The sequence below is a fragment of the Lacticaseibacillus jixianensis genome (genome assembly GCF_003946485.1).
Lineage (GTDB): Bacteria > Bacillota > Bacilli > Lactobacillales > Lactobacillaceae > Lacticaseibacillus > Lacticaseibacillus jixianensis.
Genome location: NZ_RHOJ01000018.1, coordinates 1 through 44,506 on the forward strand (window position 1 = coordinate 1; position 44,506 = coordinate 44,506).

Below are 44,506 nucleotides of genomic sequence, written 5' to 3' on the forward strand. Positions count from 1 at the left end.
GAATCGTTCAGACCGTCGCCATCGGTATCTGGCTTCTTCGGATCGGTCCCCTTGGTCTTCTCATCACCATCATTGAGCCCGTCACCGTCGGTATCAGACTTCTTCGGATCTGTGCCATCGGACTTCTCGTCGCCGTCATTGACGCCATCACCGTCAGTATCTGGGTTCTTCGGATCTGTGCCATCAGACTTCTCCTCGCCGTCGTTGACGCCATCACCGTCAGTATCTGGGTTCTTCGGATCTGTGCCGTCGGACTTCTCCTGGGCATCCGGAACACCGTCGCTATCGGTATCGGTCGTCTTGTCAGAGATTGTCGGATCGGTTGGGTACGGATCGTCGGAATCGTTGACACCATCGCCATCGGTATCTGGGTTCTTTGGATCAGTGCCTTCAGACTTCTCCTCACCATCATTCAGCCCATCGCCATCGGTGTCGGACTTGTGAGGATCAGTGCCGTCGGACTTCTCCTGGTCATTGTTGACGCCATCGCTGTCGTCATCGTTGCCTGCTTCGCTAGCAGCATGCAATGGATCCGGATCATCGGAATCGTTCAGACCGTCGCCATCGGTATCTGGCTTCTTCGGATCGGTCCCCTTGGTCTTCTCATCACCATCATTGAGCCCGTCACCGTCGGTATCTGGGTTCTTCGGATCTGTACCGTCGGACTTTTCCTGAGCATCCGGAACACCGTCGCTATCGGTATCGGTCGTCTTATCGGAGATCGAAGGATCAGTTGGGTACGGATCGTCGGAATCGTTGACACCATCACCATCGGTATCTGGGTTCTTTGGATCAGTTCCTTCAGACTTCTCCTCACCATCATTCAGCCCGTCGCCATCGGTGTCGGACTTGTGAGGATCAGTGCCGTCGGACTTCTCCTGGTCATTGTTCACGCCATCGCTGTCGTCATCGTTACCTGCTTCGCTAGCAGCATGCAATGGATCCGGATCATCCGAATCGTTCAGACCGTCGCCATCGGTATCTGGCTTCTTCGGATCGGTCCCCTTGGTCTTCTCATCACCATCATTGAGCCCGTCACCGTCGGTATCTGGGTTCTTCGGATCTGTACCGTCGGACTTTTCCTGAGCATCCGGAACACCGTCGCTATCGGTATCGGTCGTCTTATCGGAGATCGAAGGATCAGTTGGGTACGGATCGTCGGAATCGTTGACACCATCACCATCGGTATCTGGGTTCTTTGGATCAGTTCCTTCAGACTTCTCCTCACCATCATTCAGCCCGTCGCCATCGGTGTCGGACTTGTGAGGATCAGTGCCGTCGGACTTCTCCTGGTCATTGTTCACGCCATCGCTGTCGTCATCGTTACCTGCTTCGCTAGCAGCATGCAATGGATCCGGATCATCCGAATCGTTCAGACCGTCGCCATCGGTATCTGGCTTCTTCGGATCGGTCCCCTTGGTCTTCTCATCACCATCATTGAGCCCGTCACCGTCGGTATCAGACTTCTTCGGATCAGTGCCATCGGACTTCTCGTCGCCGTCGTTGACGCCATCACCGTCAGTATCTGGGTTCTTAGGATCAGTGCCGTCGGACTTCTCGTCGCCGTCGTTGACACCATCACCATCGGTATCTGGGTTCTTTGGATCGGTACCGTCGGACTTCTCGTCGCCGTCATTGACGCCATCACCATCGGTATCTGGGTTCTTCGGATCAGTACCGTCGGACTTCTCCTGAGCATCAGGAACACCGTCGCTATCGGTATCGGTCGTGGTGTCATCGCCGCCTGGAGTCGTGGTGTCATCGCCGCCTGGAGTCGTCAATTTCACAGGCGTACCAGTCAGGGTCTTTCCGGTTTCGGAGTCCGTCAATGATGGAGTCAACGTAATCTCGTCACCAGGCGTAAACCCAGCGTCCTTTGGAATTGTAAAGTTCAGATTACCCTCATTGTCGGCTTTACCTTTGGCAGAATGACCAGCTTTATCAGTTACCGTGACATCGGTATCCGGAGTAACACCGGTGTCTGTAATCGTGTAACCACCGTCTTCGTTTTTGGCAACAGTTGGCTTATTCAGTTGCGGAGTCTCCTCAATTGCGACAGCCAATGCGCTAAATGCTTCATCAACGTCTTTTTGAGAAGAGGTCATTGGGGTCTTGTGATCTTTAGGATCGACGTTGTTCAAGCGATCCTTCGCCACCTGAAGTGCAGACCCAGCCTTAGTCGTCAGATCTGGACTGCCTTCAACCTTGGTTACCAAGTTGTCCAGAGCTGTCATATTGACAACCTGATATGCGAGCGTCGTAGAGGTTGTCTTGTCAGCATCAGATGCGGTCTGCTTAAACACATTCGCAGCAACACTAATTGTCACAGCCTTGAACTTACCATCAGTAGTAGCGTTCGAGACAGCGCCCGTTTCACCCTGTACCAAGCTGCTCTTAAGGTCTGGATCGGTGAAAGAGACCGGGACGACAACGTTTTGCTGAGCACCCCAACTGATGTTACCAACAGCGGTGATAGCGTCAGTAATAACCTTCTCAATCGGCTGAGTAATGGCGTCGGTGAGTCCATCAATGCCACCCTTGGCGACGCCTTCAGTACTCATTCCAAGTGTATTAGTCAGAATAGGAGTCAACGCGCTAATGGCTTGGTCACCCAAACCACTGACGAGTTTATCTCCCCCAAATTGATTAAATAAGCCACCAACAAGTGGAATGCTTTCGACCGCCTGACTTGCCACAGTTGAACCATCTGCTGCCGGGTTCAGGCCAAAGATTGCTAAGACATAATGTACAACATCGTTAACCCAACCCTGAACAAACGCCGTGACCATCTTACCAATAGCATCCGCCGCGTTTGCTTTGCTTGTAACCGTAATTGTCGTCCCGCCTGGGATAACGGTGCCATCAGCAGCAGTACTATCTGGTGTGGTCTTGACTGTAGCGTCTTCAAGAGTAGTCGTGGTGACCCCGTTGTCCATCAAATAATGTTCCATGGCAACATCACGGTTAACTGCGTTCTGAGCGGCATCGATACCAGCCTGGTAAGATGTCTTAAGATCACCGTCCAGCAATCCCAGGAGAGTGCCGATAGCGGTACCAGCCCCCTTACCAACCTGAGCTGCGATTTGACCAGGGATAGTGAATAGGTCACCGATTGGTTTAGTAATCGTTGCCGCCAATTGATCAATTGCAGCACCCGTATAAACGGTATTTACGACTGCTTTTCCAGAAATTGGCTTAACGTCAGGACCATCACCGACTGCGGGAACGGTTGAAGTGTTGTAGGCGTTATCGGTAATGACAAAGTACTCGCCCTGGTTCCGCTGATCAAGCGGATCTTTGAAAGCTCCCTGTTCCGTAATCCCATCTGCGTCGGTATCGGCAGAAGGCATGATGTTACCAACGTTCTTATTAACAACTGCGATCCCGACGTTAGAAGTGAGCACGGGTGTCCAGTCGGTGACCTTCACGTTCTCGAGTTCTTTTGGCAACGTGAAGACGGCCGAAGAAGCACTTTCACCGGAGCCATTCACAAATGAGCCAGCGAGCCCTGTGTTCTTTACCATCGAGTACAAGTCAACATAACGAGTGGTGGCCTGAAGTGCGTCGCTACTTGTATTGGCAGTGTCCGTGTGCTTATAGTCTGATGCCAATGCGCCTTGATCACTGTAAATATCACTTGTAGTGGTTTGCGCGCTGGCCAAAGACTTGTCATCTAACTTCTTCAACCCATCGATAGAAGTGATGCCGTTATCGAAGTTGTCATTATTTGCAGGATTCTGTTTGGTCTGACCTACAGGTTGCACATATCCAGAATCACGAAGGTCTGCTTCCTGCTGGTTCGCATTCTTAACCGACTGATTTGCCTGGTCAACAGAACCTAATGTTGGAGTAGCAGTGTTCTCGGCACCCTGGGTCGTATCGTTGAACAGCGCACCAGTCAGCAGGCCCGCATTATTCGACAAATTCTGAGTCTGTTCGCCCTTTTGACCGCTGTCGTCGATTGGTGCGCCGGTGTCTTTTGTCCCCTCCGTGCCGGCAGGATCAGAAGGCGTCGTGTCCGCAGGTGCAACGTCGGCTTTAGCCGCAGTAACTTCTTGCGGCGTGCCAGTCGCTTCATAGGCTGCACTAGCCGTCTTCTTGGCGGCAGCAACCTCCGCGTCAGTGGCATCACCCAAGTTGGTCTTCTGCACTGAGGCTGCCGGGGTGGCAACCGTTACCGGTGCGCTAAACTGACCAGCATTGGTTGCGGTCAGACTCAGCCTTGCGCCAGCTGGTGCGGCAACACTGTATGAGCCAGTTCCCGTTGCAGTTGTCGTCGCGATGGCCACACCGTTTTGCGTCACAGTGATAGTTGCGCCTGGTGTTGCCGTACCCGTCAAAGTATAGCCACTGCCATTTTCCGTCACAGACGGCTGGGAAATCGTTGGTGCGGCCGTGACTGCGCGTTGCGTTGTGGCTGCAGCAGGTGCTGCGGCTTCAGGCTGGGTGGCCGCTTCGCTTGGTGTTTCACTCGAAGTGTCAGCGGGCGCCTGAGCCCCGGAAGTGACTGGCTCAGTTGTCGTATCCGCCGAAACAGCGTGCAGCTGGCCAAACGACAAGGTCATGAAAAAGGTTGTCACCAAGCCGGCGAATACCCATCTTTTCCCATCCTTGTACATCTTAAACCGTTCTTTTCGATCCTCATTTAATCTTAGATTATGAGAATCTGAATTATTTTGTTGCTTCATTACATAACCCTCCTCCAAGAAAGTTAATCGACATGAGCACTTCTGACGCGAGTCGCCTGTCCGCGTTAACAGTAGGAAAAACATTGTTAACAGCATAAGGCTATCTTGTCATAAGAGATTGCGCTCGTCTGTAATTATAGCAAACCCCATCCGGTTGTAAACCACATTCATAATAATTATTAATTTAGAGTTGAAAAGATTTTCGCCCTTGGTAAGCATTTAATCCGTGCATACTCACCATTCGTAAAAATGGGTTTGAAAAATTGAAATCACCGAATATTCTGTTAATCACCCAATTATTTCCGCGGTTATCCTTAAAAGCCTTGCTATGACTGACTTTGAGAGATGATTGATGAAGAAAAAAATAGTTACATTTTCGTTCCGAGAAGCATTTTTCCTGCAACCGCTTCCGCAATTTCTGCAAGCGCTGACCGGTGCTTTTTATTTGGTGGTAGCGGCCGTGACGAGGTGACCGTGACTAAATCAGTACCGGTGATGATTGGTGGCGGGAGCAGCCGGCGACGCAGGGGCGTGCGCGCTTCTCTGGTGCGGCGACGGGCGACCGCCTGAGGATGACCCGATTTCGCTGAATCTGCCGCCGCGCCCGCCCTTTTCTGCGGCTGCGGGGATGCGGTGTGAGGGGTGTTGGGCGCCCGGCGCGCCGCGCTCACCCGGTCATGCGCTTGAGTCGACGCTGGCGCGGCCGGCCGCCCAGCGTTCGCTTCAGCTTGCGTTGGCGAAACGGATGACTGCGCGGACGCATTCGCGGCGGCTTGGCCTGCGGTACGCGCGCCACTCGCTTCAACGATAGCCCCGCCTACCCGGTCTTGAACGTGGCGCTGTGCCGCTTGCTGGCCCGCTGGGCTGACGGTATAACCCTGACGCGCGTACTGCGTGATCAACCACTGCTTACGCGCGGCGACGGCAAACGGCTTGCCGGTGATGATCAGGTTCACCGCGGCATGGCCGCGCACTAGGTGAAGCTGCTGCTGAACCAGGGGCAGCCGGACAAACCGGACGCGCCGGTCGGTTTGCTGACCGGCAGCGTCCACCACCCGATATAAGACCCAGTACGTGCCCGGCCGATCCTGATCAAGGCCGCCATAGTCCATGACCCCAATTTGCGAAGTTAAATTCTGGCCCTGCTCACTGCGGGCCCAGGCCCCCTGAAGCAAGTCAACGGGGTCGCCAACGTACACGGTCTGCCCGGGAACGGACAACTTCGGGCCGGCGGCAAGCACCACCCCCGGCGCGCTCAGGGCCACCCCCAGCACGACTGCGGCGGCGAGCTTACTTTTCCTCATTGCCTGCACCTCCCCAAAGAACCACTAAGGCCTGCGCCAAATTCGCCCAGTCAGCCGGCTGCGGCGGTAAATGCCACACTAGCTCCCGCTGGCCCTGGGCAAGCACGCCTGGGCGGTCGCGGATAAGCACCTGGGTTTTGGCAGTCGGCATCAGCGTGCAGACCACCGGCAGCCGGCTGAAGTGTTCGACCTGCTCGGCCAACACCGACGCTAATCCATACGGTGTGGTCAGGTCGAACGCGACCGTCAGCGGGGCGTGCAACTGATCAAGTGGGATCAATGGCATCAGTGCGGCGAACGTGGCCGCTTGCCAGTGGGCACACGCCAGCGGCTGGGCGAGCGCCTGCCAGCGCTGCGGGTCGACCCCGCGCACCACGGCCTGCCACAGCGCGGGCGCCTGCTCCTTGGCCATCGCCGGCACGGCCGGATCGGTCATGCTCCCCATCAGCCACTCAAAGCGATGAAGCCGCCGGTTTGACCGGCCAAAGGCCCGCAGCAGCGCCGCGGATTTCACCGCCGCTGGCAGTTCGGCATAGACCGCCTCCCCTAGTCGCCGCGCCGGCTGATCCAGCCGTTCCAGGACCGTGCTGGCAAAAAGCAGCGTCCCCTCAGGCAGCTGCTCGCCAAGTACTAATGCTAGCAGCACAATGGCAGCCGTCTCGCGTTGGGCCTGGTGGCCGCCCCAAGCTGACCACTGCTGCCCCAAGTCAGCCAAAAACCGGCTGGAGCCATGCGGCGGCGTGGATGCGCTGAGGTCAACGGCTAGCGGATGGCCTTGGCGCGACCGCAATAACGTCGCCCCAGCGTACGCGGTCAGCAGCTGCAACTGCGCCGGGGCAAGCGTCAAGGCGAAGTGCGCGACGATTCCTGCCACCAGTGGTTGAACGGTACTGTGACCAAAATCCAGCTCGGCACCGCCAGCCAAGGCCACCTGAGTCAAGAAACCGCGCACCGCACACTCACTTTGGCCGCTGAGCTGATGCCGATCCAACCATAGTCCGGCCGGCAGTCCAATCGCAGCCGGCAGCGACTGGCCCACGCGAATGGCCTGCACTGCCGGGGCACGCAGAAGCCCCTGGCGCAAGTACTGCGCCCGCAGCAGGGCAGTTTGCTCCATCGCCGCAAACTGCGCCTTCAGCTCCGCGGCAGCCCCTTGCAGCAGTCCACTTGCCTGCGCCAGCTCTGCTGCGCTCAGCTGCGGCTGCGCGGCTAGCAGATCAAACGCTACGAGCCACTGGCGGTCCGGTAGTGCTAATAACCCTTCCCCATGCAGCAGCATTGGTACATCCATGATGACTCCCCCTCACTGCGTCGCCGCCCCGATGAATTTTGTAGCGAATTTTTAAAATTTGGTCATCCACCATTCAGAATTTACGGTATAGTTAATTATAATCAGATTTAGTATTGATTATCACGCATGTTTCTGATATTTATTAAGCGTTATAAACCAACTTTGTGATGTGCGTCACCGGCTGGGCTTGTCAACGATGGGTTAGTTGATAAGCACCAGCATGTTTTTGGCGGCGAACATACAAGGGCGAGATGTATTGGCTAATTGCAACATTTCGGGTCTGCCGCACAGCAGCCCTGGAAAACTTTGGAGGCAGGTAGAATGATGAAATTCTTTAAATCACACAAAACGCCGGCAGCTTTTGCCGAACCGGAAGAGGAATCGGATTTGAAGCAGCCGGCAAGTGCCAGCAGCGCAGCAACTGCGCCAGCTGACTCGGCGGCGGCAACCACGGCGACTGAAGCGACAGCGGCTAAGTCAACTGCGGCCGAGTCTGCGGCCGCAGCGGTCACCGATACCCCGCTTGCGGAATCCGCAGCCACAAACGCGGACGCCACCCCCAGCGATGACGTCGTGGTGCTGAAGGGCGAAAAGGCGGCCGATCCCGAGCAGGCGCAGATCACCGCCGCCGAGAACACCCTCACCCGGTTGACGAAGGAGTACAACAAGGCGCGCACCCGGCTGCAAACCAACCTGTTCGCGAAGCAAAGCAAGCTGAACAGCGAGCTCGCCGCGGAACAGAAGGCACTGGCGGCCCTCGACGACGCCAAGCCGGGCAAGGAAAAGGCGCTCAAGCAGCTCCAGGCAAGCGATGACAGTGCGTTCACCGATAAAATGACGGCGCTAAACGGTAAGGCGGCCAAGCTGGCGGCCAGCATCAAGGAGCAGCAAGCGGCCCTGAGCCAGGTGGAAGACGGCATCGCCGAAACCAAGCAGGCCGTCGCTGAGCTCAAGCAGCAAAGCACGCGCCTGGACGACAACGAGCAGGCCATTTCCGAGAAGCTCCACGCCGAAACCGACCCGATGAAGCTGGTCGACCTGGCCGATGCTAACCGGCAGAAGCTGTCGGAGATCCAGCTGCAGCGCGAGAAGATCGCCAAGCAGACTGCGGACCACGAGGCGAAGTTGACCGACTTGAAGCAGGCGCAAAAGACCCAGACAACGGCGCTGGAGGACCTGGAAAGCCAGCAGGGCGCGATCAAAGACGAAATCGCCAGCCTAAAGCACAACGCCGAGCTCGCCAAAACCGACCAGACCAAGCAGATCAAGGCCCTGGAGGCCGCACTCAAGGCGAACGCGGAGGACCGCGCCAAGGCGCAGACCCGCATTGCCGCGCTGGAGGACCAGCTGGAAATGCTGGGTGCGCAGATCCAGCAGTGGCTGGGCACCGCGCACCAAGTCGCCGCCCTTTCCACCAAGGCCGGCAAGTTCGTGATCGCGCTGGACTCCTTCCTGCCGGCGCACGCCGACACCGTGGTCGCGGTGACCAAGCGGCTGCTGGCGGCCGGGGTGCCGAGTGTGGGCGTTTATTCCAGCTTTTTCGACATTAACTTAGCCGGCGAGATGGAAGCCTGGGCCTACCAGAACGGGATCGAGCAAGACCGCATCGAGATCGTCAACGCGCTGTACGCCCTGCAGAGCAACACCGATAAGCCGGGCAAGCCGGTCACCCTGCCGAAGGACATCAAGGCCAGCTCGTTTGACCAGGAGACCTGGGTGCAAACCGTCGAACTGGCTGATGGCAGCTGGACGCTTGAGGTGAAGTACCAGCCGGCCGACGAGGACACCATCCAGGAGATCGGCTACGTGCAAAACGGCACCCTGACCAAGCGCAGCTTCTTCAACCAGGACGGCATTTTGTCCGCGAACGCCAACTTCGTCAACGGGATGATCCAAAGCGAGGAGTACTTCCGCCAGGACGGCATCATGGTCCTGCGCGTCACCTACGATCAGGGCAAACAGCTGGCCATTGAAATGTTTGACGAGGCCGGCCTGCTGCAGCGGACCTTCCCTGACACCGAAGCGCTCAGCAACTGGTGGCTGAAGACGAACTTCCCCGACGACGCCCGGCTGATCGGCAGCCTGGGCGACGACCACTTCAGCGCGATGGTCCAAGCCACCGGCATCCAGGCGCTGCCGTACGTCGCCGCCGAGCACACCGCGTTTGCGCCGCTTACTGGCACCGCGTTTATCGCCCAGTCGCAGGCCAACGTGCGGGCCCTCAGCGCCGCCGCGGGCAAGGACATCCAGGTCCTGCTGCTGGACCGCCAGAACCTCCCGCTCAGCCTGGCCACGCCAGAATAATCCACATCATTTAGTTTCAAACTCCCCCGCCTCACCGGCTGCTGCCGGTGAGGTTTTTTGTATAAGGTGTGCAGAGTTCGCGCACTTAGGGGGACAGCTAGCCTAGCCACCAGCATTGCCGCCGTACTTTGGCGGCGAGGCTGGTGGCGTAGCTGGATGCTCCCCCGTTGCGAACTCGGAACCCGATTGCGTAAGGTGTGCAGAGTTCGCGCACTTAGCCCGACAGCTAGCCTAGCTCTAGTCATTGTCGGCGCTTTTTGCCGACGATGGCTTGAGCGTAGCTGCTGCCGCATGTCAGCTTGTACGCGCTGTGCGCTACAAGCTGATCAAGCTGCTCGGGCGTTGCGAACTCGAAACCCAATTGCGTAAGGTGTGCAGAGTTCGCTCACTTAGTGGGATGGCTAGCCTAGCTCGCGGCATTGCCGCCGAACTTTGGCGGCGAGGCAGTGGGCGTAGCTGCTGCCGCATGTCAGCTTGTACGCGCTGTGCGCTACAAGCTGATCAAGCTGCTCGGGCGTTGCGAACTCGAAACCCAATTGCGTAAGGTGTGCAGAGTTCGCTCACTTAGTGGGATGGCTAGCCTAGCTCGCGGCATTGCCGCCGAACTTTGGCGGCGAGGCAGTGGGCGTAGCTGCTGCCGCATGTCAGCTTGTACGCGCTGTGCGCTACAAGCTGATCAAGCTGCTCGGGCGTTGCGAACTCGAAACCCAATTACACTAAAAGCGCGCCGCCCGAGGTGTGGGCAGCGCGCGCTAATCAAGAACCTATTTTCCGCTTGGATGCGGCCCCTGCCGCCTGGCCGCAATGGTCAGCGCGGCCAGCAGCAGCAGCGCCGCCGAAGTGGCGATCGCCGTGTCGCGGCTGAAGAACATGACGACGAACACGAACGCCAAAAACGCGAGCACGTACCAGTCGCCAAGTGGGAACAGCGGCGCGGCGAACAAGCCCGGTGCCGGGTGGCGGCGCTTGTACCGCAGGTGGGCAACGATGATCATCGTCCAGACGAACAGGAAGCACACAGTCGCGACGCTGGACACCAGCGTGAACACAGAGGCCGGCAGCACCACGTTCAGGGCGATGGCAACGGCGATCACGATGCTGCTGAGCGTCAGTCCGCGCACCGGCACCTGCCGGCGGGACAGCTTGGCCAGCTTCGCCAAACGCGGCTGCTGCAGGCTGAGCTCAAACAGCAGGCGCCCGGCGCTGTAGATGCAGGCCATGCAGGCCGAGGCCGCCGCGGTCAGCACGACAAAGTTGACGATGCTGGCGGCGCCGGGAATGTTCAGGCTGGCGAACACCTGCACGAACGGCGAGCCGCTGGCCGACACCTTGTTCCAGGGAAAAATGCTCATGAGCACGACCAGCGCGCCGACGTACAGCGCGATGACCATCACCGGCAGCGAGTTCAAGACGCGCGGCAGGGTGCGCTGAGGGTCGTGGGCCTCGGCCGCGGTGAGCCCGACCTGCTCGATGCTAGTGAACGAGAACGCCACCATTTGAAACGCCAGCATGAAGCCCCACCAGCCTTTGGGGAGCAGCCCGCCGTGGGCCGTCAGGTTGGCCAGGCTCGCCGCGCCGGCACTGGTCGCGCTGTGGCCGAAGATCATCCCCGCGCCGATCACGATCAGCGCCGCAATGGCGACCACCTTGATCATCGAAAACCAGAACTCCAGCTCGCCAAACGACGCGACCGACGTCAGGTTCACGGCCAACAGCAGCACCAGCGCCACCAGCGCCGGCAGCCACTGCGGCAGGCTCGGCCACCAGAAGCGGATGTACACCCCGATCGCCGTCACCTGCGCCATGGCGATGGCCACCCAGCAGAACCAGTACGTCCAGCCGGTGACAAACGCCGCGCGCGGGCCGAGGTGGTGGCGGATCAGATCCAGAAACGAGCGGTCGCCGTCGTCGGCCAGCAGCAGTTCACCCAGCGCCCGCAGCAGGAAGAAGCACATCACCCCGGCCAGCAGGTACGCAAAAATCAACGCCGGGCCGGCGACGTGGATCGATTGCCCGGCGCCGAGAAACAGGCCGGTGCCGATGGTGCCGCCGATCGCCAGCAGCTGAATATGCCTTGCCGACAGGTTCCTGGCAAGTTCATCTTGGGGGGTGGGGTCAGTCATGCAAACTTCCTTCCTGAAGGCGGCGATCGTGCCACCAGCGGCCGAGGCTGAGCGCGATCAGCCACGCGGCAGCCAGCAGCGCCGGGATCGCCGTCGTTTTTGCCATAAGCATGATGATAGCAACCCCAGCGAAGAACAGCAAGACCAAATAATCACCCACCGGGTAAAACGGGGCCACGTAGCCCGTCGCGTGGGGGTGCAACCGGCGGTATTTCAGGTGGGCCAACATGATCATCCCCCACACAAACAGAAAACTCGTGGTCGCCACACTGGAGATCAGGGTGAACACCGCGCTGGGCAGCACCATGTTCAGCAGCACCGCAATGGCGATAAGCAGCGTCGACCCCAGGATCGCGTTGGCCGGGACCTGGCGCCGCGACAGCCGGCCGAACGGCTTGAGCAGCGGGTTAGGCGTGTCGATCGTGAGTGAGAACAGCATCCGCCCGGTGGTGAACAGACTGGAATTGCAGGCCGACGCCGCCGCGGTGAGGACGACGAAGTTGATGATGTCCGCCGCGGCCCGAATGCCGACGTTGCTGAAGACTTGCACGAACGGGCTGGAATTCGGCGACACGGCCGACCACGGGTAGATGCACATGATGACGGCCAAGGCGCCCAGGTAGAACAGGATCACCCGCAGCGGCAGCTCGTTGATGGCCTCGGGGATCACCTTTTTCGGATCAGCGGTTTCCCCCGCCGTCATGCCGACCATTTCGATGCCGGCGAAGCTGAACGTCACCATCTGAAACGACGCCAGAAACCCGCGCAGCCCCTTGGGGAAAAAACCGCCGTTCGCCGTCAGGTTGGCCAGGCTGGCGTGGCCGCTGGCCGTCGGGTAGTGCGTCGCGATCATCCAAATGCCGATCAGGATCAGCCCGATGATCGCGCCGACCTTGATCAGCGCGAACCAGAACTCGGTCTCGCCGAACAAGCCGACCGAGATCAGGTTCAGCAGCAGCAGGATCACCAGTGCCACCAGCCCCGGCAGCCACTGCGGCAGGTTCGGCAGCCAGAAGCGAATGTACATCCCGATCGCCGTGACCTCGGCCATCGCGATGGCCAGCCAGCACAGCCAGTAGGTCCAGCCCACCACAAAGCCGGCCCGCGCGCCCAGGTAGCGCTTGATGAAATCGACAAAGGAGTGCTGGGTCAGGTCCGACATCAACAGCTCCCCCATCGCCCGCATCATTAAGAAGCACACCAGCCCGGCGATCAGGTACGCCACCAGGATGGACGGGCCGGCGACGTGAATGGACTGGCCCGCGCCCAGAAACAGGCCCGTGCCGATGGTGCCGCCGATGGCGATGAGTTGCACGTGGCGCCCCTTGAGGCTGCGCGCGAGTTTTGGTTGTGGTTCGACTGCCATGAATTTTCCTCCAAGCTAATGGTTCCATTGTAACGGCGCAGCGGCGCGGGTTCAAAGGGCCAAACGCCGCGGCCAGCCAAAAACCGCGCCCTCAATGCCATGAGGACGCGGTTTGAATCACCTAAGTAAAGTTTGCATGAAATCATTTCATCGGTCGATGATGACCCGTGCCGGAGCGGTTTGCTTCACCAAAAAGGCCTTGAGGGTGGCCGGCGCCGCCTTGAAGCGCAGCCGCGCCACCGTCACGCTGCCGACCATCGCGGCAAGCTCGGTCAGCCCGTCCGGCAGGGTGGTCAAATGCAGCGCCGTGAGCGTGTTCAGCCCGCGCGGCGCCCCGATGCGGGCGATCAGCTGCTGGCGCGTGAGGCCGTTGCGCCAGAACCCAAACAGCCCGAGCATCCCCGTGATGAAAAAGCCGCTGACGGCGTCGTCCAGGCTGCGGCTGGTGATGACGGTGAACACGCCGATCATCGCGGCCGCCGCCCAGTAGAACCACTGCCAGAAGCGGTGCGGCCGCGCGGTGAACACCAGCCGGACCCGCACGGTGATCAGAATGGCCAACGCCACCGCGAAGACGGCCAGGTAGAGATAACTAAATAGTGACATACGCGCCCCTTCTGCCAAAAAGCGGCCCCAGCGGCCGCTTTTGCGTTACTTGCCGAGCCGCACCACGTCGCGGGCGATCATCAGCTCTTCGTTCGTCGGCACCAGCAGCACCTTGACCTTGGAATCGTCGCTGGAGATCAGGCGCTCCTTGGCCATCACGTTGTTGCGCTCGTCGTCGATCTTGGCGCCAAAGACGCTCAGGCCGTCGATGATCCGCTTGCGCATCACGATGTCGCCTTCGCCCATGCCGGCCGTGAAGACCAGCGCGTCCACGCCGCCCATCTCGGCCACGTAGCCGGCCACGTACTTGATGATACGGTTGACGAAGATGTCGATCGCCAGCTGCGACTGCGGCCGCGTGCCGCGGGTCTTTTCCAGCTCGCGCATGTCAGGGGACAGCCCGGACAACGCGTAGATTCCGGACTCCTTGTTCAGGATGTCGATCATCTTTTCCGGGTCAGTGATGTGCAGTTTTTGCATCAGGAAGGCCACCAGCGAGGCGTCGATGTCCCCGCTGCGGGTGCTCATCGTCACCCCGGCCAGCGGTGTGAAGCCCATCGAGGTGTCAAAGGACTTGCCGTCTTTCTCCGCCGTGATCGACACGCCTGAGCCCAGGTGCATGGTGACCATGCGCAGGTCTTCCAGCGGCTTGCCCAAGAGTTCGGCCGCGCGGTGGGAGACGTAGCGGTGGCTGGTGCCGTGCGCGCCGTACTTGCGGGCGCCGAACTTCTCGTAGTACTCCGGCTTGATGGAGTACAGGTAGTTCATCTTCGGCATCGAGGTGTGGAACGACGTGTCGAACACGCCGACTTCCGGCACCCCAGGCAGCAGCTTCATGAACGCCTTGATCCCTGCCGCCTCTGCCGGATTGTGCAGCGGTGCGTACTCGGCCAGCGCCTCAACTTCTTTCAGGGAGTCGGCATCCAGCTTCTCGGATTCCTTGAAGCGCTCGCCGCCGGCCACGATGCGGTGGCCGACGCCCTGGATCTCCTGGTAGTCGCTGATGATCTTCAGGTCCAGCAGCGCCTTCAGCAGCATGTCCACCGCCAGCTCGGCGGTTGGGATGTCCTGGTTGACGACGTACTTCTGCCCGTCCCCATACTTGACCTTGAACTCGGAGTTCGGCAGGCCCATGCGGTCCACCATTCCTTCGGCGATGACTTGCTCCGCCGGCATGTTGAACAGCTTCCACTTCAAAGTTGAGCTACCGGCATTGATGGCTAGAATTTTTGGCATTGATCTCTCTCCTACGCTAAATTTTGAGCGGCCCAGGTGCGCACTGAGTCGATGAATTCACTAAAGGCTTTGCGGTCAGACAATTCCGGGAAGGACCCCAGCAGCACCTGCTTGGCCTGCTTGGTGTGGGCCCCCGGTTTTTGCAAAATGAGCAGCGACTTTTGCGCCGCGGGATTGGCGAACAGCGACTGCGGCAGGTTCAGCAGGCCCTGGAAATGGGCGCTGCTGGTCAGCCACGCGGTCAGGCCGGCCGCCTCCTCCGACTGAAACACGGTGCTGGGCACGAAAAATAGCCCGAGGCCGCCGTCCTTCAGCGCCCGCAGGCTCTGCTCGATCATGAGGTGGTGCGCGTACGAATGACCGCTTTTAGCCGCCGTGGCAAACTGCTTGGCCCGCTCATCCAGCGGGTAGTAGCCCACCGGCAGATCGGACACCACCAGATCAACGTCAGTGGCAGCCAGTGGCCCCAAGGCGTCCTGGTGGTACAGGGCCACGTCCAGCTGCTGCAGCTGACTGCTCATGCCGGCAAAGGCCAAGAGCGTCTCGTCGTTATCGACGCCCACGCCTGTGACCGGCACGGCCAAGGCCGCCTTCAGCTGGTTCATCACGGCAAACAGCAGGTTCCCGGTGCCGGCCGCCGGATCAAACACCGTCAGGGCCGCCGGCTGCGGCAGGAACGTGGTGGCCACGAAGGTCGCCAGCTCCGCCATGGCGTCTGGCGTCACCTGCTTGTTTGGCTCAATGGCATCCAGGCGGATCGCCTTGACCAAGATCAGCTGCAGCGCCTGGCGCACCTCTTCCGCGGAGAAGTCGGTAATCTTCACCGGCTTAAACAGCGCGGTGAGCTTAGCCACGGTCTCCTGGTTCGGCACTCCGTCTTGGACGTTGATCGTGCCGGCCGTCAGGTCCTCGCCGGCCTCAGTGGCCGCCTCCAAATAGCTGGTCTTGACCTGCTGATGCAGCAAGTCGGCCGCCTGCATTAACGTTTGGTACAGTGATTCCATGTGCTCGTTGGCCACGCCGCAACCCCCTTTTAATCGTACAGAACCATTTTACCGGTGCCTCAGGGGTTATTCAAGCGGATTATCATTCGGGCTTCGCCTCATCCGCGCCCGCCGGCTGCGGTTGGTGGCGGTTCCACCAGGCGTAGGCAACTTTGAACTGCTGCTCCTCGTAGCGCAGCCGGCGCTGGTAGTCCACGCGCCAGGCGGCAAACTGCTGCAAGGCGGCGCTGCTGATCAGCGTCACCAGCGCCAGCAGCACAATGGCGGACAGCAGCGCACTACCGCTTCGTTTTGTCATTAAACACCCCCGTCAGCCGTGGCCCGGTCATCAGCTTCAGCTCGTATTTCACCCGGCCCGGCGTGATCTCGGTAAACTTGATGCTGCTGACGTTGTAGATCAGCGGCGCCATCCCGGGATTGCGGTCGGACTTGCCCGACGACCCCTGCAGGTAGGTGCCGGACGCCGAGGTGCGGACTTCCAAAAGCGATCCCTTGCCGGTCGCCGCCGAGCTGTACGTCACCTGGCTTTCGCCGACGTGCTCGACCGTCGCGTTCGTGCTCATGTACCACGAAAGCTCGCTTTCCACCTGCAGCAAGGTCATGTCCTCATTCAGGCTGGGCAGCCGGCGCAGCCCGCGGAGCACCGGCCGCCAGACCAGCACGAGCCCGGCAAGCAGCGCCAAGGCCACCAGCACCTCAGCTAGGGTCATCGCTGAACGCAAACCAGATTGGTTTTTCACCTGCCACCTCCACTAAGGTGCCATCTTCCCTGATGGTCACCTGATACGCCGTCTCCGCCAGCCAAATGGTGATCTTGCCGACTCCGGGATGGGCGGCCAGCGCCGTGCGGGCGGCGTAGCGCGAAGCCACCGCGGCCTGAAGCGGCGCGACCTGCACCTGGTACTGCTGGGCCAGCAGCGTCACCCACAGCACGATCAGCCCGGTCACGATCAACGCGCCGAGGTGCTCGGCCAGCGCACTGGCCGCTCTCATTGATTGGTTCGTCTCATCACCCCCCACTGCAGCAGGACCGCAAAGCGCACCAGTTTACCATTGGCCCGCCTGAACACGACCTGGCCGACCGTCACCGCCGGCTTGCTGGTGAACGTGAAGGCGAGCCGGGTGGTGTCCCAGTCGCCGCTGCCCTGCTTGGCCAGCGTGAGCGTCGCCGGAATGGGCAGGCGGTACTGGTTAGCCGTCGTGCCGTTTTCGGGGCGGTCGGCAAACGTCACCACCCCCTCCTCGATGGTCATGGTGCCGATATACCCGGTCAGCCGCACGCGCTGGCGCAGGCGCTCCCAGTCCCGCTTGAACTGGGTCAAAAACTGCGTCTCGGCCTCCCGCGCCAGTACCCGCTGCCCGATGATCACCGTCGCCCCACTCATCGCGGCAAACACCGCCAAGGCGGCGGTCACTTCGATCAGCGTGAACGCCCGCCTCATTTCAGATGGTAAGCAGGCGGCGAGGCGGTGTACGTCGCAACGGCCGCCAGCTGCGTCTGCTGGTTAGCGGAAATGATCCCCGCGCGCACTAACTCCGCGGGAGAGGCAAACTCGGCCACCACGCGGTCGGGCTGCTCGTAGGCAATGGTGATCTGGGCGTTGGTGGTTTCGATCAGCGCCTGACTCTGGCGGCGCTGGGCTTGTTGGACCTGGCCCTGGATGGTGACCACCAAAGTCAGCGTCAACACGATGATCAACGCCAGCGCGGCCAGCACCTCGATCAAGGTGAACGCCTTGCGTTTTTTCATGGCAAACCTCCTATGTTGTCGTAAAGCGGCAGCAGCAATTCGCGGTACATCAGCACGATCTGCACCCCGATCAGGATGAACATCACCGGCTGCACCACGGCCAGCCAGCGCTCGACGCGGTCCTCAAACTGCTTGAGCAGCTGGCGGGCAAACAGGGCCATCCCCGCCTGCACCAGGGGCCCAGGCTGGCCAAGCAGCAGCAGCGCCCGCGCCGGCGGAAAGATCAGCGGCTGGGCCAGCGCGGCGCCCAGCTCGCCGCCGGCCGCCAGCTGCTGCTGGATGCTTCGGCCCACCCCGGCCAGCGGACTGGCGTCAAGCGTGGCGAGGGTGGCAACGTAGCTGGCCAGCGGCAGCCCCGCCGCCAAGGACTGCGCCAGCCCGCTGACGAACTGGTACTGGTAGTAATTCGTGGCCAGCTGCCGCACTCCCGGCAGCTTCAGCAGCAAGTGCGCCCGACGCGCCCCGCCAAGGCGCCGCAGCCACTGCCACAGGGCCAGGCCCAGCCCGGCCAACACCGCGGCTCCGAAGAGCTCGCGCTGGACGAACCGGGACCGCGCGCCGCCCAGCATCGGCAGCACCCCCAGCATGAGCACGGTTTGGATCACCGCGAGCAGCGCGAGCAACAGCAGCGGGTACATCATCAGCTGGCGCAGCTTCTTGCGGCTCTCCGTTTGCACCCGCACCAACGCGGCGGCGTCCTGCAGCGCCAGGGCCAGCTGACCGTGGCGCTCCGCCAACGTCAAGGCGGCGACGATCTGCGGATGAAAATGGACCGCGGCCAGCCCCGCCGCCAGCCCGCTGCCCCCGCTCAGCCGCTGGTCGACCGCCTGCCAAACGGCCGCCTGGGCGGCAAAGTTCAACGTCACCACCTGCAGGCTGGCCCGCAGGGAAAAGCCGGCGCTCAGCAGCTGGCTGAGCTGTTCACACACCGCCAGCTGCACCGCAAGCGGCAGGCGTTTGGTCTTCATGACCCCACCTCCTCGTACGCCAGCACCGTCACTTCCGGGTGCACGCGCGGCGTGCTCACCAGCCGCACCGCGGCCCCCAGCTTCAGCGCCGCCTGCACCAGCGGCGGCGCCACGCCCAGTGCGGTCAGCCGCAGCGGCACCTGGGCGGGCGTTTGTGCGTGCACCGTCGTCAGCACCAGGTGGCCGGAGATCGCCGCTTCACAGGCCGCCTGCGCCGTCTCAAAGTCGCGGATCTCCCCGATCACCAGCACGTCCGGCCGTTTGCGCAGCGCCGCCTTCAGCAGGCTGGCGTAGGTCATCCCCGCCTCGGGATTCACCTGCAGCTGCAAAAACGCGGGCGCCGCGATCTCCACCGGGTCCTCGATGGTCATCACCATCCGGTCGGCCCCCAGCACGGTGGCGACCTGGTACAGCAGCGTGGTCTTGCCGCTGCCGGTCGGCCCGCACAGCGCCAGCATCCGCCGGGTGGCAAGTCCGGCGACCAGCTGGGCCACGATGGGCCCCGTCCACTCGTCCAGCGGCGGCACCCCGTAGATCAGGCGGGCCACCAGTGCCTCCTGGCTGCGGTAGTCCCCGACCGTGCTCAGCCGCAGGGTCAGCCCCAGCTCCGCCACGGTCAGCGCGCCCAGCTGCGGCCGGCGGGTCTCCGCCACGTTCATCCCCGCGTCCTACTTCAGCGCGCGGATCCAGCTTGCCCCCGCCGCGGCGGAAAGTTCGCGGCCCGGCGCCCAGCCCGCAGCGGTGCGCACCAGCACGCTCACCCCCGCCGGCTTGGGCAGGAAGTACACGTCGCTGGCGAACGCCGCCTGCGCCGCTTGAAACACCGCGAGCAGCTCTGCTTCCATTGGCCTCACCTCGAAAAGAGATTTCGCCGCAGACAGCAAAACGCCCCGCAGAAATTTTCTGCGAGGCGCCGTTCAATCATTCGCTTAGGGTTACTTGGTTGGGTCTTCGTCTGGCCATTCAGCGGAGGTGTACACGTTCTGCACATCGTCGTTGTCTTCCAGCGCGTCGATCATGTTCTGGAAGGTCTCCAGCTTGTCTTCCGGCACCGGCACGGTGGTTTCAGGCACCATGGTCAGCTCGGAAGTCGTGAAGTGGAAGCCCTGTTCTTCAAGCGCGTCGCGAACGACGGAGAAGTCCTTCGGGTCGGTGTAGATCTCAAACTCGTCATCTGACGTCTGCAGGTCCTCGGCGCCGGCCTCAAGCACGGCTTCGAGCATCTGGTCTTCGTCGACGTCCAGGCCCTCGCGGTTGACCACGAAGTAGCCCTTGCGGTTGAACATGTACGACACGGCGCCGGCGCCGGCCATGGTGCCGCCGTGGCGCGTGATGGCCACGCGCACGTCGGAGCTGGTCCGGTTCTTGTTGTCGGTCAGCGCTTCAACGAGCACGCCGATCCCGGCTGGGCCGTAGCCTTCGTACTGCACTTCGTCGTACTGCGTGGTGTCGCCACCTTCAGCCTTGTCGAGTGCGCGCTTGATGTTATCTTTTGGCATGTTCGCGGCGCGGGCCTTATCCATGACCAACCGTAGCGAAGGGTTGTTGTTAGGGTCAGAACCACCTTGCTTTGCTGCCATGAAAAGCTCACGGGAGATTTTCTGGAAAATTTTGCCGCGCTTGGCATCCTGAGCGTTCTTACGGCCCTGGATGTTGTGCCACTTGGAATGTCCTGACATCTTAAACCCTCTTTTCGAAAAATTAGTATGGACATAAACGCTATTGAGTATAGCAAAAAAAAAGCCGGGGTTCAACGCGTCCTAACGCGCCGGCGCCGCCGCCACAGCGCGAGCACCAAACTGACGAGGGCAATGCCGACGAGCGCGCCGGTCGCGTCCAGCAGGACGTCCTGAAACAGCGGGGTGCGGTCCTGCGTCAGCATCTGGTGAAACTCGTCCAAGGCCGCCACGCCGGCGCAGGCCAGCCACGCCAGCAGCACGCGCAGCCACGTCGGCTGGGTAAAGGTGCGCAGACCCAAGATCGCCGCGCCGCCCAGCACGAAGAAGATGCTGAAGTGTGCCAGCTTGCGAATGAAGAACTCCGTGAAGCCGGCCATCCCCATCGCCTGCACCGATACGTGCTGGCTCGCCCAGTAGAAGTCGATGTGGTTCAAAAACGCCCAGGTGAAGTGCGGCGGCAGCCAGGCGTTCAGCTCCGGCACCAGGCTTTGATCGTAGTACGGCATGCTCGAGCTGATGAACAGCACGACGAGCAGCGCCAGGTCGAGCCAAAGCCAATTGTATTTTTTCAGCATGCAGATTCTCCCTCCAACGTCCTAGTTTAGCATACCAGGGCCGCTTGCTAAGCGGTATAATAAGTCAACTTATCATCAAGGAGGCACCGCATGACTTATCCCATTAATTGGCAACTGGACAATATTTTCCCCGGCGGCATCGACTCGCCCAAGATGACAGCCCGGCTCAAGCAGGCCACCGCCGAGCTGGCCGATCTGACCGCGCAGATCGCGGCCTGGCAGCCGGCCCAAGACCCCAACTTTGCCGCGTTTTTGACCCTGTTTGCCCTGCGGGAGGACGTGGTCAGCGGCCTCAGCACGGTGGGCACGTTCGCCAACATGATCCACTCCGCCGACGTCAAGAACGCCCAGGCCGGCGTGGTCTTGGGCCAGGTGGCGCAGCAGATGACGGCCCTGCAGGCGGCCGACAACGCCCTGACCAAGAAACTGGTGGCCCTGCCCGACGCAACGTTTGCCGCCCTGCTCAAGGTGCCGGCGCTCGCGCCCAGCGCGTTTGGCCTGACCGAGATGCGCACGCAGGGCAAGGACCTGCTGGACGACGCCACCGAGGATCTGATCAACCAGCTGGCCATCGACGGCTTCCACGGCTGGAGCGAGCACTACGACAACCTGTCGGCCGCCCTGCACTTTGACGTCACCCTGGACGGCAAGCAACTGCAGCTTTCCGCCGGCCAGGCGCAGAACCACTTTGAAGGCGACCTCAAGGCGGAAAACCGCGCGCAGGTCTTCGCGGTCTGGGAAAAGACGTGGGCCGCTCACGCCCAGCTTTTCGCCGACGCGCTGAACCACCTGGACGGCTTTCGGCTGACCAACTACCGCGCGCACCACTACCCGAACTACCTGTACGTGCCGCTGCGCCAAAACCGCATGCAGGCGGCCACCGTGGACCAGATGTGGGCCACGGTCGCGCGCAACAAGGCGCCGTTTGCCGCCTACCTCGACCAAAAGGCCCACCTGATGGGCAAGGCCAAGATGGCCTGGCAGGACCAGTGGGCGCCGGTCGCCCTGGGCGGCTTCACGCCCAAGGTTTACTCGTTTGACGAGGCCGCCGCGTTCATCATCGAGAACTTCCGCAAGTTCTCCCCGAAAATGGCGACGTTTGCCCAGCACGCTTTTGAACACGGCTGGATCGAGGCCGAGGACCGCCCCGGCAAGATCGCCGGCGGCTACATGACCGAGGTGCCGGACGTCAAGGAGAGCCGGATCTTCATGACCTTTGACGGTTCGGCTGCCGGCGTTTCCACCATCGCCCACGAGCTCGGCCACGCTTTTCACGCCAGCATCCTGAAGGACTACCCCGAGATGCGCCGCGACTACGCGATGAACGTGGCCGAGACGGCCTCGACCTTCGCCGAAATGGTGGTCGCCGACGCCACCGTGCAGCAGGCGACCTCCCCGGAGGAAAAGCTGAACCTGCTGGACGCCAAGATGAGCAACCCCATCGCCATGCTGCTGAACATCCACGCCCGCTACCTGTTCGAGCGCAAGTTCTACGACGCCCGCGAAAGCGGCACGGTGACCGCCGCGCAGCTGCAGGCCATGATGCAAAGCGCGCAAGAAGAAGCCTACGCCGGTTCGCTCAGCTCGTTTGACCCGCTGTACTGGGCCAACAAGCTGCACTTCTTCATCGACGACGTGTCCTTCTACAACTTCCCGTACACGTTTGGCTACCTGTTCTCCAGTGGCATCTACGCCAAGGCCAAGGCGGCGGGCGGCAGTTTTGAGGACGACTACATCGCCCTGCTCAAGGACACCGCCAACATGTCCACCGAGGCACTGGCCCAAAAGCACCTCGGCGTCGATCTCAGCCAGCCCGCCTTTTGGCAGCAGGGCATCGACCTAGCCGCCGCGGACGCGCAGACCTTCATCACGCTCAGCCGGCCGTACCTGCCGCCGGCCTTCGCCTAGCATGACCCCAGTCACTCACCCCAATCGAGGAAAATTAAAATGAAAATCAATCTCACCAATCCTGCCACCCGCCAGATCAAACAGGCCAAAATCGGTTTTTCCTGGACCACCTTCTTTTTCGGCTGCCTGGTGCCCCTCGTGCGCGGCGACTGGAAATGGTTCTTCATCCTGCTGATCATCACCATCGTGCTCGGCCTGCCGACCTTCGGCTTCGGCGGCGCGATCGTGGGCCTGATCTTCTCGTTCATTTACAACCGGCTTTACATCAACGACCTGCTGGGCCACGGGTTCGCCCCTGCGGATGACTACTCGGAAACGGCACTGGAAAGCCACAACTTCCTCGCGCCGCGGTAGCCTTGCCTCATGCGCAAAAAAGCAGGCCCCCCTTCGCCATCGGCGAGGCGGGGGCCTGCTTTTTTCGTGGCGCCAGCGTTATTCCACGGTGACGGACTTGGCCAGGTTGCGCGGCCGGTCCACGTCGTAGCCGCGGTCCAGGCTCGTGAAGTAGGCCAGCAGCTGGCCGGGAATGATCGTGAGCAAAGGCGTTAGCAGTGCCGGCAGGTCATCCACGATCAGCTGGTCTTCGGGCTGGGCCAAGCTGGCGGCGGCGATGCGCAGCACCTTCGCGCCGCGGGCCTCGACCTCCTCGGCGTTGCTGCGGGTGCGGGCGGCCGTCTTGGGGTCGGTGATGAACGCCACGACCGGCGTGTCTTGCTCGATCAGTGCGATCGTGCCGTGCTTGAGCTCCCCGGCGGCAAACCCTTCGGCCTGCACGTAGGAGATTTCCTTGAGCTTCAGCGCCGCTTCCAGGCTGACGAAGTAGTCGGTGCCCCGGCCGATGAAAAACGCGTTGCGCGTCTTGGCAAACAGCGCCGTGGCCAAGGCGTGCAGCTTGGCCTGCTGGTCGATCAGCGCCTGCTGGCCGGCCGCCGCCAGACTTAAGGCGTGGGCGACGTCAGACTTGGCCGCCGCGGGCACTTGTTTGAACTGGCCCAGGGCCGCGGCCAGCAGCGCCTCGACGGCAACTTGCGCCGTGTAGGCCTTCGTTGAGGCCACGGCGATCTCCGGGCCCGCCGCCAGGTCGACCGCGTAGTCGGCCTCGCGCGCCAGCGTGGAGGTGATCACGTTGGTCAGCGTCAAGGTCGGGTACCCGGCGGCCTTGACGTTCACCAGCACTTGGCGAATGTCGGCGGTCTCGCCGCTTTGCGTCAGGAAGATGAACATTGGCTTGGCGGACAGCAGCGGCATGTGGTAGCCGAACTCCGAGGCCAAGGCGGCCTGGGTCGGCACGCCGGCCAGCTGCTCGAACAGGCTTTGCCCGACGAGCCCGGCGTGGTAGCTGGTACCGGCCGCCACGATGTACAGCCGGTCGGCCGAAGCCAGGGCCTTGAGCAGGGCAGCGTCAAACTGCGGCTTCGCGTCGGCATCCACGTAGCGGCTGAGCAGGCGCCGCATGACCGCCGGCTGCTCGGTGATCTCCTTGAGCATGTAGTACGGGAACGGGCCCTTTTCCGCGTCGCCGGCGTCGATCTTGACGGTGATCGGTGCGCGGTCCACGGGGCGACCGGCAGCGTCCGTGATCGCAATGGTGTCCTTGGTCAACGTGACCAGCTCGCCGTCGTTGAGCTCGACGAACTGGTCGGTTTCCTTGAGCATCGCCAGCGCGTCGGAGGCGACCACGTTGAACCCTTCGCCCTTGCCGATCAGCAGCGGGCTCTTGTTTTTGGCGACGTACAGGTGATTGGCGTCGGTGCGGTCGGCCAGCGCAAAGGCGTAGGAGCCTTCCAAGAGGCCCAGCGTCTTGGCGAAGGCGGCGCGGGCGGCAAGGCCGTCGCGCGCAAAGGCGGCCACGAGCTGAACGACCACCTCGGTGTCGGTTTCGCTGGCAAACGCCACGTTGCTCAGGTACTTGGCCCGCAGCGCGGCGGCGTTTGTGATCACGCCGTTGTGCACCAGGTAGAAGCGCTCGTCGCTGGAGACGTGCGGATGGGCGTTGGCTACGGTCGGCTTACCATTAGTCGCCCAGCGGGTGTGGCCGATGCCCATGACGCCATGCACCGAGCCGTCAACGGCGGCGGTCAGGGCGCTGATCCGCCCGACCCGCTTGATCAGGTGATCCTGCCCTTGGCCGTCGTTCACGTAGAGTCCGGCCGAATCGTAGCCGCGATACTCCAGTTTCGAAAGCCCATTAAGCAGCACCTGCGTTGCGTCCGCCTTACCGATAACCCCGACAATTCCACACATACTTCCACATCCATTCTCTTTATTGGTATGAGCCTAACATTGGTTGTTAGGCTCTTTGGTATGTGAACAAATATAGTGCTTTGCCGGCCTTAATGTCAATTATTTTTTAAAGTGGTATAGGTCTTCTTAATAATATTGGTATAGACATTTTGCCGTGACGTTGGGGCCAACACAATGAAAAAGTGCGCTGCCGCGATCGGCAACGCACTTTTTCAACTTTCAGGCAGCAGGCACCACGCTTACGCTTCGCCGCCCATTTCGGTCTCCACGACCGCCACGATCTGGTCGACGTACTGGTTGACCAGCTCCGGCGTCTTCGCCTCGGCCATGACCCGCAGCAGCGCCTCGGTGCCGCTAGGGCGCACCAGCACGCGGCCGTCGCCGGCCATTTCCTTTTCGACGGTGTCAATGGCGGCCTGGATCGCCGGGTAGGCTTGCCAGTTGTTCTTGTCCTTGACCTTCACGTTGACCAGCTTTTGCGGGTAGGTGTGAACCGGCGCCGCCAGCTCGGACAGCGGCTTGCCCGTCTGCTTCATGACGTTCAGCAGCTGAATCCCCGTCAGCATGCCATCGCCGGTGTTGTGGTAGTCAAAGAGGATCACGTGGCCGCTCTGCTCGCCGCCGATGTTGTAGCCGTGCGCGCGCATTTCCTCGGACACGTGGCGATCGCCGACCGCCGTCTGCACCGACTTCATGTCATGTGCTTCCAGGGCCTTGTACATCCCCAGGTTGGACATCACGGTGGTGACCACGGTGTCCTGTTTGAGGCGGCCGTTGCTCTTCATGTAGCTGGCGAGGATGAACATGATCTTGTCCCCGTCAACGATCTGGCCCTTCTCGTCAACGGCAATGCAGCGGTCGCCGTCGCCGTCGAAGGCGAGCCCGGCCTGAGCGCCCTTTTCCACGACAAACTTGGCCAAGGCCTCCGGGTGGGTGGAGCCGACGCCCTTGTTGATGTTGATGCCGTCCGGGTGCGTCGCCATGGTGTCAAACTCGGTGTCCAGGTCGGCAAACAGCCGCGCCACCAGACCGCTGGTGGCCCCGTTGGCCGCGTCTAGCGCGACGTGGATGCCGCCCAGGTCATCGGCCAGGGTCTGCTCGAGAAACTGGGTGTACTTCAGCGCACCTTCTGGGTAATCGTTGACGTGGCCCAGGCCTTCTGCGGCAGGCCGCGGCAGGGTGTCTTCCGGCGCGTCCAGGAGGGCTTCGATCTCGTCTTCGGTTTCATCGGACAGCTTGTAGCCGTCCGGCCCGAAGAACTTGATGCCGTTATCCTCAGCCGGGTTGTGGCTGGCGGAAATCTGGATCCCGGCGTCGGCGCTTTGCACCTTGATCAGGTAAGCGACCGCCGGCGTAGTGATGACGCCCAGCGACAGCACCTCGATGCCGACGGACAGCAGCCCGGAGATCAGGGATTCCGCGAGCATCTCACCGGATGCCCGGGTGTCGCGCGCGACCAGGACCAGCGGCTTTTTCGCCGCGTCCTTCGAATGCTGGGTCAACACGTACCCGCCGCAGCGGCCTAAGCGGAACGCCAGCTCCGGGCTCAACTCCCGGTTCGCGATCCCCCGCACGCCATCAGTGCCAAAATACTTCGTCATGCCAAATGCCTCATTTCTCTATTTTTTGTTTAATCATCAGCGGCAGCGCTGCTTGCCGATGCCGAACTGCTGGAACTGGAGCTGACGCTGCCGGCCGTCCCGTTAGAGGTCGGATCGGTGCGCATGGTGACTTGGACCCGAATGGTGCGCGGATCGCTCGAGACGATCCCCTGCGCCGCCGCACTCAGCCGCACGGTCACGCTGGTGCTCTTGGAGATCTTCGACACGTCGATCGGCACGGTCAGCGTGTCGATCTTCTTCAGATCGGCGCGGCTGCCATAAATCGTCGCACTAGTTGTCGTCGTGTTCAAGGTGTAACTGGTGCCGTGCGGAACGGTGCCCGTTTGCTTGAGCGCCACGGCCACCTTTTTGCTTGGCAGGCTGACCGGCAGGCGAACGTGCACCGTCGCCGGCGTGATCACCACGTTCAGCGTGTTGCCGTCTTCGTCCAGCGCCTGCAGCAGCACCTCTTGGTCCACTGCGGTGCGGGTGTTGCGGCTCATGACCAGGTTGGCCACCACTTGGTAGACGCGGTTGATCTCGCCCTTGGCGCCGGTGACGTCGGCCGTCTCCGTGCCCAGCTGGGCGGTGTCCGCCACGTAGCCGGGCGCGAGGCTGTCAGAGTTGTACTTGACCTGGATCGGCATCTTGCGCGTCCGGCGGTCCTGGATCTTGACCTTGATCGTCTTGGGCTTAATGGTGTAAGTCAGATCGCGGTTAATGCCCTGCTCCTTGAGCTGCACGGTGTGCGTGCCGACGCCCAACCCGGACAGATCCGCGATCACGCGGAAGTTCAGGGTGTTGGCGGTGACCGTCACCAGGCTGGCGCTGCCTTCGACCTCCACGGAGACCTTCTGCGGATAGCCCGTGATGAAGTACTGGTCCGTGTTGGCCTTCAGCTCCAGCGGGACCTTCAGCGTCCGCTTGGCCGTGGCGGTCACGGCCGAGCCGTTCGTGCCGCCGCCCGGGGTCCGGTTGATCTGCTCGGCGTTCACGTAGGCGAACAGGGCGATGGCCAGCACCAGGGCAAGCACGCGGTAGACCCACTTGCTGTCCCAGATCTTACTAAAATTAAATTTCATCGCTTGGTCCCTCCCTTACGCTTCAAATCGGAGAAGAACGTCTGCACTTTGCCTTGCTTGGGGGTCTCCTGCGGGATCAGCTGCGCCCGCAGCAGCTTCAGGTAATCCTCGCGGGCCAAATCGCGGATCAAGTGGTTGTTCGTCGTCACCGTCACCCCGCCGGTTTCCTCGGAGATGACGATGGTCAACGCGTCGGTCACTTCGCTGATGCCGACCGCAGCGCGGTGCCGGGTCCCCAGCTCCTTAGGGATCAGGTTGCTTTCCGACAGCGGCAGGTACGCCGCGGCCACCGCGATGCGGTTGTCCCGAATGATGACCGCCCCGTCGTGCAGCGGGGTGTTGGGGATGAAGATGTTGATCAGCAGTTCGCCGGAGACGTCCGCATCGATCGGGATCCCCGTTTCGATGTAATCCTCCAGCCCAGTGTTCTGCTGAATGGTGATCAAGGCCCCGATGCGGCGCTTGCTCATGTACTGGATCGCCTTGTCGAGCTCCTTGATCAGGCGCTCTTCCTGCTGGTGCTCGTCATTTTTGGTCCACGGCAGGATCGAGCCGCGGCCGAGGTGCTCCAGGCCGCGCCGGATCTCCGGCTGAAAAATAATGACCAGCGCGGGCACCGACCAAGTAATGATCATGTCGACCATGTACCCGACGGTGTGCAGCTGCAGGACCAAGGAGACCGCCTTGATGACCACGATCACCAAGACGCCCTTGAGCAGTTGCACGGCCTTGGTGCCGCGCACCAGCATGATCAGGCGGTAGACCACGTACCAGACGACCAGGATGTCGATCAGATTGGTCAGCGTCGACCAGCGCAGTATGTTGTTGACAAAATCCTGCATTGCCTGTCCTCCATTTTTGATTATCGACTCATTATACCACGCCGGGCCGTCCGACCAGAGGGGCCATTTGCGCGGCCTGTTTCGCGAAAATAATTTTCTGTACCAATACAGTTCAAATGTATTCGATTCCATCGGCCAGCTTTTGTTCGTGAAAAAATGCACAGATCGCCGGGCCAGTGGGCCGGCAGCCGCGTTGCCAATGGCCCGGTCGAAACACCCGCCAAGCGCTGTTACACCATGTTTTCATGCGGTTTACATTTGCTTTCAGGGCGGTATGCTGAGGGTAACTTAGACATGGAGATGTGAAATCATGGCAAATGTTATGGCAATGAAGCAGGTCGCAGCCCGGCCGGCAAATGATCCCCAAGCGGCGGTGAATAAGCTGGTCGCAAGCGCCCAGCTGGCGTTCAACACCTATTCTCAGTTCGACCAGGCCCAGGTGGACCGCGTGACGGCCGCCGTCGTCGCCGCGGCGCGGGCGCACGCCAAGGACCTCGCCTTCCTGGCGTGGAAGGAAACCGGCCGCGGCAATGCGGAAGACAAGGCCATCAAGAACATCTACGCGAGTCAGTACATCTGGAACGCGATCAAAAACGACCGCACCGTCGGCATGATCGAAGAGGACCGGCAAAACGGCCTGACCAAGTACGCCGAACCGCTCGGCATCCTCGCCGGCGTGACCCCGGTCACCAACCCGACGTCCACCGTCATCTTCAAGGCCATCTTGGCGCTCAAGACCCGCAACGCCATCATCTTCGGCCTGCACCCGCAGGCGCAGCAGTGCGGCCAGGCCACCGTCAAGTTGCTTGAAGCAGCCGCGGTCAAGGCCGGCGCCCCGGCCGGGTTGATCCAGTGCATCCAGCACCCCAGCATTGAGGCCTCAAGCGCTTTGATGAACCACCAAGGCGTCGCGCTGGTGTTGGCCACCGGCGGCCCGAGCCTGGTCAAGGCGGCCTACTCCACCGGCAAGCCCGCGCTGGGCGTGGGCCCCGGCAACGCGCCGGCCTACATTGAAAAGAGTGCGGACATTGACGCCGCGGTCAACGACATCCTATTAAGTAAGTCCTTCGACAATTCCATGGTCTGCGCCTCGGAGAACAGCATCGTCATCGACCGGGCGATTTACCCGGCCGTGCGCAAGGCCTTCAGCCAGCGCGGCGCCTACTTCGTGCCGGAAGCGGACATCGCCAAGCTGAGCGCCGCCGTCATCGATCCGGCGCGCCACACTGTTCGCGGCCCGGTCGCTGGCCAAAGCGCCGAGAAGATCGCCAAGCTTGCCGGCATCCCGGTTCCCAAGGGCACCAAGCTGCTGATCGCCAAACTGGACGGGATCGGCCAGAACTTCCCGCTGTCCGGCGAGAAGCTGTGCCCGGTCTTGGGCATGTACATCGCCAATGACCAGGCCAGCGCGTTTGACCTTTGCCGCGGCCTGCTGAACTACGGCGGCCTGGGCCACACCGCCGCCCTGCACACCCAAGACGAGCACGTGATCGCAGCGTTTGGCGAGATGATGCCCGCCTGCCGGATCCTGGTGAATTCACCGGCGTCCCTCGGCGGCATCGGCGGGTTGTTCAACCGCCTGACCCCGTCGCTCACGCTGGGCACCGGCTCGTACGGGAAGAACTCGATCTCCCATAACCTGACCGACAAGGACCTGCTGAACATCAAGACCGTGGCCCGCGCGACGCGGCACCCGAACGACTTGATCGGCGAACTGCGCGACCTCATCCACGAAAATTAATCGTTTTCTCATTTACTCACAACGCCAGCGCGGCCGCCCACGGCCAGTCGACTGGCGTTTTGTGTACACGCGTACAAGCGCGCCGGACAAACGCTAAAAAGGGGTGTTGTCCTTGCGCCAAAGCGTTAGAATGTCTCTATAACCAGGCGACGATCAAGTCGTCAAAGTTTGGGGTGTCCGGCATCGCCGGGCCATTTTTTCGGCGCTAGTCGAAACGTGGAGGTTAGAAGAATATGTCTGCAACAGAAAAGAAAGCGCAGTATGCAACCGAGTCTTCGGATAAGGTCCTCAGCGACCTCAGCACCACTGCCACCGGCCTGACCGAGGCTGAGGCCCAAAAGCGGCTCAGCCAGTACGGGGATAACACGATCAGCCACGCCAAGGGCGAGTCTCAGTTCAAGGCTTTCATTAAAAACTTCGGCAGCCTCATGGCGATCCTGCTGTGGGTCTCCGGGTTGGTGGCGATGATCTCCGGGACCATGGAACTGGGGATCGCGATTTGGTTAGTCGATATCATCAACGGGCTGTTCAGCTACTGGCAACAGTTCCAGGCCAAGAAGGCGACGGACTCGTTGATGGCAATGCTGCCTACGTACACCCAGGTGTTCCGCGACGGCAAGCTGCAGCAGAAAAACGCGACCGAGCTGGTGCCCGGCGACGTCTTCATGCTGCAAGCCGGCAACTCGATCCCCGTTGACGCCCGCCTGATCGAGGCGACCTCCATGCAGGTCGACCAAAGCGCGCTGACCGGTGAATCCGTGCCGGAATCCAAGTTCGTCAAGTACGACCCCGGCGAGGGCCAATTTGCCGAAAGCAACCTGATCTACGCCGGCACCACGATCGGTGCCGGCACCGGTAAGGCGGTCGCCATCGCCACCGGCATGAACACGGAGTTCGGCAAGATCGCCGCGTTGACCCAGCAGCAAAAGAAGGTCAAGAGTCCGCTGGCCATCGAGCTGGATCACCTGACCCGGCAGATTTCGATCATTGCCATCGGCATCGGCGTCGCGTTTTTCATTGCGTCGATTTTCTTCGTGCACTACCCTGCCGCCAAGGCCTTCATCTTCGCGCTGGGCATGATCGTCGCCTTCATTCCGGAAGGCCTGCTGCCGACTGTGTCGCTGAGCCTCGCGCAAGGCGTGACCCGCATGGCCAAGAAGCACGCGCTGGTCAAGGACTTGAACTCGGTCGAAACGCTGGGTGAAACCACCGTCATCTGCTCGGATAAAACCGGCACGCTGACGCAGAACCAGATGACCGTTAACCACGTCTGGACCCGCAGCAAGGAGTACAAGGTCACGGGCCAGGGCTACGTCAACAACGGCCACATTGAGCTCAACGGCCAGAAGATCGCGCTGGAAGACGAACCCGAGCTGGACGCGCTGATCCGCATCTCCTCTTTGAACAATGACACCCAGGTCCAGCAGGACAAGGACACGGGCGCACCGAAGATCCTCGGCACGCCAACCGAAGCCTCGCTCGTCATTCTTGCGGAAAAGGCCGGCTTCGACCTGGACGCGGCCACCAAGGCCACCCCGCGGCTGAAGGAGTTCCCGTTTGACTCCGACCGCAAGCGCATGAGCACCGTGCACCAAAATGACGAGAAGAACCTGACCGTGTGCGTCAAGGGCTCCCTGTCCGACATTGTGCACCAGTGCGACACCATTCAAGTTGACGGCAAGGTCCGCCCGATCACCGAAGACGACCGCCGCGCCATCGACGTCGCCAACACGAAGTACGCCAAGCTGGGCCTGCGTTCACTGGCCGCCGCCTACCACCTGATCCCCGTAGCGGCGGACCGCGATGAGCAGCTTGCCAACATGACCATCGAAACGGCGGAAAACCACCTGACCTTCGTTGGGCTGACCGTCATGGCCGACCCGCCGCGCCCCGAGATCTACGAGGCGGTGCGCAAGTGCCACGAAGCCAACATCAAGATCATCATGGTCACCGGGGACTCATCTTTGACCGCCAAGTCGATCGCCGTTAAGATCGGCCTGACCTCCGACAAGGCCCGCGTCGTGACCGGCACCGAGCTTGAGGCCATGACCGAGCCCGAACTGCAGGACGCCTTGAAGGGTGAGATCATTTTCGCCCGCGTCGCGCCTGAGCAGAAGTACAAGATCGTCTCGACGCTACAGAAAAACGGCGAGATCGTCGCTTCCACCGGCGATGGTGTCAACGATGCCCCGGCCCTGAAGAAGGCCGACATCGGGGTCGCCATGGGTGTGACCGGGACCGACGTGGCCAAGGATGCCGCCGACATGATCCTGACCGACGACAACTTCGCCTCCATCGTGGCCGCCATCGAGGAAGGCCGGACCGTCTACTCGAACCTGCAGAAGTTCCTGACCTACATTCTGACCTCCAACGTGCCAGAAGCGGTGCCGTCCGCTCTGTTCCTGTTCTCCGGCGGCCTGATCCCGCTGCCGATGACCATCATGCAGATCCTGACCGTCGATTTGGGCACGGACATGCTGCCGGCGCTGGGACTAGGCTCTGAAAAAGCGGAGCCGGGCATCATGAAGCAGCCGCCGCGCGCCAAGAACGCGCATCTGCTGAACAAAGGCGTGGTCTGGAAAGCCTTCCTCTGGTACGGCCTGATCAGCTCGGCCGTGTCAACGTTTGCCTACTTCTTCGTCAACGCGCAAAACGGCTGGCCAAGCATCGCCCTGGCATCGTCCGGGCAGGTCTACGCCCGTGCGACGACCATGGTCCTGGGCGCCATCGTCTTCTCCCAGATTGCCAACGCGTTGAACTGCCGGACCAAGACCGCCTCGGTCTTCAAGGTGGGGCTGTTCTCCAACCGCCGCGTCTGGTACGGGATCTTCTTTGAAGTCATCCTGTTCGCCTTCCTGACCATGACGCCAGGGGTGCAAGAACTCTTTAACACCACCGTCCTGCAAGGGGACGATTGGGTCTTCCTGTTCATGATCCCAATTCCGATCTTCCTGATCGAAGAGCTGCGCAAGTGGCTCGACCGGCGGCGCCTCGGCAATACCGAAGCGGCAGTGGAATAAGGGTACAAGAAAAATCTCGGCTGACAGAAGTTGTCGGTCGAGATTTTTTTGTACCGTGTAAACGAGATTAGAAAGCAGTTGCCAATCAAACCCAGGCAGCAGTCGCGGGCCTAAACTGGGCTACGACTTGGCAACGGGGGAGCATCTAGCTACGCACAAGGCCTCGTCGGCAAAGTACGCCGACAATGCCTTGCGCTAGGCTAGCTGTCCCCCAAAGAACGCCAAGTCTGCGCACCTTGCTCCTAACTGGGCTTCAGGTCCGCAACGCCCGAGCACTTAGCTACGGTCGCGGCCTCGCCGCCAAAGTACAGCGGCAATGCCTCGACCTAGGCTAAGCGTCGGGCTAAATGCGCGGACCCTACGCACCTTGCTAAATCGGGCTACGAGTTCGCAACGCGGGAGTGGCTAGCTACGCGTAGGGCATCGTCGGTAAAGTACACCGACAATACCCTACGCTAGGCTACCCATCCCGCTAAGTGCGCGAACTCTTCGCACCTTGCTTTTTAATATAACTTATCAAACGCCGCGCTTGTTGAGCGCAACGTGAATGTTCTGGGGTCTAGGTTCAAGGCGTGCTTGAGGCGCACCTTGAGGCTCGTTGGGCCCATGTTTGAGCTGAACCGATACCCGCCTTGATACTCACGCAGGTAAGCCACGACCGGGTTCAGGGCCAACCGCACCGCCCGCTCGGATTGTGGCTCAGTGAAAGTCAGCAAGTAGTCCACGCCAATGCGCGCCGTTTTTGACCCATCAGTTGCTTCTGCCATTGCTTTCGCCCCCTCCTGTGGATACGGTTCCATCTACCGCCAGTGTAGGTCTCACCCCCGTAAATAACAAGGTGCCTTGGGGCAAAACCTGAAGCTTACTGCGCCTGGCGCTGGATGTGAAACTCGATCCCGGTAAAGTCATCGCCTTGGTGCTGCGCCACGTAGGCGGTCGCTTCCCGGTTGACCGCCTTCAGGTCCACGCCCTGCGCCTTGGCCGCAAACAGGCAGCCGCAGTAGCACTGCCGGTACACGTTGTATTCCTTGCACATCTCCACTGACCGCGCGTAGCCGCCGCGCTTTTTAAAGTCACTCGGCAGGTACGCCACGTTGTAGATGTGCTGAATGTGAAGGCCGCCCTCGTTGATCCACTGGGCGTTCTTGCTGGGGCTGATCGTTAGGGTGCTGCCGAAGTAGTCAAAGCCGAGCGCCTGGGCCTTTTGTGCCACCGCGTCAAGGCGAAAATTGTAGCACACCTTGCAGCGCGCACCGCCCTCCGGCTCGTCTTTGAGCGCCTTGGTGTGCGCCAGCCAGTCGCTGGGCCGGTAGTCCGCACTCAAAAAGCGCACGGCGTTGCCCGTTCACTGGTTGAAGTCCGCAATGAACTGCTCCTGCACCAGCTTGCGGCGTTCGTACTCCATCCGCGGGTGGATGTTTGGGTTGTAGTAGTAGATCGTGACGTCGGCGTACTGCGTCAGGTACTCCAGCGTGTACGTGGAGCACGGCGCGCAGCAGGCGTGCATCAGCAGCCTGGGGCGCTTGCCCGCCGCCTGCCAGCCCGCAATCACCTGCTGCAGGATCTTGTCGAAGTTGATTTTCTGATCCTTTTCAAACTGGCCGGCAATGTCTTCGTATTCGAGCATGCGCGCCCCTCCCCTGCAGTGATGAATTCAGTATAGTCAAACCCCGCAGCGAAAACAATTCTCCGCCCCTGCCGCCAAAAAAGGCGCCCCCCGAGGACGCCTGGCCGAGCGGCTTACGCGAGGTAGGCCCGCATTGAGGAGAGGCTCGCCTCCGCCTCTGTGACCCCGGTTTGATACAGCGCCTCAAGCTTGCTGACGTCGTGCTCCAGCCGGCCCACGGTCACCGGCTGCTGCGGGGCGATCACAAACACTTTACCCGCCGCCTCCAGTGCTTCCAGCGCCGTCGCCTGGCGATTGTACATCTCTGGGCGGCCGATCGCCGTTTCCACAAACGTCGGGTAAGCGGCAAAGCTCCGGTGGTAGGCGCGCCGCAGCACCTGACTGGTCGGCGCCTTGCGGTAGGCCCGTTCGCGCGTGCGAATCACCACGACCTGGTCAAAGCCGCGCTGCTGAGCGTACTGGTACGGGATCGAATCGGCGATCCCGCCGTCCAGGCAGACGCCAGCGCTGGTGTACGCCGGGGCAGAAATGAACGGCATGGCGGCGCTGGCCTTGAGGTCGGCAATCATGTCCCGGCCTTGCGGATGGCGGAAGTACACCGCTTTGCCCTGCTCGACCGAGGTGGCCACGACCACGAACTCGGAGGGCGAGGTGCGGTACGTGCGGTCGTCGAAGTCCTCCCAATCGCCGCCGTGCTCGGCAAACAGGTAATCTAAGTTGATAATGTCCTGCCGCCGCAGTGCGCGCCGCACCGAGATGTAATTTTTGTCCATGCGGTGCTTTGTATTGATGGCGTTCGTGCGGCCGAGCTGCTCGGAGAGATAATTCGTCCCGCACAGCGCGCCCGCCGACACCCCGACCACCAGCTCGAAGTGAATGTCATGCGTCAAGAAGGTGTCAAGCACCCCCGCGGTGTACTGACCGCGCAGCGCGCCGCCTTCTAGGATCAATGCTGCCTTGTACATTCCAACTCTCCTCACAGGTCGCCCAAGCACGCCTTAAGCCAGACCGATTTGGCGTTCAGTATAAAGGAGAACCGCCGCGATTACAAGGCAGCGCCCCTCTGCCCTGATCAGGCAAATCGTAGCCGCAGGGCCTGTGGGTGTGGCATAATAGCCTCAGGAGATGAGACAAACTATGTCAACCGAAAACGCACAGTCCTTTCCCGCAACTGCAGACGAAGCCGTCGCCATCGAGTGGCTTCGCCAGCAGGACCTCAGCGACAAGTCGCCCGAAGACGTCGCCCTGCTTTACGACACCGCCCTTAAAGGCGTGCGCCGCAAGAACAAGGAGCTTAACGCCAAGCACTGATCACCACCGCAAAAGGCGCCCGTTTAGGCGTCTTTTTCATTGCTCAAAACGGCAGATCGTCCTCTGGAATGTCCACCTTGGCCTCAGGCGCAAAGGGATCCACTGCCGGCGCTGCGTCTTCTTCGCGGTGCGCCTTTTGACTCTGCCTGAACGCGAAGACCTCCTTGGACTCGAGAAACGACACGTCGGTCACCACCACCTCAAGCAGCGAGATGTGCTTGCCCTCCTTGTCGTCGTAGCCGCGCGTGCGCAGCTGCCCTTCCACACTGAGCAGCGCCCCTTTTTTCGCGTAATGAGCCAGAAATTCTGCCTGCTTGTCCCAGGCCACAAAGCGGATAAAGTCTGCGGGGCGGTGGCCCTGCGCATCCTTCGCCTTGCGCGCCACGGCGAGGCTGGCGCGCCCCACCGTGTGGCCTCCCTGCGTCTGCCTGAGCTCGATCTCGCGCGCCAAATAACCCGTCAGTACGACTCGATTTAACATGGCTTTCCTCCACTCTTCGCTGTGCCAGATCCAAGTGCCCTGATGCAGATATATTTCGCCAACCGCCGGGATCCCCCCGCCAAGGTGCGAAAGGCTCGCGCACTTAGGCAGACGCATCGCAAAGTCTGGCCCAGGCTTTACTAACTAAGCATGTTCAGGCGTGGAACCGCATGGTATTATAAGGGAACTCATACGGAGCAGAGATTTTCGCGAAGGGAGCTGGTGCAGATGATTGCCGCACGGATTCTGATTATCTTAGGGCTCGCCGTGATCATCGCGGCCAGCGTGGCGCTGATCACCCGCCGGCGCGCTTTTCTCCTGCCGGTGATCGCGCTGCTGAGCGGGTTCCTGCTGTTCGCAGCCGGGCTGCTTTTGCCCTACCTGCACGCCCAACCAGCAGCCAGCCCGCAGCCGCCGACCCAGTCCAGCCCAAAAGCCAAGTCCGCCAAAAAGCCTGCCGCCAGCAGCAGTCTGCCTGCCAGCAAGGCGCCAGCGCTCAGCCAGGCCGCCGTCACCAGCCTCAACGCCCGCCTCGCCCATCAGCTCACGATCGATCAGGGGCTGGCCAAGGGCACCGGTGACTCGCACGGCCAAGCGACGGCAAGCGGGACGCCCGACCATCGGTACGACTGGACGATGTACGTGACGGTCGTGACCATCGATGACCAGCGCCGGGTGACCGGCCAAGTCAGTGCCTTCAAGCTCGCCAGTTTGGTCAAGGAGGCGCGGCTGGAGCTGGCCGAGCGCATCTCCCACCTCGCGCTCACCGTCTTGCGCGAGCAGAAACTTGCCACCGCCCAGGACGAGAAAACCGGCCTGTTCACCATGCTGGCCGCGCACCAGGAGATCCTCGTGCAGTCGCGGAACGATGATTATGCCAAGTTCCAGGTCAAGTAGTTTGCTCAATAGTCACTCGACCATCCAAATAGCGGGACCAACTTGCCAAAACTACGGTAAGCCGGTCCCACTTTTTTCGGCCAAAATTGTTGTTGATCCGGCACATTCCTTAATCAACCAGCTCTATCTCTTGTCCGTACTAATTCTTGAGGATTTTTCTCAAAAGGAGTTATACAATATGGCTGGTGAGGTTCTGCACAAGTACGCGTTGTTACCAAGAGGCGAGGTGCTATTAGCAATTAATGAAAGCGCTTTCTAGGGACCGTCTCCCTTTTAACTGTCTATTTGACTCAAGGTTTGTGAGAAACTGTCCTGTTCTACCAATCAAATCATGTTTCGCAGACGTCCAAAACTGAACGACGTAAAAAGCTGGAGAAAATAGGAGTGTAACCATGAAAAAGCTAATCGCAATTGGGGCAACATTATTGGCCGCCTTAAGTTTGGCGGCCTGCGGGAGCAGCAACTCGGGCACTGATAACGGCGGAAAAACAGTCGAAAGTTCTAAGAACACCAAGACAACTACGAAGCCATCAAAAAAGAAGTCCTCTAGTAGTAACGAGGTCACAAACGGACAGCTGCTGAAGGTCGGCCAGTGGAAAAACGATGACATGCAGGGCAAGATGGAATTGGCCAAAATCGCGACTATCAACAAAACTCTGACCGTTAGTAAGTACTCCGTCATTCTTAAAGACTTCAAAATGTTTGAAGTGACGCCAAAAGACAATGACCAAAAGAAGCTTGCCGCCGACTCTTTTGCATCTTCAACCGGCGTCACCACCCCGTACTATGAAATCCAAATTCAGTACGCCATCAAAAATACATCAGCTAATCCGGTCCAATTCAATGGCATTTCGTCACTCGTCACCAGTACCGGGCAGCAACTGGACAGCAACGGTGGTATGTCCGACCAAGGCGTCGGTGCAGAAGTCGCAGCAGGCGCAACCAAAGACACTGCCGTGCAGGCGTTGATTACCACATCTGACAAAGACAAGCTCTCCTCCATAACGCTTAACTTTGATAGCTTCTGTAACACCTCAGACTTCTCTGATCTGGGGACGCTTCCCGTCACTAAAATAGATTTATAACAAATTACAGATGAGGACCAGGTCAATAATTCCGGTATAAATTTATGTACCGGACAATGTATCGAATTTAAGCGAGAAAACACGAGCGTAGTCGAAAAAAGCACGAGCCAGAAATGCCGGTAATCCAGCAAATCCAGCTCGTGCTTTGGTGTGCCTTGCCTCAGCGGCGATACATCTTAAATTCTAGGTACAAATCGTTGTACAACCCGACCGTCTTGGGATCAAGGTCCTTGTACACCTCGGACTTCTTGATCACGGATTGGTCTGGGTAGAACTGCTTATCGTTGCGCACGGACTTCGGCAGCAGCTTCAGTGCCGCCGTGTTAGGGGTAGAGTAACCGACGTAATCGGCGTTTTGGGCGGCGTTCTTCGGGTCGGTGATGAAGTTGAGGAACGCGTAGATGGCCTTGAAGTGCTTGGCCGTTTTGGGGATCACCAGATTGTCAAACCAGAGGTTCGAACCTTCGCTCGGCACGATGTAATGCAGATGGGAGTTATTGGCCATCATGTCGGCCGCTTCCCCGGACCAGTCCACCGCCAACGCAGATTCGTCCGCGGCCATGTACATCTTGATCTCGTCAGCCACGACCGCCTTCACGTTCGGCGACATCTGGTCCAGCTTGGCCTTGGCCAGCGCCAGCGTGTTGGGGTCGGTGGTGTTCATCGACTTGCCCATCGAGCGCAGCGAGTAGCCCATAATGTCGCGGGCCGAGTCGATCAGCATAATGTTGTCCTTGAACTTCGGGGACCACAGGTCATTCCAGTGCAGGACCTCTTCGCGCTTGACGAACTTATCGTTGTAAATGATGCCGAGCGTCCCCCAGAAGTACGGCAGCGAGTACTTGTTGCCGGGGTCAAAGGAGCGATTCATGTACAGCGAACCGTAGTTGCTCAGGCCGTGCAGCTTGCTTTTATCCAGCGGGATCAGCATCTTGGCGCGGGCCATTTTCTCGACCATGTACTCGGAAGGCACGGTCAGATCGTAGGACGTGCCGCCCTGCTGAATCTTCGTGTACATCGCCTCGTTGGAGTCAAACGTCTCCAAGTTGACGTGGTAGCCGGATTCCTTCTCGAACTTCTTGACCAGCGCCGGGTCGATGTAATCGCCCCAGTTGGCCAGGTTCAGGGTGTTGGTGCCGGTCGCGCCCTGCGCCGTCTGCAGCGACTTGCTCCAGATGGCCAGCCCCAGCACCGCCGCCAGGATCACGGCTGCCATGCTAATCAGTCGTTTCATTGCGGCGCCCCCTTTGCCTTCAGCTTGGCCTTATGCGAGGCCGAGCCGCGTTGAATGAAGTAGTAACCGATGACCAGCACCAAGGAGAAGATGAACATGACGCCGGACAGCGCGTTAATCTCCAGGCTGATGCCCTGGCGCGCCCGCGCGTAGATCTCAACGGACAGCGTCTCAAAGCCGTTGCCGGTGACGAAGAAGGTCACCGCGAAGTCGTCGAGCGAGTAAGTGAACGCCATGAAGAACCCGGACAAAATGCCCGGCGTGATGAACGGCATGATCACGCGCGTCAGCGTCTGCGTGTTGGTCGCGCCCAGATCGCGCGCCGCATCCAGCATCGTGGTACTCATTTCGGCCAGCCGCGGCAGCACCATCAGCACCACGATCGGAATGGAAAAGGCGATGTGGCTCAGCAGCACGGACAAAAAGCCGAGCGGCACGTGCAGCGCCGTGAAGAAGATCAAGAAGCTCGCCCCGATGATGACGTCAGGCGACACCATCAGGATGTTGTTCAAGGACAGAATCGAGTTTTTCAGCACAGGCTTGCTGGTACGGCTAATCGCCAACGCGCCCAGGGTCCCGACGATTGTGGCGATCAGGCTGGACAGCAGCGCCAGCATCAGCGTGTCGACCACGATCTGGATCATTCGGGTATCGGCGAACAGCTCGCTGTAATGCGCCCAGGTGAAGCCGCGGAAGTTGCTCATCGTGTCGCCCTTGGAGAAGCTGTAGATGATCAGGTAGGCGATCGGCACGTACAGCAGGATGAAGACAAAAATCAGGTACAGATTAGACCATTTCCACTTTTTCATGCTTGCCGTCCTCCCTTCTTCTTGCGTTCACCAGTCAGGAACATGATCACGACCATGGCGACGATCAGGACCACGCCGATGGTCGAGCCCATCCCCCAGTTCATGGTGGTCAGGAAGTGTTCCTCGATCGCGGTCCCAAGCGTGATGACGCGGTTGCCGCCGATCAGACGGGTCAGCATGAACAGGCTCAGGCTGGGAATGAAGACCGCCTGCACGCCGGCCTTGACCCCGCTCATCGTCAGCGGCAGGATCACCCGCGTGAAGGTCTGCCACCACTTGGCGCCGAGGTCGCGGCTGGCGTTAACCAGCCCCTCGTTGAGCTCCTCAATGCCGTTGAAGATTGGCAGGATCATGAACGGGATCTCAATGTAGCTGGCAACGAAGATGAACGAGAAATCCGTGAACAGGAACTGGTGCGTGCCCAGCCCCATCATGCGCAGGAACGTGTTCACCCCGCCGTCCTGGCTGAAAATCCCGATGAACGCATAGGCTTTCAGCAGCAGGTTGATCCACGTCGGCAGGATGATCAACAGAAGCCAGAGCTCCTTGTGCTTGGCGTAGTGGAGCAGGTACGCGGCCGGGTAGGAAATGAGCAGCGTCAGTGCGGTGATCAAGAAGGCGTACCACACCGAGTTGATGGTCATCATGATGTAGGTCCCGGACTGAAAATACGTCGCGTAGTTGCTCAGCGTGAACTGCCCCTCGATGTTGAAGAAGGATTGGTAAACGATCAGCAGCATTGGCGCAATCACGAACAGCGCGATCCACAGGATGTACGGCACGTAAAAGGCCATGTTTTGCGTTGATTTTTTCATCGCCGGCCTCCTATTCGCCTTCGTAGCTTTCCAGCCGGGCGTCGAATTCCTCTTCCGATTCGTTCAGCCGCATGACGTGGATGTCTTCTGGATCAAACGTCAGATCGACGTGGTCGCCGTCCTTGGCCGGGTTGGTCGAGTGGATCAGCCACTCGTTTTTCGCGTCGTCGTAGGCCACAATTTCGTAGTAGTCGCCGCGGAACAGCTGCGTGTCCACGTCGACGGTGACCTTGCCGGCGCCGACGGCCGTGATGTCCAGGTCCTCGGGCCGCAGCACGACCTCAACCGGCTCGTTGGCGCGCATCCCCGCATCGGCACACTCGAACTGCTTGCCGTTGAACTCCACCAGGTAGTCCTGAACCATGTGGCCGGACACAATGTTGGATTCGCCGATGAAGTCCGCGACGAAGTGGTTAACCGGCTCGTCGTAAATGTCGACCGGCGTTCCGGATTGCTGCACCTCGCCGTCGTTCATGACGAAAATCTCGTCGGACAGCGCCAACGCCTCTTCCTGGTCGTGGGTGACGAACAGGAAGGTGATGCCCAGGCGCTGCTGCAGCTCGCGCAGCTCGTACTGCATGTCCTTGCGCAGCTTCGCGTCCAGTGCCGACAGCGGTTCGTCCAGCAGCAGCACCTCGGGCTCGAGGACAATGGCCCGCGCAATGGCGACCCGCTGCTGCTGGCCGCCGGAAAGCTCGGAGATCTCGCGGTCGGCCAGGCCTTCCAGCCGCACCATTTTCAGCGCCTTGTCGACGCGGGTGTTGATCTCATCTTTGGTGTGCTTCTGGATCCGCAGCCCGAACGCCACGTTCTCGAACACGTTGAGGTGCGGGAACAGCGCGTAATCCTGGAACACGGTGTTGACCTTGCGCTCGTTGGCCGGGATGTCGTTGATCCGCTTGCCGTCGAACAGCACGTCGCCGGCGGTCGGGTCGAGAAAGCCCGCAATGGCGCGCAGAATGGTCGTCTTACCCGAACCGCTTGGGCCGAGCAGCGTGTAGAACTTGCCCTGCTCGATTTCGATGTTGATGTCTTTAAGAACTGTGGTATCGCCGTACACCTTGCTGACGTGCTTCAGTTCAATAATCGTTTTGCTCACTGTTTGCTCCCCCTATAAGTAAGATGCCGTCGCGACCAGCAGGATTACGCTCTTGCCGCGCGCCGCGTTCACGATGCGATGCTGCTGGGTGGCGTGAAAGTAAATCGTCTCCCCGCGCTTGGCCAGATAGTTCGCACTGCCCAGCTGCAGGGTCACCCGGCCCGAGACCACGTAGATGAACGTCTCCGCCGGCGAAGGCTCGAACGTCTTGAACTCGCCGCCCGCCGCAAACGTGATGTGCACCGGCTCCATTTCGTTCTCGTTGGACTCGGGCACCAGCCACCTGAGCTGATAGCCGCGCTCCTCGTCCTCGTACTCGGTTTGGTCAGCGACCTTGTACACCAGCTGCTGATTCTTATCTTCAGTGAAAAATTGCGCCGGGGTCTGGCCCAGGACATTGAGGATGTCGAAGAAGGTCTCCATCGACGGCGACGACTGGTCGTGCTCAAGTTGCGAAATGTACCCCTTGGTTAAATCGGTGCGCTCCCCCAGCTCTTCTTGCGTCAGGTTCTTTTGAATCCTTAAATCACGGATCTTCTGCCCAATGTCCATTTGGCCACCCCCACTATAGTTTTGTTAAACTAAACCGAAAGTTTAGTACGTCTGCCTATTATACCGGGTCACCTCCCGATTTCAAGTAAAATGGGCTACGTTTTCATTACAGTTCCTTAACAAGAACATGAGGGGCAAATTTGCCCGGTTTTGCTCAGTAAGTGGCAATTGGGAGCGCTTGGGCAAGGCGTCCCCTCGTCCCGCTCACTGGCAAGGTTGAGGTGATCTCATTGGGCCAAGCGCGGGTTCTGGTGTGCCGCATGCATTGCCGCGGTCAGGTAGCCGCAAAAGCCGCTCACGCCACCGCCGCTGATTCACGGTTGCTCAGGTATGCAAAAATACCGTGCTACTGTTTCCAGCAACACGGTACCGCTTCGCTTGGTGCTTATTCCTTCTTACGCTTGAACGCCGCACCCACCAAACCAATCAGGCCCATGATACTAAGGCCGATCACCGACAACGCACCGGCCACCACATTGCCCGTCCGCGGCAGGGCTTCATTTTCTGCACCTGCCGAATTGTCTGGCTGGTCGCCACTGGTGGTCTGACTACCCGTGACGGTCGCCGTCACATTAGGCTTCTTGCCGGATTCGGTGCTAGTGCCGCCACTGACGCCGCCTTCTGGGCCACCGTCAGTGTCCGGACCTGGCTTGCCTGGTTCTGGCTCGCCTGGATCCGGCTTGCCTGGTTCTGGCTTGCCTGGATCCGGCTTGCCTGGTTCTGGCAGGCCTGGATCCGGATTACCTGGATCTGGCTCGCCTGGTTCTGGCTTGCCTGGTTCAGGTTTCTCCGACTCTCCAGTGTCTTCAGAAGTATCTTCTGAAGCGTCTTCTGATGCGTCTTCCGAAGTGTCTTCTGAACCATCTGGATTCGGGTCAACTGGCGGTTCCGGCTCTCCCGATTCTCCCGGATTCGGGTCAACTGGCTGTTCCGGCTCTCCCGATTCTCCCGGATTCGGGTCAACTGGCGGTTCTGGGTCTCCCGATTCTCCCGGATTCGGGTCAACTGGCGGCTCCGGCTCTCCCGATTCTCCCGGATTCGGGTCAACTGGCGGCTCCGGCTCTCCCGATTCTCCCGGATTCGGGTCAACTGGCGGCTCCGGCTCTCCCGATTCTCCCGGATTCGGGTCAACTGGCGGCTCCGGCTCTCCCGATTCTCCCGGATTCGGGTCAACTGGCGGCTCCGGCTCTCCCGATTCTCCCGGATTCGGGTCAACTGGCGGCTCCGGCTCTCCCGATTCTCCCGGATTCGGGTCAACTGGCGG

Annotated in this window: 39 protein-coding genes and 1 pseudogene; 8 read left to right on the forward strand and 32 right to left on the reverse strand. The window is 60.5% G+C overall.

What is annotated here, in order from left to right; genetic code table 11:
• The 3 genes from EKM85_RS07970 to EKM85_RS07980 form a co-directional block, all read right to left on the reverse strand.
• Positions 1 to 4,688 (reverse strand): KxYKxGKxW signal peptide domain-containing protein (locus EKM85_RS07970; RefSeq protein ID WP_191987297.1); only part of this gene is annotated, 4,688 nt, incomplete at its 3' end.
• 368 nt (positions 4,689 to 5,056) lie between these two features.
• Positions 5,057 to 5,992 carry a hypothetical protein gene (locus EKM85_RS07975; protein ID WP_125585749.1) on the reverse strand — a complete coding sequence of 312 codons (936 nt, stop codon included), beginning with the start codon at positions 5,990 to 5,992 and terminating at the stop codon, positions 5,057 to 5,059.
• Positions 5,979 to 7,283: a hypothetical protein gene (locus EKM85_RS07980; protein WP_125585750.1), complete on the reverse strand. Its 1,305-nt coding sequence runs from the start codon at positions 7,281 to 7,283 to the stop codon at positions 5,979 to 5,981. Before EKM85_RS07980 ends, EKM85_RS07975 begins: the two co-directional genes overlap by 14 nt.
• A 321-nt stretch (positions 7,284 to 7,604) precedes the next feature.
• Between EKM85_RS07980 and EKM85_RS07985 the strand changes: the two genes are divergently transcribed.
• On the forward strand, positions 7,605 to 9,587 hold the full coding sequence (locus EKM85_RS07985) for a coiled-coil domain-containing protein (RefSeq protein WP_125585751.1): 1,983 nt from the start codon (positions 7,605 to 7,607) through the stop codon (positions 9,585 to 9,587).
• Between the two features lie 764 nt (positions 9,588 to 10,351).
• On the opposite strand, the gene EKM85_RS07990 is transcribed toward EKM85_RS07985, so the two are convergent.
• The 15 genes from EKM85_RS07990 to EKM85_RS08055 all read right to left on the reverse strand — a co-directional run bounded on the left by EKM85_RS07990 (position 10,352) and on the right by EKM85_RS08055 (position 20,894).
• Positions 10,352 to 11,710, reverse strand: coding sequence for an amino acid permease (locus EKM85_RS07990; protein WP_125585752.1), 1,359 nt, complete (start codon positions 11,708 to 11,710; stop codon positions 10,352 to 10,354).
• Positions 11,703 to 13,076, reverse strand: coding sequence for an amino acid permease (locus EKM85_RS07995; protein WP_125585753.1), 1,374 nt, complete (start codon positions 13,074 to 13,076; stop codon positions 11,703 to 11,705). Before EKM85_RS07995 ends, EKM85_RS07990 begins: the two co-directional genes overlap by 8 nt.
• A gap of 147 nt (positions 13,077 to 13,223) precedes the next feature.
• Entirely contained in the window at positions 13,224 to 13,682 is a 459-nt protein-coding gene (locus tag EKM85_RS08000; protein WP_125585754.1) for a hypothetical protein, read from the reverse strand.
• Between the two features lie 45 nt (positions 13,683 to 13,727).
• Positions 13,728 to 14,918, reverse strand: coding sequence for an acetate/propionate family kinase (locus EKM85_RS08005; protein WP_125585755.1), 1,191 nt, complete (start codon positions 14,916 to 14,918; stop codon positions 13,728 to 13,730).
• An 11-nt stretch (positions 14,919 to 14,929) separates the two neighbouring features.
• A complete protein-coding gene (locus EKM85_RS08010; RefSeq protein WP_125585756.1) occupies positions 14,930 to 15,937 on the reverse strand; it encodes a class I SAM-dependent methyltransferase in 1,008 nt (335 codons plus the stop codon).
• Positions 15,938 to 16,004: 67 nt separating this feature from the next.
• Entirely contained in the window at positions 16,005 to 16,220 is a 216-nt protein-coding gene (locus EKM85_RS08015; protein WP_125585757.1) for a hypothetical protein, read from the reverse strand.
• Complete coding sequence (locus tag EKM85_RS08020; RefSeq protein ID WP_125585758.1) at positions 16,201 to 16,662, reverse strand: hypothetical protein; 462 nt, start codon at positions 16,660 to 16,662, stop codon at positions 16,201 to 16,203. Before EKM85_RS08020 ends, EKM85_RS08015 begins: the two co-directional genes overlap by 20 nt.
• On the reverse strand, positions 16,619 to 16,915 hold the full coding sequence (locus EKM85_RS08025; protein WP_125585759.1) for a hypothetical protein: 297 nt from the start codon (positions 16,913 to 16,915) through the stop codon (positions 16,619 to 16,621). The genes EKM85_RS08020 and EKM85_RS08025 overlap by 44 nt, the downstream gene beginning before the upstream one ends.
• Positions 16,912 to 17,364, reverse strand: coding sequence for a type II secretion system protein (locus EKM85_RS08030; protein WP_125585760.1), 453 nt, complete (start codon positions 17,362 to 17,364; stop codon positions 16,912 to 16,914). The genes EKM85_RS08025 and EKM85_RS08030 overlap by 4 nt, the downstream gene beginning before the upstream one ends.
• On the reverse strand, positions 17,361 to 17,672 hold the full coding sequence (locus EKM85_RS08035; protein WP_125585761.1) for a type II secretion system protein: 312 nt from the start codon (positions 17,670 to 17,672) through the stop codon (positions 17,361 to 17,363). Before EKM85_RS08035 ends, EKM85_RS08030 begins: the two co-directional genes overlap by 4 nt.
• The gene (locus EKM85_RS08040; protein ID WP_125585762.1) at positions 17,669 to 18,640 is read right to left on the reverse strand and encodes a type II secretion system F family protein; all 972 of its coding nucleotides are present in this window, start codon (positions 18,638 to 18,640) and stop codon (positions 17,669 to 17,671) included. The genes EKM85_RS08035 and EKM85_RS08040 overlap by 4 nt, the downstream gene beginning before the upstream one ends.
• Positions 18,637 to 19,299, reverse strand: a complete 663-nt coding sequence (locus tag EKM85_RS08045; protein ID WP_225418962.1) for an ATPase, T2SS/T4P/T4SS family — start codon at positions 19,297 to 19,299, stop codon at positions 18,637 to 18,639. The genes EKM85_RS08040 and EKM85_RS08045 overlap by 4 nt, the downstream gene beginning before the upstream one ends.
• Positions 19,300 to 19,308: 9 nt before the next feature.
• On the reverse strand, positions 19,309 to 19,485 hold the full coding sequence (locus EKM85_RS11585; protein WP_225418963.1) for a hypothetical protein: 177 nt from the start codon (positions 19,483 to 19,485) through the stop codon (positions 19,309 to 19,311).
• Positions 19,486 to 19,575: 90 nt separating this feature from the next.
• Positions 19,576 to 20,319, reverse strand: coding sequence for a YebC/PmpR family DNA-binding transcriptional regulator (locus tag EKM85_RS08050; RefSeq protein ID WP_125585763.1), 744 nt, complete (start codon positions 20,317 to 20,319; stop codon positions 19,576 to 19,578).
• 71 nt (positions 20,320 to 20,390) lie between these two features.
• Complete coding sequence (locus EKM85_RS08055; RefSeq protein WP_125585764.1) at positions 20,391 to 20,894, reverse strand: VanZ family protein; 504 nt, start codon at positions 20,892 to 20,894, stop codon at positions 20,391 to 20,393.
• Positions 20,895 to 20,984: 90 nt separating this feature from the next.
• Here EKM85_RS08055 and EKM85_RS08060 point away from each other — a divergent pair, with 90 nt between their 5' ends.
• Positions 20,985 to 22,802, forward strand: coding sequence for a M3 family oligoendopeptidase (locus EKM85_RS08060; RefSeq protein ID WP_125585765.1), 1,818 nt, complete (start codon positions 20,985 to 20,987; stop codon positions 22,800 to 22,802).
• Between the two features lie 39 nt (positions 22,803 to 22,841).
• Positions 22,842 to 23,156: a DUF2628 domain-containing protein gene (locus EKM85_RS08065; protein WP_125585766.1), complete on the forward strand. Its 315-nt coding sequence runs from the start codon at positions 22,842 to 22,844 to the stop codon at positions 23,154 to 23,156.
• 78 nt (positions 23,157 to 23,234) lie between these two features.
• Here EKM85_RS08065 and glmS read toward each other — a convergent pair whose 3' ends face one another.
• The 4 genes from glmS to cdaA form a co-directional block, all read right to left on the reverse strand.
• A complete protein-coding gene (gene glmS, locus EKM85_RS08070) occupies positions 23,235 to 25,046 on the reverse strand; it encodes a glutamine--fructose-6-phosphate transaminase (isomerizing) (protein ID WP_125585767.1) in 1,812 nt (603 codons plus the stop codon).
• A 239-nt stretch (positions 25,047 to 25,285) separates the two neighbouring features.
• Positions 25,286 to 26,647 carry a phosphoglucosamine mutase gene (gene glmM, locus EKM85_RS08075; RefSeq protein WP_125585768.1) on the reverse strand — a complete coding sequence of 454 codons (1,362 nt, stop codon included), beginning with the start codon at positions 26,645 to 26,647 and terminating at the stop codon, positions 25,286 to 25,288.
• A 29-nt stretch (positions 26,648 to 26,676) separates the two neighbouring features.
• The gene (locus EKM85_RS08080; RefSeq protein ID WP_125585769.1) at positions 26,677 to 27,729 is read right to left on the reverse strand and encodes a CdaR family protein; all 1,053 of its coding nucleotides are present in this window, start codon (positions 27,727 to 27,729) and stop codon (positions 26,677 to 26,679) included.
• Positions 27,726 to 28,571: a diadenylate cyclase CdaA gene (gene cdaA / locus EKM85_RS08085; RefSeq protein ID WP_125585770.1), complete on the reverse strand. Its 846-nt coding sequence runs from the start codon at positions 28,569 to 28,571 to the stop codon at positions 27,726 to 27,728. Before cdaA ends, EKM85_RS08080 begins: the two co-directional genes overlap by 4 nt.
• Positions 28,572 to 28,881: 310 nt before the next feature.
• Here cdaA and EKM85_RS08090 point away from each other — a divergent pair, with 310 nt between their 5' ends.
• Both EKM85_RS08090 and EKM85_RS08095 read left to right on the forward strand, forming a co-directional pair.
• Positions 28,882 to 30,312, forward strand: coding sequence for an aldehyde dehydrogenase family protein (locus EKM85_RS08090; protein WP_225418964.1), 1,431 nt, complete (start codon positions 28,882 to 28,884; stop codon positions 30,310 to 30,312).
• Between the two features lie 233 nt (positions 30,313 to 30,545).
• Positions 30,546 to 33,332 (forward strand): cation-translocating P-type ATPase, encoded by a 2,787-nt coding sequence (locus EKM85_RS08095; protein ID WP_125585771.1) that lies wholly within the window; start codon positions 30,546 to 30,548, stop codon positions 33,330 to 33,332.
• A gap of 503 nt (positions 33,333 to 33,835) precedes the next feature.
• Here EKM85_RS08095 and EKM85_RS08100 read toward each other — a convergent pair.
• The 3 genes and pseudogenes from EKM85_RS08100 to EKM85_RS08110 form a co-directional block, all read right to left on the reverse strand.
• The gene (locus tag EKM85_RS08100) at positions 33,836 to 34,099 is read right to left on the reverse strand and encodes a hypothetical protein (protein WP_125585772.1); all 264 of its coding nucleotides are present in this window, start codon (positions 34,097 to 34,099) and stop codon (positions 33,836 to 33,838) included.
• Between the two features lie 95 nt (positions 34,100 to 34,194).
• Positions 34,195 to 34,959 (reverse strand): annotated as a pseudogene (locus EKM85_RS08105) (epoxyqueuosine reductase QueH).
• Positions 34,960 to 35,072: 113 nt separating this feature from the next.
• Positions 35,073 to 35,924: a patatin-like phospholipase family protein gene (locus EKM85_RS08110; RefSeq protein ID WP_125585773.1), complete on the reverse strand. Its 852-nt coding sequence runs from the start codon at positions 35,922 to 35,924 to the stop codon at positions 35,073 to 35,075.
• 172 nt (positions 35,925 to 36,096) lie between these two features.
• On the opposite strand from EKM85_RS08110, the gene EKM85_RS11490 reads away from it, so the two are divergent.
• Positions 36,097 to 36,270 carry a hypothetical protein gene (locus EKM85_RS11490; RefSeq protein WP_164510716.1) on the forward strand — a complete coding sequence of 58 codons (174 nt, stop codon included), beginning with the start codon at positions 36,097 to 36,099 and terminating at the stop codon, positions 36,268 to 36,270.
• Between the two features lie 43 nt (positions 36,271 to 36,313).
• Here the strand turns inward: EKM85_RS11490 and EKM85_RS08115 are convergent, their stop codons facing one another.
• Positions 36,314 to 36,751, reverse strand: coding sequence for a single-stranded DNA-binding protein (locus EKM85_RS08115; protein ID WP_164510717.1), 438 nt, complete (start codon positions 36,749 to 36,751; stop codon positions 36,314 to 36,316).
• A 228-nt stretch (positions 36,752 to 36,979) separates the two neighbouring features.
• Here EKM85_RS08115 and EKM85_RS08120 point away from each other — a divergent pair, with 228 nt between their 5' ends.
• Both EKM85_RS08120 and EKM85_RS08125 read left to right on the forward strand, forming a co-directional pair.
• The gene (locus EKM85_RS08120; protein WP_125585775.1) at positions 36,980 to 37,648 is read left to right on the forward strand and encodes a hypothetical protein; all 669 of its coding nucleotides are present in this window, start codon (positions 36,980 to 36,982) and stop codon (positions 37,646 to 37,648) included.
• Between the two features lie 392 nt (positions 37,649 to 38,040).
• A complete protein-coding gene (locus EKM85_RS08125) occupies positions 38,041 to 38,733 on the forward strand; it encodes a hypothetical protein (protein WP_125585776.1) in 693 nt (230 codons plus the stop codon).
• 160 nt (positions 38,734 to 38,893) lie between these two features.
• On the opposite strand, the gene EKM85_RS08130 is transcribed toward EKM85_RS08125, so the two are convergent.
• From EKM85_RS08130 to EKM85_RS11590, 6 genes are all read right to left on the reverse strand, one after another.
• Positions 38,894 to 39,967 (reverse strand): ABC transporter substrate-binding protein, encoded by a 1,074-nt coding sequence (locus EKM85_RS08130; RefSeq protein ID WP_125585777.1) that lies wholly within the window; start codon positions 39,965 to 39,967, stop codon positions 38,894 to 38,896.
• Positions 39,964 to 40,776: an ABC transporter permease gene (locus EKM85_RS08135; RefSeq protein ID WP_125585779.1), complete on the reverse strand. Its 813-nt coding sequence runs from the start codon at positions 40,774 to 40,776 to the stop codon at positions 39,964 to 39,966. Before EKM85_RS08135 ends, EKM85_RS08130 begins: the two co-directional genes overlap by 4 nt.
• Positions 40,773 to 41,591 (reverse strand): ABC transporter permease, encoded by an 819-nt coding sequence (locus EKM85_RS08140; RefSeq protein WP_125585781.1) that lies wholly within the window; start codon positions 41,589 to 41,591, stop codon positions 40,773 to 40,775. The genes EKM85_RS08135 and EKM85_RS08140 overlap by 4 nt, the downstream gene beginning before the upstream one ends.
• A gap of 10 nt (positions 41,592 to 41,601) precedes the next feature.
• Positions 41,602 to 42,690: an ABC transporter ATP-binding protein gene (locus tag EKM85_RS08145; RefSeq protein WP_125585783.1), complete on the reverse strand. Its 1,089-nt coding sequence runs from the start codon at positions 42,688 to 42,690 to the stop codon at positions 41,602 to 41,604.
• Between the two features lie 12 nt (positions 42,691 to 42,702).
• Positions 42,703 to 43,242, reverse strand: coding sequence for a helix-turn-helix domain-containing protein (locus EKM85_RS08150; RefSeq protein ID WP_125585785.1), 540 nt, complete (start codon positions 43,240 to 43,242; stop codon positions 42,703 to 42,705).
• Positions 43,243 to 43,627: 385 nt separating this feature from the next.
• On the reverse strand, positions 43,628 to 44,506 hold an 879-nt coding region (locus tag EKM85_RS11590; protein ID WP_125585787.1), incomplete at its 5' end, for an LPXTG cell wall anchor domain-containing protein.

Coding starts and splice junctions, on each gene's coding strand:
- EKM85_RS07975 (WP_125585749.1), bottom strand. CDS start 5,992: ATGAGGAAAAGTAAGCTCGCCGCCGCAGTCGTGCTGGGGGTGGCCCTG.
- EKM85_RS07980 (WP_125585750.1), bottom strand. CDS start 7,283: ATGGATGTACCAATGCTGCTGCATGGGGAAGGGTTATTAGCACTACCG.
- EKM85_RS07985 (WP_125585751.1), top strand. CDS start 7,605: ATGATGAAATTCTTTAAATCACACAAAACGCCGGCAGCTTTTGCCGAA.
- EKM85_RS07990 (WP_125585752.1), bottom strand. CDS start 11,710: ATGACTGACCCCACCCCCCAAGATGAACTTGCCAGGAACCTGTCGGCA.
- EKM85_RS07995 (WP_125585753.1), bottom strand. CDS start 13,076: ATGGCAGTCGAACCACAACCAAAACTCGCGCGCAGCCTCAAGGGGCGC.
- EKM85_RS08000 (WP_125585754.1), bottom strand. CDS start 13,682: ATGTCACTATTTAGTTATCTCTACCTGGCCGTCTTCGCGGTGGCGTTG.
- EKM85_RS08005 (WP_125585755.1), bottom strand. CDS start 14,918: ATGCCAAAAATTCTAGCCATCAATGCCGGTAGCTCAACTTTGAAGTGG.
- EKM85_RS08015 (WP_125585757.1), bottom strand. CDS start 16,220: ATGACAAAACGAAGCGGTAGTGCGCTGCTGTCCGCCATTGTGCTGCTG.
- EKM85_RS08025 (WP_125585759.1), bottom strand. CDS start 16,915: ATGAGAGCGGCCAGTGCGCTGGCCGAGCACCTCGGCGCGTTGATCGTG.
- EKM85_RS08030 (WP_125585760.1), bottom strand. CDS start 17,364: ATGAGGCGGGCGTTCACGCTGATCGAAGTGACCGCCGCCTTGGCGGTG.
- EKM85_RS08035 (WP_125585761.1), bottom strand. CDS start 17,672: ATGAAAAAACGCAAGGCGTTCACCTTGATCGAGGTGCTGGCCGCGCTG.
- EKM85_RS08040 (WP_125585762.1), bottom strand. CDS start 18,640: ATGAAGACCAAACGCCTGCCGCTTGCGGTGCAGCTGGCGGTGTGTGAA.
- EKM85_RS08045 (WP_225418962.1), bottom strand. CDS start 19,299: ATGAACGTGGCGGAGACCCGCCGGCCGCAGCTGGGCGCGCTGACCGTG.
- EKM85_RS11585 (WP_225418963.1), bottom strand. CDS start 19,485: ATGGAAGCAGAGCTGCTCGCGGTGTTTCAAGCGGCGCAGGCGGCGTTC.
- EKM85_RS08050 (WP_125585763.1), bottom strand. CDS start 20,319: ATGTCAGGACATTCCAAGTGGCACAACATCCAGGGCCGTAAGAACGCT.
- EKM85_RS08055 (WP_125585764.1), bottom strand. CDS start 20,894: ATGCTGAAAAAATACAATTGGCTTTGGCTCGACCTGGCGCTGCTCGTC.
- EKM85_RS08060 (WP_125585765.1), top strand. CDS start 20,985: ATGACTTATCCCATTAATTGGCAACTGGACAATATTTTCCCCGGCGGC.
- EKM85_RS08065 (WP_125585766.1), top strand. CDS start 22,842: ATGAAAATCAATCTCACCAATCCTGCCACCCGCCAGATCAAACAGGCC.
- glmS (WP_125585767.1), bottom strand. CDS start 25,046: ATGTGTGGAATTGTCGGGGTTATCGGTAAGGCGGACGCAACGCAGGTG.
- glmM (WP_125585768.1), bottom strand. CDS start 26,647: ATGACGAAGTATTTTGGCACTGATGGCGTGCGGGGGATCGCGAACCGG.
- EKM85_RS08080 (WP_125585769.1), bottom strand. CDS start 27,729: ATGAAATTTAATTTTAGTAAGATCTGGGACAGCAAGTGGGTCTACCGC.
- cdaA (WP_125585770.1), bottom strand. CDS start 28,571: ATGCAGGATTTTGTCAACAACATACTGCGCTGGTCGACGCTGACCAAT.
- EKM85_RS08090 (WP_225418964.1), top strand. CDS start 28,882: ATGGCAAATGTTATGGCAATGAAGCAGGTCGCAGCCCGGCCGGCAAAT.
- EKM85_RS08095 (WP_125585771.1), top strand. CDS start 30,546: ATGTCTGCAACAGAAAAGAAAGCGCAGTATGCAACCGAGTCTTCGGAT.
- EKM85_RS08100 (WP_125585772.1), bottom strand. CDS start 34,099: ATGGCAGAAGCAACTGATGGGTCAAAAACGGCGCGCATTGGCGTGGAC.
- EKM85_RS08110 (WP_125585773.1), bottom strand. CDS start 35,924: ATGTACAAGGCAGCATTGATCCTAGAAGGCGGCGCGCTGCGCGGTCAG.
- EKM85_RS11490 (WP_164510716.1), top strand. CDS start 36,097: ATGTCAACCGAAAACGCACAGTCCTTTCCCGCAACTGCAGACGAAGCC.
- EKM85_RS08115 (WP_164510717.1), bottom strand. CDS start 36,751: ATGTTAAATCGAGTCGTACTGACGGGTTATTTGGCGCGCGAGATCGAG.
- EKM85_RS08120 (WP_125585775.1), top strand. CDS start 36,980: ATGATTGCCGCACGGATTCTGATTATCTTAGGGCTCGCCGTGATCATC.
- EKM85_RS08125 (WP_125585776.1), top strand. CDS start 38,041: ATGAAAAAGCTAATCGCAATTGGGGCAACATTATTGGCCGCCTTAAGT.
- EKM85_RS08130 (WP_125585777.1), bottom strand. CDS start 39,967: ATGAAACGACTGATTAGCATGGCAGCCGTGATCCTGGCGGCGGTGCTG.
- EKM85_RS08135 (WP_125585779.1), bottom strand. CDS start 40,776: ATGAAAAAGTGGAAATGGTCTAATCTGTACCTGATTTTTGTCTTCATC.
- EKM85_RS08140 (WP_125585781.1), bottom strand. CDS start 41,591: ATGAAAAAATCAACGCAAAACATGGCCTTTTACGTGCCGTACATCCTG.
- EKM85_RS08150 (WP_125585785.1), bottom strand. CDS start 43,242: ATGGACATTGGGCAGAAGATCCGTGATTTAAGGATTCAAAAGAACCTG.